Source organism: uncultured Shewanella sp., assembly GCF_947501665.1.
Classification (GTDB): Bacteria; Pseudomonadota; Gammaproteobacteria; order Enterobacterales; family Shewanellaceae; genus Shewanella.
Genome location: NZ_CANMWS010000035.1, coordinates 1 through 49,395 on the forward strand (window position 1 = coordinate 1; position 49,395 = coordinate 49,395).

Genomic DNA, 49,395 nt, shown 5'->3' on the forward strand with positions numbered 1-49,395 from the left:
TGCAAGCATCAGTCATTGGTAATCTAACGCTCAAATATCATTCTAATTGTTGGTAATTTTATACTCAGGTACTTACTGACTTATCTTGATATTTCCCTATATCTAACATTTTAATAACCAGTTCTCGATGTTTAATCTCAACTCTTGCTCTGATTTCATCACTAAAAACTGTAAATATCGTATCAGTACATTCAACTAATCTAATCGCTGAATCTAAAAGTGGATCCATATTCTTGTTGAGTATGGCTGATATGATATTACTTCTATGAGTAGCCGAAGCTTCTATAAATTTAAAAATCACATCCTTCTTCCTATCTAACTCCATTCGTTGTTTATGCATATTAACAGTTATAATAGCTGTTAATATGACACCTAATACAGTAAAAACGCCAGTGAGGAGTGTTTGATATTCTTTTAAAATTTTTGACCAATCTAAATCTAAACCATACGTAATCAGAAAAATAAAGCCCGCTAAAGGCAATAAAATCCCAACTGCCGTAATGAAATACTCAATACCCCCCTTAAAAACAGACTTTGTCATTATTCTCATCCCTAAAAAAACAGGTTTCAATATGAGCGAAACCTGAATTACCATCTTAATTTTTCGTTAAAAATCAAAATAAATGAAAAACAGGGTCGAGTCAACGCATGTAACCGTGTTTAAACCCTGTTTAAATAGTCCTGTGTGCCACGAACGGAAGTGAGGGCATACCTTAGGGGGGGGTTGACGTTTAAGCCGCTTCTTTCGATGATTCTTGTTCTAGCATGTCATTAGGAATATCCGTTATTTTCAACCTTAAACGATCAGCTTTATCATTAAAATCCATAGTATTCTGATTAAAGTCTGTATTTAACGATTTAGGTGGAGTAGGCACGCCTTCCAAATAAACCGTTTTGCACAAAACCGATACTATATTCTTAATAATTAATATCAATTCATTACATTCTTCGATCATTTCTTCATTAGTAGAAAAGTTATAGAATTCCAATAGCGCTATTAAACTATATATATCATCGATTAATGAACTATATTCAAGAACAATTTCTTCATATAACTCGGGCTTTAATGAACAGTTTTTATAATTTATTCCAAGAGTTACGATAAGTTTAATCCTATATGATTCTGAAATAAATTTTAGCACCAGTTTTAATGCTTCTTCTTGCTTTTCTAATTTCTTAGCTTCTCTGTCACGTTTCCTGTCATGATTATGTTGTTGTTTTTGCTTTTGTAGCTCTAATTGATGATCTTTTCTTTGTCTTCTATGGAAACAATATTGAGTTACCACAGCAGAAAGTAATGCTAACATTGCTGATATAAAAATAGCCCAAGACTTATTATCTTTATATAGTTCCAACTCTTTAACCCATGAAATAAAACTGAAAATATCAATGTGCAATTCATAAACAACATTTGCAATATGTAGTCCATACACCATTAGAAACATGCTGGACAATACTCCTGTAATACCAATTTTATCTAACATCCTTATCATTCCAAACTTCCCCTCTTAACCCATTATAATCATAAGGCCTGATATTAATCTAAACCTGCTGATTTTAGAATGGTTTTAAGTCAAATTTAAGATCTACAATCCTCTAGCCTTAACACGATTAATAAGGCACCTTTAATTATTGTGAGCACAACTCAAATAAAACCCAGAGTTTGCTTGTCTTCTAAGCTTTACTTTTTGTTTTACTCTTTGCTTTTAAAATCCAGTGTGAATGCATCTGTATGCCTTCGACTTCAGGGACGAAGTCGTAGAGCGCTCAGGGATGAGTTAACAGCCTGCTACAGAGGCATTTGCACATAAGTCCGCTGCAAGCGATTAATATCAGTAAGACTATGATTAACAATAAAATCAACCAACACCATCGCACTTAGGGGTCACATAACGACAATAAAAAAGTACCGCCATTAAACAGGATGGGGTTATCCCCCTTTATATTAACCAATCTATAAAGGGGGGATAACTCATAAAAGGAAATGCATAACTCACCATTTAGCCCACTATTTATCTCAAGCTCAATAGGTCATGGGCTAAATATTAATACTCATGGGAATTTTGCTCGATAGCAAATAGTCATAAGGTGCTAAGTCTGGAAACACATGTTGGCGCTGGCTAATATCTTGCTTGATATGGACTTCGACTTGTTTAAGGTTGTCATTAAATTGCGCTAACGGCCCCCCTTTTTTGGTGACACGCTCATCTTTAAACCAAGCAGCATAAGGAAAGGTGTTTTCTTTGTATTCACCTAATGGGCGATAATACACTGAGCCCAGTAATGTCAGCACCACTTGTTGCTCTAACGCCAGCACTAACGGTGGCATGCCATTAAGCCACTGCACATTATCGGTTGCAGGCAGGCTGATCTCGCGCCACTGTGCACCTGTGATAGCAGGCGCAAAAGACATGAGGCTTTTTTGGGGAAAATTCACCGCCGCATGTTGAGCACTGGCCGTGAACATGATCATGGTCAATACATCACGTAAACTTTCTTTGTCTTTCAGTGCTGGAATATTATCTATTTTCCCCGCATGGCTCAACTCCTCATGCCATGCTTGTAATTCAGTATCTTTGAGCACATCCTGATCGCTGTTATAATACAGGGCAATATAATCGGCCGCCCATTGGTTAATGGCGCCCCACACTCGTGTTGCATCATCTCGATAAGGGAAAAAAGGCAATAGCTCCCGCTGATTTACGCCCCTTTTTTCTAATTCATTGGGCAACATGCCAGCCTGAAAATCAAAAGATAATCGATAATCAATCGCGGTATTTTGGGTGGCTTGAATCTTTCCTGCAAAAATTCTATCGATAGGACCTTTGGCCGCAATTAAACTGCTTTGAGCGGCGGCATTAATAAACAAGGTACCTTCAAAGTGCGGCAATAATAGACGATTAATAGGATGTTGCGGAGCAAGCTGCCTGTGCGTTGCAACCGTAAAGGCTTCTTCAACTAAATGTGTGCGACCTAAATGCACAATCAACTCATGATAATTACCATCAGCATCATTCACCACAGATTTGGCTTGCTGCCAAGCATAATCCGTTTCTTGTTCACCGCCTTGCTGAGTCACAGCTTGAGGCACCACTAAACGGCTAAGTTTAGCATCTTGCCCTAATTGAATCGCAACAGGTAACAAGGTTTGTCTGTCTGGCGTTAAGATAAAAAAAGCCATGGGGGCACTCAAGTATTTTGCCCTCGATAAGGTCTCCCCAGTGTGTTCACTCAAGGTTTCTAAGGCTTGATAGTCACATAAATACACTCGATGATCAGCCAATGCCGCCGCTAATGTATCCCCTGCAAAGAGTAAATGAACAATATCATCATGGCTCAATGAACAATTATCGGGAATGCTCGCAATATATTGAAATAACATCGGATTGGGGCCCGCAATATGCAGATAAGTAAAGTGAGTATCCTCCTTTATATTGTTTGCAATTAAAGGGAGCGCTAAGGTATTAAACAACTTTTTATAGTCATCAAGTGAGCTAGCCGATTGAGACAAATCACTTTCCAATGTCTGTAAAATATCTTGCATAAGGTGATGGCTTTTCTCCACTTCATGCCAAGCAAATTGTTTGATATTGCCCACAATCTTTTTTACATCAGCTTCTTCATGATGAAAAAAGTGCGTAAAAGTCTGCCATAAAGATAAAGGCTCTGATTGATAACCACTAATATTATGCTGTTTTAACTGCTCAATAACTGGAGAAAGCCGTTGATAGCTTTGCTGTAATTGATCACATTTTTGTTGGTTCTCTTCACTTAATGGCAGATCTGCCAGCACAGCCAATAGGTTAACACTCACTTTCGCAACAGCGACGGCCACTAAGCCTTTCCACTCTAATGTGGGTTCATCTTGACTCGGCACCTTTAACGCTAACGGCACTTGAGACAAATTCAAAGAGTGATCATTCCATTGATATAAAGCCTGCTGATTAATTAAGGCTTGCTCCCTCAATGCTTGCTGCACTTGGGGATCATCTTGTGGTAATGAAGGGCGTGGTGAATGTATTGATGTGTCTTGTTCCATAGCGTTATCCTCTTCCTTGAAAAACACCGTCTCTTGAAGTAGTGATGACATCACGCTTGTTTAACGATTAGCATCCATAATTGTGGCATTGAACGAAGGTTATCGCCAATTTATAGCTGTGAACACGCCTTTATATACAAAAATGACTCACGGACATCTATACTCTAATGGAACAGACATTACTCCAATCAATGGACGCTAAAATGCCACAATAAGAAGAGGTGATTATGTTAGGAGAAAGTCATGCACTTATTTTTGATTTTCCAGAATACAGAGATGCCATTTCAACCCTCAATAGCGAGGATCCTGATTTCTCAAACAAGGCAGCACGTTATCATGAGCTTGATTTAGAAATTAGGCGGTTAGAGTTAAAAGACTCTCCTGTCAGTGATGATACGATGCACCAATTAAAGCATGAACGTTCCGTTCTTAAAGATGCCCTATACCAAAAAATGAAAGCACAATCATCTTAAAGTTCTAACAAATAAGTAAGCCATAATCACCCACCTATTCCACCATCAAGCAGACTGATATCGCCCTAATAATCGATTAGGGCGATAACATTAACATCAATCAGCTATCACTTAAACTGCAACACCTCTTTTTTAAACCGTTTAGCCAGATAGGACTCATCTAAAGTATGATGCCAAAGCCCTTTTTTCTGTGCTTTATTTAACCCAACACCAATAACCCATTGTTTTAAATGTACTATTAAGGCAGTAATGATGAGTTTTCCAGTCTCCTTTACTACCTGCAATCCATAATCTCAATAAAAAGTATCCCCTGCTTTAGTCATTCACTCTACCGCCAACACGTCACTCAACCATTGTTGAAAACATCTTACTTTATAACTACTTTGGTTATGAGGTGACGTCACCATTGAGTAACTTAGCCCAGTTAACATCTCACCTTGTGGGTGTTTGACAAGCCAACCTTGTGCCAAGGCTGTTTGGATCAGTAATTCACTTACCAGTGCCAAGCCTTGCCCCGCTAATGCCGCTTGAATGACATGTTGTTCTTGATCGAAAGCTATTACGTTAAGTGCGTCATATGATGACTCAGCATATTGTTGCTGATGTTGAAAATAACCCTGCCACGTTATCGGTTGTAGATGAGGGTTTTTCCATGTTGTTTCAATTAACGTCGCTTCCTCTAATTTTGGATGGCGTTGCAGATAGTCTTTGGTCGCAAACATACCAATACGCTCAGTGATCAATGTCTTGATATGAGCTTGCTCAGTGTCACCTTGACCATATCGTATTGCAACATCCACTCGCCTATCTTTTAATAAATCATCTAACACTTCACCGGTTTTCACCACCACTTGAATATCATGATAACGTTGATGAAAATCCTCAAGCTTGGGCACTAACCACTGAGCAGCAAAAGAAGATGTCGTGCTGACCGTCAATACCGACCCTTGGTTCGTGATCTCATCAATCACTAGTGCTAGTTGCTCCAAAGAATGATAAGCCGCCACGGCAAGCTTTTCTCCTTCTGGTGTTAAATGAATGGCACGAGTCTTACGCTCAAAAAGCAAACACCCCAGTTTATCTTCTAATGCTCGAATTTGATGGGAAACCGCCGTCGCCGTCACGTTAAGTTCCATAGCAGCAAGTTTAAAACTTAATTGTCTGGCAGCAGCATCGAACACTCGAATAGCATTTAAAGCGGGTAAATGAGAAAACATAAGCACACTGATTATAGATGAATTTATCTCACCTATATAAAAATATATATCCTTTGTCAATTATCAATTTTTATTTCAATATCAATTCTATAGGAAACAAATTATTTTACATGATGACATATTGAGGATAACATGAATACACTACTGCATATTGATACAAGCGCACGGTCATTGTCTCCTGAAACGAATCGTTCCCCATCCATTTCAAGAACACTCGCTCAGCGCTTTCTTAGCCAATGGCAAGATACGCTTCCAGAAACACGTATTATTTATCGTGATTTAGCCACCCACCCAGTCGATTTGATTGATCAAAACTGGATTGAAGCCGCATTTACTTCAGAGGAAAAACGCACTCCAACACAAATGTCCATACTGTCAACATCAAATGAATTAATTGATGAAGTGATACAATCTGATATCATTTTACTCTCCACCCCTATGTATAACTATGGTATGCCTGCCACGCTCAAAGCCTGGTTTGATCAAGTGATCCGCGTCAATAAAACCTTCAGTTTTGATTTAAGCCGAGGTGACTCTCCACTCAAACCCATACTGTCAGGCAAACGCTTAGTTCTCATCACATCCTGTGGTGAATTTGGCTTTGAGCTGGGTGGATTAAGAGAAAAAATGGATCATTTACATCCGCATATTAAAACTCTCAGCCATTATTTAGGCGTCGAAAATATGCACGCTATCCGCGCTGAATACCAAGAGTTTAATGATGAACGTCATCAAATATCAATTGTGCACGCCTATAAAGAAATAAGCCATTTAGTCAATAGATTGACCCGTCAGCCCTCACTAGGATCAGTGAATGTCCCTGACAACGGCTAAGAACACAAAGTGCAAGTTACATAGTCAAAGAAGTCAGAAATTGATTTGTCATAATATCCGAAGACAAATAAAGATAAAATGATAGTCCATTTGACCTACAGCCAAATTAAACTAAAGTTTAATGAGAGCGATTCACTTCCGTTCTGGACCACTAAGGTCACTAAGCCTCAGCTTCATACACTGAGGCTTTTTTATGGTTATACCGTGATAACATGAAATATAAAATACAAAGCGGTTTAATTGACTTAAACCGCTAAGGTAAGGAATGAGCCCCATTCATTTTAAGTAGCAAGGGCAGACTTAATCGATTTGACCTATGTGTTGAGACAACCAATCATCATCGATATAGGCATAACCTTCACCACTAACCGATTTGATTTTAGATTTACCATCTTGATTGAGAGGCAGCTTTTTACGTAACCGGCTTATTCGTACATCAATACGTCGATTTTGTTTATTAAACACTTCTCCAAATGCCGCCATACTTAGACGATCACGGCTCACAATCCCTCCCCGCTCAGAAAGTAACTCCTTCATCATGATCATTTCACAATAAGTTAGATCCTCTCTTATTTTTTTCTCCAAAATTCCCTCTCATTTATTTCCATTAACATTCACGCTACAAACTTACACAATATTCACGCAATTTAAAATGAAAACCTGAAAGATAGCGAAAAAAATTCTATTGGATCAATAAAAAGCATCTAAACTACGTAAAGCTAATGAAAAAGTATCGGCTTCAGGACCGGGATCAACATTTTTAACGACCGCCACAGCATGTTGATGTTCCAAGCATAAAATTAACATGCTTTCACCACCAACACTCCCTCCACTGTGCATAACCGAATGAGGATGTTGTTCCATTATACGAATAAGTTTTCTGATAGCTTTTCTCTCAGGCTTCGTTAAATCTTCTGTTGATTGCGACTCATTCAATTGACCCTTCATGGCAGCCAACCTAGATTCAAAGCCAATAAACCAACCAATACCGATCCCAGTATGGGTATTGTCGGGTAAGATTTTTTCTTCAAATAACATTGACAACGAATTTGATGTTAAAAAGCCCTCATCAATATGCGCCATTGCAAATGTCACCACATCTGAAGGTGTAGATAATAGTCCTCCTCCCGCATATTTATAACTACTATTCACTTCAGGGGAATTCATTAATTCTCCATCAATATACGAATAAGCGCGTTGACGATGAGCAATAATAGGTCCATTATCATCAAAATGAGTGTCAAGCATATTAAGCGGGATAAACACTTGATCTTCCATGATCTGTTTAAAGTTTTTGCCATTCATGACACTTTCCATGGCGGCTGCAATCAAGGTCCAACCATAAGTCGTATATGCTTTTTGAGTCCCAGGGGTAAAAAGTAAGTCATCATCTTTAAATATACTAAGCGCATCAAGCGTACTCACATATTCAACATTTGAATAAAACTCGTCCCACGACAAGTAATATCGAATACCCGAAGTATGACTCACAAGATCAGATAACGTGATTGCTGCATGCTTAGCAGGCCACTGTGGTACAGCCTCTGTAATCTCTGCGTTAAAATCTATTTTTCCTTCCTCATATAAACGCATTAATGCCCCTGCAGTAAACACTTTAGCAATACTGCCAATACGAAGCTTAGTACGAGCAGTCATCGGAATACGATTCTCTAAATCTGCATAGCCAAATCCTCTTGCCCAAATGCCAATATGATTATCGGCAACCGCCACACTGATCCCAGGTATAGATTCCGCTTTCACCGCATCACGAAATAGTGCATTAACCTGTCTTCTTGCATCATGATCTGCCACGGCTTTTAAGCTACAAATACACATTAATATCGATAATAAGATGATGCTTTTCTTCATGTTATATCCTTATATTTATTTAATTTTTATATAAATTCCTAATTGTACTTTTAACTTAAAAAGTACGCTATTAGCGTCTAATAAACCACCAAGCAAGTCAACTTACTCCACTTTATTTGAAAACCGACAAAAATCTATCATCACTCTTATATTCTCGACTAAATGCAGCTTCACTGTGAAGCATGATAAAAGCCACCATGAATAAGAGTCTTTTTGAGAGAACGTAACACATAGCCTATTTAAAAGTCAGGCTAGCAATTAAACAATGACCCTATCATTAAAAAAACGTTAAGAATAATGAATTAATATTACTATTTCAGAATATTACAAATAAGACAAATGAGAAGGTGTTTACAATGATGATTGAGGGTTTAAACAAGTGAACCTTTATCAAAATGGGTTACCGAAAACACAGCCATTATAGTGATCATACAGGGTTTATGCTTGCGGTTAGTCTTGATCAAGTATCTAAAATAAACCATATCGCTAAAATACGATTCAGCTCTTTTAGGGTTTAACACGCCTAAAACTGCTTTTTTACATGATATTATTGCACTGATTGTTACTTTCAATAAACACTCATTCTTTTAAGTTCAGGTTAATTGACTCTGTCAGAAAGGAAGTTTGATTTTGAAATCAATTGAGTAGAAGAGACAGCAGATTGCTCACGTTCTGGCTGTATTAATGAAATGGTTTGAATAACACCCACTCTTTCTATTTCTGAAGTCGATATACTTTCAGAAGTCAAAGTCGAATAAACAAACATTCCAACCCAGCTTAACATCATAAGCATGATTAAAGTGCGGCAACGATACAAAACATAGAAAATAAGTAAATACATAACGAATTCCAACCATGCGCAACCAATGTATACATAAGGTTAATATCGCAACGATTGGTTAACATCATTCAAAAGTATGAATAACCCCCTACCCAAATGGATATAAATAAACCAATCACTAATACTTTTGTACTATAAAATGCATAATAGAAATATAATATATTGATTTTTAAATTAAAAAATAATAGTAAAAGTCTCTCCATTGACTCCTTTCTATAAAATACTTATTCTGCTGAACCAGAACTCGGAATAATGAGTGTCAAAGAATTCAAATAATTAATTTAAAATCATTAAATTAATAGTGTTCCCGTTATTCTATGTTTTTAATTTAACTGATTATCCAAAGTTCAGGTTACTTATGATTTCAGCCCCATCCCAGTCAGTATAAGGCTTATTATGAATCACACCATCGACACTATCCTTGCGCACCGCTCAATACGAAAATTCACTCCAAAAGCCATAGATGAGACCATGCTCTCAACTATTTTAGATTGCGCCATTGCTGCCTCAACCTCTAGCTTTATTCAATGTGTAAGTATTATAAGAGTGACACAAGCAAACCGAAGAGAATCCTTAGCAAAATTCGCAGGCGGACAAGCTTACGTAGCATCAGCTGCTGAGTTTCTTATTTTTTGTACCGACTTTAATCGCCATAAGCAAATTCATTCAGAAGCTCAATTAGGCTTTACCGAACAAACCTTAATTGGGGCCATTGATGCAGGATTAATGGCCCAAAATGCACTTCTTGCTGCAGAATCATTAGGATTAGGTGGCGTATATATTGGCGGTATAAGAAATAACCCTCAGGCAGTATCCGATCTACTCAACTTACCGGATCATGTTATTCCGCTATTTGGTCTATGTTTAGGTTATCCAGATCAAAATCCTGACAAAAAACCCCGATTACCGCAATCTCTCATTGTACATCAAGAGCAATATCAAACAGAGTGCGATAACCAGGCCTTAACACAATATGATAATCAAACACGGCAATATTATCGACAGCGTACTAACGGGACTAAAGACATATCTTGGTCAGAACAAATCACCACAGCATTGAATAAAGAAGCCCGACCTTTTATGAAAGACTTCATTAACAAAAAGGGGTTCAGTACTCGATAAAAAGCTTTAATAATAGATTTTTCACTTATCACTAAGGGACTGCTTGTCCCTTAGAAGCACACCATACTCGATACCACTGTTCATGATTTAATGATAAAGATAATGAATCTACCGCAAGGGCTATTCTTGCTATATTACCACTGCCAAGCACAGGTAAAGGGGAAGAAGGATGCCGCATTATCCATGCATAAATCACCTGCTCGATGGACTGAGCATTTAACTCTTCGACTAATACCTCAAGTTCTTTTTTTATTCTCATACTTTGCGGATTATCAACCGTAAAAATGGCCCCTCCAGCTAAACAAGACCAAGCCATAGGTCGACAACGCCTTTGTTGTAATTCATCCAATATACCGCTATCAAACACCGATAAATTCACTGGATTCATTTCTATTTGGTTTGTCACCAAGGGAAAATCTAATCGGGACTGCAACAAAGAAAATTGTGATGCGGTAAAATTAGAAACACCAAAGTACTTTACTTTACCTTGTTTTTTTAAGAGTAAAAATAATTGAGCGACTTCATCTGCATCCATTAGATAATCGGGTCGATGTAGTAGCAAAACATCAAGATAATCCGTACCCAATTGCTTTAAGGAATTCTCAACTTGGGCCATAATCGTTCGTTGACTAAAGTTATAGTGGCCTATTGTATCAGCTTGACTCGGTATAATACCGCACTTAGAAATAATTTCTATTTCATCTCTTAGTCCTTTTTTCAATTTAAGCGCTTGACCAAATAACATCTCACATGAGGGATGACCATATACATGGGCATGATCGACACTCGAGATCCCAAGCGCCAAATGAGATTGTACAAACGATAAACAATCTTGAGCAGACAATCCCCATTCACTTAGACGCCAATAACCTTGTACTAAACGGGATAACTGAAGACCACCGGGTTGCATTGAGGTTTTGGTCACCAATTTTAATTGATTTGTCATCGTTAATTACTCATTTAAATTTGCATAATAATAGGATCCCAGTAACACTTTATAAAAGCATAAATTTATGAGAATTGAAATATGTTAACGACACGCTTTACATTACTATGCTTATTGACATTTATTCCAACCGCCCTGATTGCAGCCCCAAAAGAAGCTTCAAGCCAAACAGCAGAAATAATCGATATTTATAGCGCTGATCACTTTAACGCTTATCTACCAAAAGAGAAAATCAAAACCCAAATCCGCCTTAATGGTGTTTACACTCCCTCTTTACAAGGCCAATGTGCTCAAGAAACTAAGTTAGCATTAAAAGCTAAAGCCTTTGTCACTGAATACCTTAAAAACGCAAAGAAAATAATATTAACGGAACAAACTCAGGATGAAAATAAAATACTCTGGGCAACAATGTATGTCGATGGGACAAATTTATCTTATGTTTTAATTAATAAACAACTCGGAAGGAAACTCCCAGCACCAAAAGAAAGCTGGTGTTCTTAAATCACAATAGTTTATTAACTTTTTTTAACCACACCAAGATTGAAATAGACTTTATCGCTAGGATGAGTATCCAAACTTAATCGAGAATGAGACTCAACCAATAAAAATTAATATATAACCAATTAATATTTATATCTTTTACATAATACTTAAACAAACTCTCCCACCCATAAGTGATCTCAATGATTGAATCTATTTATAATGCTGTTTAGGCTATTAATGATTAATTCAATCAATAGCGAACATTTTATATTTTCGATATTTGAGGCTATTAATCTTTCAACGATATGCGGAAGTCATAACTAAATATTTTAATTACGACGTAATGAGTACTGCCTTATCTAAAGGCTTCACAAACCGCTCCATAAAAAATCAAAAAGCCCCTGTTGACAAACATTAAATGGGATCTTTTTATTTAAAATAAATCATACATTGCCATATTGAATTAAAAGGATAAAAAATGAAAAAAAGGATCGTGAAACTAGGACTGTTCTTCATGTGCATGAGCATCAGTATTCAAGCCCATGCGAATTGGTTAGATGATATTCTAGACTGGCTTAATGGAGCAGCCAATGATGCAAGAGGATACATAGAATTAATAAGAGAAGCCACCACCCAAGTCGGCTTTGCTCACTCAAATGGTCAAGCCTACCAAACACCGACACAACTTGCAGGTCCCACAGGGGAGCTTACCTTCACTACATTCAATATAAAAGGGTTTCCAGAGCAAATTGCAGGGATCTCTAATGATCAAGCCACTGAATTGGCTCAATCTCACATTAATAATAGTGGATGGGACATCATAGGACTACAAGAAAACTGGGTGAGGAACACACCATTAAGACAAGGTCTTGATAATAATGAATACCCCTATATAAGCGATCATTTTCAAGGCTCAGCAACCACATTTGGTGACGGACTCAGCACTATCTCAAAATATCCTTTCGTAAATCGCCAAACACATGTCAAATATAACGATTGCTATGGCACCTTTGCAATGCTGCTAGCAGGCACAATATCGAGCCCTGATTGTGAAACAGAAAAAGGCTTCACACTCACTGAAATTAATATCCATAAAGATCTCATTATTCATTTTTACAATACTCATATGGATGTTGCTGGAGGAAGTGTCAAAACCAATCAGTTTAATCAATTAAAAGATTATATAAAAACCGTTTCAGCCGGGATGCCCGTAGTTGTTTTAGGCGATTTCAATGCATGGAATGATAATGGACAATGGGCAGGAGATAATAATGGCAGTTATTTTACACAAACATTAGGACTCACCTGGGCCTGTAGCGCTGTTGACAGCGAAAACACCAATAAACCCAATCGTTGCAGCGGTGTTGATCACCTCGCATATAGGGGAAATGCACAGTATAGTTTTGATGTTCTCAGCGAAACTGAACTCCCTCAAACAATAAGCGATCATAACCCTCTAATAACAAAGCTGCGTTGGATCAATCACTATTACTCTGCAGCACCAGAAGCACAAACAGCGATACCTATCGCATTACGTACATATCATGAAACTTATGTAGCAGCACAAAATAATGGAAATGAAGATGTCGTTGGAAATCATCGCCCAACCGCTGATATCTGGGAAACATTCACACTGAATATGAAGCAAGCAATAAACAATAATCCATTATGCCTTCAGCATAATGACAAAGTCACGGTAAAAAGTGGCAATGGTCATTATTTTCGTGCTCACAGTCAAGGCAACCTTGATGCACAAGCTAGCGTAGCGCATATCTGGGAAACCTTCACTCTTAAAAATCATACTCATCCAACCCGCTGTTTACAAAATGGGGATGCCATTTCCCTTTTCAGTTACCACAACGATTATATCGTTGCAGAGCCTGATGGCCGAATACTCAGCAATAGAAATGAAGCTTATACCTGGGAAACCTTCACTGTTGAGTTTTTACCTAACACTTTTCAAACCCATTCAGGTCAGCTAACACACGTTTCTGTCGGCAGCGACGGAACAGCCTGGGGAGTAGATCATAATGATGATATTTATCATTTTTCCCAAAACCAATGGCAGCCCATTGATGGCAAACTCAAGCAAATTTCTGTAGGCAATCATGCTTATATTTGGGGCGTCGATGCCAATAATGATATTTTTCAATGGCAAGAAGGACAAGGTTGGGCACATATTTCAGGTAAACTTGCTTCGATTTCAGTCGGTCATGATGGCGCGGTATGGGGTTTAGATCAAAACGGTGCTATTTTTTATTTATATAATGACCAGTGGATGTCTATCGATGGAAAATTAAGCCAAATCAGTGTCGCAGACGCTAACACAGTATGGGGCATTAATGATAACCATGATATATTTCAACTGCAAATGGATAACACTTGGAAACACATTCCAGGTAAGTTCACCCACATTAGCAGTGCAACAGGGAATAACATCTGGGGAGTAGGCACTGATAATCAAGTCTATTACCGAGTCAATAATGTATGGAAACAAAGCATTTATGGCGGGCAGAAAAAAGAGATTTCAATAGGCAGTAATCAATACATTTGGGCTATTGATGAAAATAATCGCCTCTATAATGCTGCGGGTTATACCTATTGAACATTGAATCAATATTAAACATTATTGGTTTTTATATCGAATAAGAACATCGCAATCTGTATCAGAAACAATACTCGCTTATTAGCGGTATCCCACCGTTAATAAGCACTCCTTAATACAGGAAAAGCACTAAAATAATGTTGAATTAAAGGTGACACTTGATTATTAATAAAATAAGTTGCCACAATCGGTTTGTCATCAATAGACCAAGTATCATGATCATGACTATTTAAAGTCACACTGATAGAGTTCACTCCTGGCTCAAATAAGTTGGGTTCTAAATGTAAATATGCCCCATACACCCTTTGTACTTTCTTGCCATTGATAAAGAGATGTGCATGCCCTTCAACTTTTCTTTTTGGAAGATCTAAAAATTCTGGGGATTCTAATTCAAAGTCTTCATACAAAATATGTAGGTTATAACCTGACTTACTATCAACAAATAATTGTAAATCAAGTTTAGGCGTCACAGCATTTTTAGGTACATTTCTATTTAAGTGTGAATGTAACGCCATAGATGCCAACCCCTTGTTGCTAACATCTAACCCATTATCTTGACTTGTATTGTCAGGAAGTCCCTTAACACTCAACTTACCTTTATTATTAATATCAACGTCTTTTGCATATAATGACCCTTGGAGCAAACAGGATGTAACGACTAACAAAAACAAACCGCAACTTATTATTTTCATACCAATATCCATAATTTGATAACCTTTTGACTTAATCTTTTCGGTTCTATCCTTATATCGATATATCATCATAGACCAAAATAAATCAATTCAACGATAAAAAATGACCTACCTTCAATATCCAATCAGCTACAAAGAGTATAAATATAAACAAATCAAAACAAAAGGGACCATTATATTTTATTTCAGTAAGAATGAGAACAAACCTATTTAATTCACACTTTAAACACAGCCACACAATGTAAATTAAGTTAAAGTCTCATGCTAAGACTATATTGGCTTAAGAAAAAGGCTAAAATATCATTACCACTTATTAAATTAAAACTCCTAATACACTGACAATAATAACAGTCACTAAAAATTATTAATCTCATATTTATTTACAGTAGGTTATTTGATATTAAAATAGAGAAAGGATTTCATCATATGACACATAAATTAAAAGTACTCACTGACTATCCCTATAAAATAGTGATTACCATTTATAGATTATTCATTATGAGTTTATTATTCATTATTATTTCCCCCATAGCCATAGCCATAGCAGATGATGTAACAGAAGATGTTAATATTAATGCCCATACATTAATTCAATCCATAGAACGAAATAATGGACATTGGGTATTAACTTATGAGTTACTTGTTTCCTCAAATAAAAGTATCAATGCGGTTACAGGCACATTAATTCAAGTTCCTGATACATGGATCCGCACGGGTGATGGTGAACTGGATCTTGGTGATCTCTCCATTGAAACCCAAGCCAGTGATACGTTTAGAGTGGTGCTTTCTGATAACAATCCCGATTTAACGCAGTTTGTATGGACCTTTAGCGGTACCCCTGCTGATCCAGACCATACACCTGGAGCGGATATTCTTAATGATTGGATTATCAACAGTGAGCAAGAATATTCTCAGTTTATCCCCGATGCCCTCATACACGTCAACACTGTTACCCATAATGGAGAAACTGTCATCGTTTCTGCATCAGGCATACCAGACTATCAAGTTACTATTGATCAACAACTGCTCGATACCGTAGCCAAACATCCATCTGGTGATTTTCAAAATCACCAAGGGCTAACAGTGAATGAAGGTGATATTGTGGTCTTTGGACAAAATATTGGTTGGGCCGTCAGCCCCATAGGTAATGCTTGTTATTCAACAGGTGGCGAGGGATTTTGGCCACCCGGCCCAGACTGCCCGTTTGATATCGCAAAATCCATGGAATTTCCTCTCACTCCCAATGCGAATACCGGTACATGCGAAACAGGCAATGGTGCAATCGGCTATATGGTTAACGGCACATCTGTTTACAATTGGTCCGACGCTCGCGTTGATAACAACATTTGGCAACGAAATGCCCCCGTTTTTGAACAATATGATATGGATATTTGCAGCGGTCATGCTGCAAATGGCGATTATCACCATCACTTCAACTCAAAATGCTTAGCCAATACCGTTAATGATCTCGGCGACAAACACTCACCCGTCTATGGCTTTGCTAAAGATGGCTACGCCATTTATGGTCCTTGGCATGCAGAAGGACTATTAGCTTCTAGCTCGTGGCGTATTCGGGATTATCAAGATCCCATTGTTGGCTGCAGTGACGGGGAGAGAAGCTGCGTCATGGTCAACGCGCTCGATCCGAGTCAGGGAACCGTCCCCGCAAGTACTGCAGGCTATGACTTAGGTTATCCCTATACACTTCAACCTCCCTTTAGAGGAGGAACAATCTATCTTGATTCAGGTGCTTATTATCAAGATATGTACTGGGATGAAACATTAGCTAATCAAGGCGAACACTTTCTTGATATGCACAATGGCCATGATCACGACCAACTCGGTTATCACTACCACATTACCGTGACTCAAGCTGAAAATGACGAATTAGTCCCCGCATTTCCTTATATTATTGGCCCGACTTTTTACGGCGAATGCCAATAAGTCTCTCCTTAATATGGCCCTCAGCATTCAACAAATAGAAGGGCCATAGCGACATTAAAAAAAGTTAACAACAATAATATGTTGTATTTTGTCAGACCGATTATGTAAAAAAAATTGATAATTTTGTATCAATTTCACACCTAAATTCATCAAAACCTCTCTCAATAAGCCCAAAATATAGAAAACTGCTATATTTATTCTACCCTAAAGATTAAATTTATTTCTGCAATTCATTAAACATAAGTTAATTAAAACGAATCATAAAACCTGTAAAAAATGATTATGACTTTTGTTTGATCAATATATTAAGTAACAAATCCATCACGATGTTACCCTATAAATTGGAGCGAGAAATGGAACAAAAAAGCGAATTCACCCCTCTCGATATCGTATTACCCGATATTATCGGTGATCAAGATGCCTGTATCGCAAAACTTGAAACTCTTCTTCAATCACATTCTGGCATAAAAAAAGCGCACCTGACTCGCCGTGAGGATAAAACAGGAATATGTGTCCATTATAATCCTGATCTATTAACTCTTAAGCAAACCCAAGCATTAATTGAACTTTCTGGAGCCAAGTTAAGCCAGCAATTTCAACATATGAGCCTACAAATCAAAGGAATGGATTGCAGCGATTGCGCCACAATCATTGAACACGCATTAATGCGATTAGAAGGCGTTATTGCAGCCAAAGTCAGTTACACTGGCGCACAACTTAGGCTCGAATTTGACAGTCAAATTATTAGCTATAAAAAAATTGCTAATAAAATATCAAAACTCGGCTATAAGCTGTCAGATCAAAACGAAACTAAAACCTGGTGGCAAACAAACCGTGAACTCATAATGAGTTTATTTTCAGGCGTTTTACTCTTATTAAGCTGGATTATTGACAGCTACAATCCAAGTTTAGCCAAAGCACTAGCCATCGCTTCTTTTATTTTTGCCGGTTGGCTCACCTTCAGAGACAGTTTACAAACCTTAATGCAAAAACGCTTCGATATTGACGTATTGATGCTACTGGCTGCTATCGGGGCTGCAACGATGGGTTTATGGGCAGAAGGCGCCCTCTTGCTGTTTTTATTCAGCTTAGGGCATTCTCTAGAACATAAAGCAATGGACAAAGCCAAGCGAGCAGTCAAAGCTCTCGCTGATCTTGCTCCTAAAACTGCACTCATTCATAGAGATGGTATAGAGCAGGAAGTTGCTGTCGAGAGCTTACAGCTTGACGATATTGTCATCATCAAACCGGGAGAGCATATTCCAGTGGATGGCATTATTTTAAATGGCACGACAACTGTTGATCAAGCCCCTATTACTGGGGAGTCAATCCCTGTCGATAAACAAGTACAAGACAGTGTTTTTGCTGGTACAATTAATGGCGATGGTAATATTCAAGTCAGTGTCACCAAACTCACAGAAAATACGACATTAAATCGTATGGTGCGTATGGTGCTTGAAGCAGACACACAAAAGTCTCCCACTCAACGTTTTACAGATCAATTCGTCAAGTACTTCGTACCGAGTGTACTCATACTGGTTGTCGGTTTTATTTTTATCCCTCCCATGATCTTTAATATGGCTTGGGGGGATGCCTTTTACCGAGCCATGTCAATTCTCGTTGCAGCCTCGCCTTGCGCACTTGCCATTGCCACACCCGCCGCTATTTTATCTGGAGTCGCCAGAGCGGCTCAAAAAGGCGTATTAATTAAAGGTGGAATGCATTTAGAAAACTTAGGTCGAATTAAAGCCATCGCATTCGATAAAACGGGCACCTTAACCCAAGGAAAACCAGAAGTACAACGTATCCTTTGCCTTAATGCAAATGAAGAAGAATTATTGACTATCGCCGCATCTCTTGAGCGATTAAGTACACACCCCCTTGCCAAAGCCATTGTTGACCTAGCAGAAAAACGCGATCTCACTTTGATGACAATTGATGATATGCAATCCATCACAGGTAAAGGGTTATCAGGAACATTAGATAAAAAGACCCTTTATGTCGGCAGTGCACGACTTTTCGATACTTTGCCAAGTGAAGTTGAATCCAGTGTCTCTGAACTGGAATCTTCAGGCTATACAACAATGATAGTCAAACATGGTGAGCTCTGGTTAGGTGTTATCGGATTGGCCGATACTGTAAGAAATGAATCTGGCGAAGCAATTAAAAGTTTAATGAAAACAGGACTTGAAAAAACCATTATGCTCACTGGGGATAATAGTGCAGTTGCCAATGCCGTTGCGAAAAAAGTCGGTGTTTCTCAGGTGAGTGCCAACTTATTACCTGAAGATAAACTCACAGAAATAACCCTATTAGAAAAAGAGCTTGGCTATATTGCTATGGTCGGAGATGGAATTAATGATGCACCCGCGATGGCCAGAGCAACGGTAGGAATAGCAATGGGTGGAGCTGGCACTGATGTGGCATTAGAAGCGTCAGATGTTGCTTTAATGGCCGATGATTTAAACCGCTTGCCCTTTGCCATTGGACTGAGTCGAACGGCGCAAAAAATTATCAGGCAAAATTTAACCATTTCACTGTCTGTTGTGGCCTTTTTGCTTATTGCGACCATGACAGGCTTTGCAGGTTTGGGGCTTGCGGTTACGATTCATGAAGGTTCAACCCTTGTAGTCGTCGCAAATGCATTGCGTCTACTACGTTATCAATAACAGGAGTCTGATTATGGGACATCACGGTAGAAGAGGCGGCGGTTTTTTAAAAGGATTACTTGGTGGAGGTCACCACGGGAATAATCAGGATTATGGTTATCAAAATCCTCAACCTGCACCACAGCAACCTGCACAGCCGCCTCAAAATCAAGGGGCTTTTTGCCCAAGTTGTGGAACAGGGAACTCGCCTCAAGCAAAGTTTTGTCAACAATGCGGTAATACCATGACATTAAAGGGCAGTAGTTGCTCTAAGTGTAATAAGGGGATCGAAGCCAATGCTAAATTTTGTGAGCATTGCGGTGAAAAACAATAAATAACTCTGTCAATAACGCACGAAAATGACGACTTATCCCACTCATTTTCGTGAGTCTTTGATGGCAGCGAGAAAAAATGCGACAATTTCAGTTTATTCATAAAAAGAACTGACTTAATGCTTTCAAAGCTCACCCCTCTACAACAACGCTTTTCTCATATGCAGCATGTGACTTTAGTGTCTTGTGAATTTGATATCAACCTATTTACCCCAGAATTATTTAACACTCACCAAATTCAATTACCCTCAAAGCTCAATAAAGCAGTTCCTAAGCGAAAAGCCGAATACCTAGCAGGACGCGTATTAGCAAAGCATTGTTTTGCTGAATTAAACTTACCTTATCAAGACATCATTAATGCAGAAGATCGAAGCCCCATTTGGCCAAAAAATGTTATAGGTAGTATCAGCCATTCCAATGAAACCGCAGCCTGTGCCATCACCACATCTAAAAGTATTCAAGCCCTTGGTATTGATCTTGAATATGATATCAATCTCAAAAGCTGCGAAGATATTTATAAAAGTATTATCAACTCATCGGAAGAAACCCTGTTACGAGCCACAGACCTGCCCTTTAATCAAGCTGTCACTCTGGCATTCTCTGCAAAAGAAAGCATATATAAAGCGCTATACCCTCTTATCAAAAAATTCTTTAATTTTGATGCCGTATCCATCAACAATATCAACTTAGAGCAACAAAAACTGACACTTGAACTCACCCTAGACTGGTCTGATAAATTTAAAAAAAATCAAACGTTTGAATGTTATTACTTGAGGTTCGAAAAAAGCTTTTTGACGAGTATCACCGTTTTTAACTAACGAAGATTGCTGTTTGACGTAAACTTAAAAGATAATCCGTGAAATAAACCTCACCGTTATGATGGCAAAAAAGGAAACCTAGCACAGCCATTAAAGTATGTTCAGCCCATGACAAAAGTATACAAGTGACATCAAGGAGCGATGCTCATGGCATTGTCATCAGTCAATATGACACACTATAAACTGGCCATTATTCTCGGAATCATCGGCTTTAGTATTAACTTGTATCCTATATTATTACTGGCCAATATCCCCTTAGTTCTAGGCAACATTGTCATTGTCATTACCGCTATTTTACTGGGTCCTTGGTATGCATTGTTAACCGCTATGATTTGCGTCTCAGGACTCATGCTAGTCTGGGACAGTCCTCACGTTTACCTTATTTTCGGATTAGAAGCGCTCTGGCTTGGTTTCGCTAAACGAAAAAATATCTATGCTCTCTATGCCTGTATTGCCTACTGGCTACTCGTCGGCATGCCCATGTTTTATTTATATGCCACTTTATTCACCCATATTCCGACAGAAAGCTTACCGTTTATTGTCCTTAAGCAATCCATTAATGCTCTCATTTACACTAGCTTAGGAGCACTAATTGTACTCATTGTCCCTTACTTTTGGCACTTTAAAACAAAACTAATCGATAATCACAGACGCACATTTAACACCCAACTTACCTATACTTTTATCCTTGTACTTACCCTCTCTCTTTTATCATCAACCCTTTTATTTAACAACCAATTTATTAAACGCCAAAAAGCGATGATTTATGAAAACTTACAAGATTCCGTGACCCATTTAGGTCATTTTACCTCTATCTTTGTCAATGAACATGTCAAAGCCATTACGAATGCAGCTCACTGGCTCAGCCTTGATCTAGAAGAACAAAGTGACTGGCAATATCAATTAACCAGCCTACATCAAAGTTACCCGAGTTTTTTAACCATGTTAATCACTAACAACAAAGGACAAGTTATCGCTGCAAGCCCAAAAAAGAAACTGGATTTATCACAACCTGTCTCTGTTGCTGACAGAGAATATTTTCAGCAAGCCTTTTTCTACCAGCAAATCTTTATTTCATCTGTTTTTCAAGGTCGAGGATTTGGAAATGATCCCATTATTGCAATTAGCGCACCGATTTATTCACGGCAATCAGAACATGAACCCATTGGTATCATTGAAGGTTCTTTAAATTTACGCCAATTTGCCAGTATCGAGCATACCAATACGAAAAACCATCAGCAAGCAATGCTACTAGTCGATGAAAATAATAGAATTATCTACGCTTCTAACATGTTGGCATTAACTCCCTTAGAGCCATTAAAAGTGCAACAGGTAGGTCAAGAGTATAAAACAGGCCTGCCAATGATGAATATTATCAATACGAAAAACCTAACACCTGAATTTATCTACGCCACTGCCACCCTAGAAAATGGTTGGACACTCTATACACTAAATCCACTTTTACCATTAATTAAATTAATCGAAGAGTTATATCTAGCCACATTCGCTATTCTCCTGATTGCCTTGTTCATTACTTTTTATATTACTCGTATCGTCAGCCTCAGATTAACTCAGCCACTGGCCATTATTGCAAAAGATTTTGGAGAACATAACATTAAAAATGTCAATATTGAGCAAGTACAAAACGAGGCGCCACAAGAAATTTATGCTTTACATCAAAGACTGCAAAAAAGTAAACATGCTTTAATGAGCTATCAATCAGAACTTGAAAATAATGTCCAATTAAGAACAATAGAGCTAGAAAGAGCCAATAGCCAACTTAAGTCGTTATCAGAAATTGATCCCTTAACCGGTCTCTACAATCGACGTATTGCAGAATTAAAGTTCTGCAGCTTACATGAAATTAATCAACGTAATAATGAAACAATTGTCGTTGCACTTCTCGATTTAGATCACTTCAAACAAGTCAACGATCAACAAGGACATTTAGGAGGAGATGAAGCACTAAAAACCATATCCAACTTGTTAATACGGACATTTAAACGTGATACCGATGTGATTGCACGTTTCGGAGGAGAAGAATTTTTACTGATCCTCTCTTTTTCAGACACACTCAAAATAGAAACACACCTCAATCACTTCAGAGAAAAGTTAGCCCGAACTCAGCTAACGAACCCGCAGACACAACACTCTTTTTCTGTCACGGTTAGCATTGGAGCCATTATCGCCTTCCCAAGTTTCAGTCCATCCCTTGATGATTGGATAAAGCAAGCCGACATTAATCTATACAAGGCCAAAGACAGTGGCAGAAATAAAGTGGTTTACACCCAACAGCCTGAAGAAAAAACCTAGAAAAAATCTATCTCGTTAAACAAGATTATTTTACGTTATTATAAGCCTCTACGCTTTCTATACATTTAGGTCCGCCATTGAACAAAACACCCTCTGTACTCGGTAGTCATGAAAGTCAATACACTTTTTATCTCCCAAACGCACCCATATTACCGAAAAATTGGCATCATACTCAAGCCGATGCTATCCCTTCGCTCATCTCACTCAATGGTAATCATTGGCGAAAAATTGTCACTATTATGGCTAAAATCATGTGTCCATTAGAAGATTGGAAAACCTATCGAGACAATGATCTACTCAAAAAAGCTGAGAGCATTTATATTGGTGCAAAGACCTTATCTCCTCAAGCACAAGTGCATATTATTTCAGGCCAAACTGCCGCCGAACGATTAGCGCTTGATGTTAAAAAGTTTCAGTCTATCAATGAAAAGTCTGTATTAAAGACGTTTCAATCTCACTTAATAGTGCCTTATTTAGATTATCGCCAATACCCAAATACACTGATTGCAGTCACCCGTGACTACCTCACAACGCTTTAAAAAAAGGGAAGCTGCAGGCTTCCCTTTGTGTATTTCTATCCCCGCCTTTCAAAAGAGGCCTACATTCTCTTGATAATAGCTTTGAACCTATACATTTAAAGGTTTTGAAACCAACACCTTCATTTCCACTTGGGTATAGCCCCAAAAATATCACTAACCTTTTTGTGCAACCTGCTTGACCTTCACTCGGTTATTGGTATCACGACTTTGGCGAATAAGCGTATCACCGCTCTCAAAATGCGCCATTTTAGCCATTCTATCGTACAATAACACATTCACAGAAGCGGCCAAGTTCATGCAACCTTTGGTTGGCATGTACACTACAGCATCACTCACATCAATTAGCGCCTGAGTGACTGTGCCATCTTCTGGACCAAAAATATACAACGCTTTCTCTGGGTGTTGAAATTCAGGTAAAGGGCACGCTCCTTCCACCAAATCCACACAAACGAGACTGACATCCTTTCCTACCGCTTCGCGTAAATCTTCCACTTGTGTCTGTGGAATAGCCCGACCCGCACCTTTTGTATCGGTATTATATTGTGCATTACCGTTACTGGCGGCGAGTAAATAGCGTTTGCCCGTAAAAAAAACCGCATCAGCCTCATAGCAGCCTGCCGCTCTCATGATCCCGCCCACATTAGTCGGGCTTTTTGGGTTTAATAACCCGATACCAATATAACTTGATTTCATTTAGACAAATTTCACTGTATCAATGACTAAGCGGCAATACGTTGACGCAGTGCTTGCCAAGCATCTTCAACCAATTGATAATCATGCTCAACCAGTTCTTCTTTTGCTAAATCTAAACACACTTGCATTTTAGCCGATAAGCAGCTCAAATCTTGATTTTCTTCAATTTCAAGTTGTGACAACACCACAGCAAAATGCCCTTGTAAATAGCCACTGGCAAATAAAGCATCATCATCACCTGACTCAACAATACCCTCAATCCAGTTTTGCAATGTGTGCTCATACTTCTCTAACATGAATGCTCCATACTATCTAATTAATTTTTGCCACTGGATACATCACATAATCGCGATACCCAGTTATCACTTTATAATATCCAGCAAGGGATAGGTCTAATTCAGGATCGCCAGAATCCACAATCAACGGACGTCCATTTAATGCCTTTAGCTTAGTTTTAGTCGCTAAAATAATAATATTATCTTGACCGATTTGACGAAGTAACGCGGGTGTCAGCTGTTGATTACCTCGCCCCAAAATATGACCTTGCCCACCAATAAGCGTGATAAACAATTTAGTCTTCTGATTTTGAGTTTGTTCAAGTAATTGTGCCGCCGTTAAATCAGACTGAATAAGAACTTGATCTTGAATTAAATCCACACCTAATAAGGTATTGATAAGTCCCATTTCGGCCATCACAAACGCCAAAGTACTACCAGACCCCATGATGCATAACGCATCATCCATGAGTTCAATAGCCTCTGCGGCGATGTCAGCAAGGACTAGAGTCTCACATTCAACCCCTCCTTGCTTGACGGCTTGCACATAACGAGGCTCGGCAGGCACAAGCATGTCACCAAAGCGCTTCGCTTGAACCCGGCCTTGCCTAAATTGCACCTCATCAATATCCATCACATCAGCGCTCATTAGGCTGACTAACTCACCATCAATTAATTGCTTAACAACCAAACCGGCAGCAGTCGGTGTGACGCCATATACGCCTGAGTGGATTTTCACACCAGCAGGCACACCTAATACGGGAATACTATCACCAACACTGGCATAAATATCCCTAGCGGTGCCATCCCCGCCAGCAAAAAGAATTAAATCCACATCATATTCAAGCAACTTTTCCGCTGCAGCCGACGTATCGGCTGCCTGAGTGATATGCGGTGATTGATAAACCGCTTGAGTGTTAAACCCAAGCGATTGAGCAACAATCTCCCCCATGTCGCCGGATGCGGTTATCACCTCAACTCGTGCTTTATCGGGTTCAATTTGAGTTAAAGCTTGTTTCATGCGGTTCATGGCTTGAGGTGAGGCCCCTTTTGCTAACGCTTGTTGAGCAATGCCATCACTGCCCTTTAACGCAACGCTTCCTCCTAATCCAGCCAGTGGATTAATCAACAGGCCTAATCGAAACGATGCCATTATTCCATCACCCCTAAAGCCACTGAACTCACTATCGCATTCCAATAACGGGTGTTTGACTCTGTACATCCATATTTTGTCCGCGATGTCTTAATAAATGATCCATCAATACAATCGCTAACATGGCTTCAGCAATAGGCACTGCACGAATACCGACACAAGGATCATGGCGACCTTTTGTCACCACTTCAGCAACGTCACCAGAAGCGGTCATGCTTTGTCCTGGCACACTAATACTTGAAGTGGGTTTTAATGCTAAATGAGCAACAATCGGTTGACCCGATGAAATGCCACCTAAAATACCACCCGCATGATTAGACTCAAAACCTTGAGGCGACATTAAGTCTCGGTGCTCAGAGCCCTTTTGCTCGACAACAGCAAAACCATCACCAATTTCAACCCCTTTTACCGCATTAATGCCCATCAATGCATGAGCAATTTCCGCATCCAGTCGATCGAACACTGGCTCTCCGAGCCCCACTGGTACGCCCGATGCGACAACAGTGAGCTTAGCCCCAATAGAATCACCACTTTTTTTCAAATCACGCATATACTCATCCAGCGCTTCCAGTTTGCTGGCATCAGGGAAAAAGAATGGATTTTGCTCTATTTGCTCCACATCCATATGCTCAGCTTTTATTGGGCCAAGTTGCGACATAAAGCCATGAATATCAATCCCGTGCATATGCTTTAAATACTTTTTAGCAACAGCCCCAGCAGCAACTCGCATTGCTGTTTCACGAGCAGAAGCACGTCCTCCGCCTCTATAATCTCTTAAACCATATTTTTGCTGGTAAGTATAATCAGCATGACCAGGACGAAAAGTATCTTTAATATTGGAATAATCTTTACTACGCTGATCGGTATTTTCAATCAACAGGCCAATGGAGGTACCTGTTGTTTTACCTTCAAAGACACCCGATAAGATCCGGACGGCATCGGGTTCACGCCTTGCTGTTGTATAACGAGACGTGCCTGGACGGCGCCTATCAAGATCATGCTGTAAATCAGCTTCACATAATGCCAAGCCAGGTGGGCAACCATCAATAATACACCCTAAAGCGGTACCATGACTTTCACCAAAAGTCGTTACGACAAAATTTTGACCTATACTGTTTCCCGACATCTGCTTTACACCTCAGACAATTAACTATTTGTAATACTTACTGGTAAGGCGCTACCATGTAAGTATTAAACTAAAACACCATTATATAAAAAATGACCTTATAACTGCTAAACTATTCGCTATCTTGGTACTCACTAAAATACTCTCGATGTGCTTGCAATTGATCATAGGTCAAGACAAACACCCCGTCTCCTCCATGTTCAAATTCGGCCCAGCTAAAAGGCACTTGAGGAAATTGCTCAGCTAAATGCACCATGGAATTGCCCACTTCAACCACTAAGATCCCCGTTGGCGTTAAATAATCTGCAGCATTCGCTAAAATACGCTTGGTCAAATCTAAACCATCATGTCCAGACGCTAAACCTAATTCAGGCTCATGATGATACTCTTGAGGCATATCATCAATATCTTCTGCATCCACATATGGCGGATTCGACACAATCAAATCATATTGCGGACCTTTAGGAAGCGCTGAAAATAAATCAGACTCCATAGCAAAAACGCGGTCCATCACGCCTAAAGATTCGATATTAATTTGTGCGACATCAAGGGCATCTGGACTGATATCCAATGCATCTATTTCAGCGTCATCGAATTCATAAGCACAAGCAATGGCAATACAAGCACTTCCAGTACATAAATCTAAAACACGACCAACCGATTTATTATATAGCCAAGGACTAAAGCGCTCTGCAATCATTTCAGCTATCGGTGAGCGAGGCACTAATACTCTCTCATCAACATAAAATGATAACCCCGCAAACCTTGCATGATTCGTTAAATACGGTACCGGTAATCGTTCTTGAACGCGACGAATGATCAATTCGACAATTTTATGCTTTTCACTGCTGGTTAAGTTACTATGAATAACCTGTTGACCTATCTCTTCAGGCAAATGCAATGCATGAAAAACCAAGGCTATGGCTTCATCCCACGCATTATCCGTCCCATGACCATAATAAATATGTGCATCATTAAAACGGCTCACGGCCCAACGCAGCATATCGCCAACAGTACGTAATTCAGCGACAGCTTCATCAACAAAAATCTTATCCAAAATAGACTCCAACATTATAATTGGTCTTCATTGTAACTGAAGTCTATTCATATGGCATCGAATTCAATAAAATACCCCTATGAATAAAAAATATGATGATGATGGTCAGGCTCTGTTTTCCACGCTAATTCAAGGTATTAAACCCTTAAAACAGGATAAGCGTCATTTCACCGCCTCGCCCAAAAATAAAGCCAAATTGGTGCAAGCAGAACAAAAGTTGCATGCGGACAGCTATTTTTCTGATACATACCAACCTCTAATGCCCTCTGAAGGTCCAATGCGATGGGTAAGGGATGATGTCGACAGCTTTGAATTAAAGCGGTTACGTCGAGGAGATTACAGCCCAGATCTACTACTGGATCTCCATGGATTAAGACAATCCGAAGCCAAACTTGAGCTCGTTGCACTCATTCAAGCAGCAATCAAACAGCACAGTCCTTGTTGCAGTGTCATGCATGGTCACGGCAGTGGAATATTGAAACAGCAGTTACCTTTATGGCTCGCACAACACCCTCAAGTTAAAGCTTTTCATCAAGCGCCCAAAGAATGGGGGGGAACCGCAGCATTACTCGTATTACTCGATATAGAAGAGGCTTATTTTTAATCCTCATTGTAATCTAAGAGCACGATTGGAAGTGGGCTTTCAATCGTGCTCTGAGTGTTTAAGGCACTCTATAGATGATTAAACCTTTTGTGAGTATTTTTGCAGCATTTTATCGTTTATTTGCCCAGTACAAAGTTTGTACGGTGTTGTTATTCTCGGCTTGGGTTCCAGACGTCGCCCTACCTCCTCCATCCATGGAGTCGTCGGCTTGAGTTCCAGACATCCTCTATCTCCCACATTCATAGAGTCATACATCAATAAACGATAATGCCATAAAAAGAACCCACAAAGCTGTCTTCATTCTCTATTGTAAGCAACATTCGACTAAACGTGCTTTATGCTTTGTTAAACACTTCTCTGTTTAAAGAAAGGAGCCTAAGATGACTCAGGCAACCCCTCTTTCTACCACCTCAACACATTTATGAGAGGCATCATTCAATCACTAAAATGTAATCAGAAAGGCTTAACAGGCCCTAGAACAGGAATAAGGCGATTCTTGCCAGATGAGAGATTGATGATTGTTATTTTTTTCAATTAACGTAATACCCGAAGTTGAAAATAAAGGGGGTTCAACATCCGGTAAAAATGCATTCACTAAGTATCCCAGCAAAGGCATATGAGCAATCACTAAGACCTTTTTAGCCTGATAGAATTCAACATAAGCTAATATGACATCCATTGTATCACTGGCATGATTTAACGGTGTTAGCTCTTCTAATACATGCCATTGTGTAGGTTCCATAAAATGCTGACTCACTTCTTGCCATGTTTGCTGAGCACGAACATAAGGACTGACCAACACTAAATCAAAATGTTGTACAGAAGTCGCTAACCATTGACTCATCATTACAGTTTGAAAGCGGCCCGCATCAGTTAATGTTCTCTCTTGATCAGAGTTAGCCTGATGGTTAGCCTCACCATGTCGCATTAAATATAATTGCATACTGCTGTGCAGATCCCGTTTTACATAGTTATAGGGTTATGCTCTGGGCATGAAAAACTAACATACCTCATGTGTCCACATTCACCCACTGAAAATAGCGCTTGGTATCATTCTATATGAAAAAATTAACTTAATCCCACTGTTTTTGTTAATAAAACAGCAGAAAGTAACAACATAAACCAACAAGACAACACAATCATTCAACAACATGAAAAAGAAATAGGCATTGAAAAAGCCTAGTAACATAGACAGCAAGCTGAATTTAAACAAGAACACATAAATATCACCCTCTAATTTCACACTCTATTTCTGGTTAATCCAAGAGAAGATTTATGGCCTCTTAATATTGCATCACAATACCATAAGTGTTTAACTTATCGTATTTAATGACTTTTATTATTGATAATTTGGTGATCACTCATATTCAATAGCCTGTGAGCCAGTCTGTAAGCCAAAGTGGAGAATAATTTTGCCAGAGCCTTTAACGGAAACCATAATAAAAAGCCCTAATGATCATCGACAATATCAATATCTGACATTGAACAATGGGCTTTCCGTTTTATTAGTTGAAGATAATAAAAGCAAAATTGCAGCAGCCTCAATGGCCGTCAACGTTGGTCATTTCGATGATCCTGACACCCGTCCTGGTATGGCTCACTTTCTAGAGCATATGTTATTTCTTGGCACACAAAAATACCCACAATCTGGTGAATATCATCAGTTCATTAATCAACACAGTGGCAGTAGTAATGCTTGGACTGGAACAGAACAAACCAACTTTTTTTATGATATACATATCGATGCTTATGAAGACTCTCTTGACAGGTTTAGCCAGTTTTTCATCCATCCTTTGTTTAATCAAGAATGGATAGATAAAGAAAGACACGCCATTGAATCTGAGTTCAGTTTAAAGTTAAAAGATGATGTGCGCCGAATTTATCAAGTCCACAAGGAAACCGTCAACCGCAGCCACCCATTTTCTAAATTCTCCGTTGGTAACCTTGAAACACTTGCAGGGGATCCTGCAATATTACAAGCAGAATTAGTCGCATTCTATCAACAACATTATAGTGCTAATTTAATGACACTATGCTTAGTTGCCCCTCTGACTATTGATACACTCACGACTTTTGCTAAAAAATATTTTAATGATATCCCTAACCATCAACTCTCAAAACAATACCCTAATACGCCTCTTTATCACCCATCAAATCTCAGCCAGCAAATTAATATCAAACCGTTAAAACAACAAAGAAGGCTCGGTATATGCTTTAGTTTACCCGCAATCGACTCACTTTATCACTTTAAGCCTCTCACTTTTATTAGCCACCTACTTGGCTTTGAAGGTAAAGGCAGTTTATTGTCATATTTAAAGTCTGAAGGGTTAGCAACAAGCTTATCAGCTGGAGGCGGCGCACATGGCTACAATTACAAAGATTATAATATTGGCATTCAGCTGACTGAAAAAGGGTTTCAGCAACTCGATGATATTATTACTGCCTGCTTTGAATATATTACATTAATCAAACGCCATGGATTAGAACACTGGCGTTATCAAGAAAGAGCACAATTACTAACACAAGCCTTTAAATATCAAGAGCCTAGCAAACCATTAGATCTTGCCAGTCATTTAAGCATTAATATGCATCATTATCCTGTCAAAGATATTATTTTTGGTGACTATCGAATGGATAAACTTGCGCTGAATAACACTCGAGAATTACTGGATCTCATGTGCCCTTCAAACATCAGATTACAAGTCATAGCACAAGATGTCGATACTAATACTCAAGCAAAATGGTATCACTCACCATACCAAATAATACCCATTTCAGCTAAACGACTTGCGAAATGGCATCATGTTAAAACACGAAAAGCCTTATCGCTTCCAGCGCCAAACCCGTTTATAACCCCTGATAATGGTCCTAGAGCCCAAAAAAGCCATACACATATTCCTGTTATCGTCTCACAGGGGGAAGGCTACCGGATCTGGCATAAAAAGGATGATGAGTTCAATGTCCCTAAAGGTCATCTCTATTTATCTTTAGATTCAGCTCATGCCTCAGCCAGTCCTCGCCATGCAGCCTTAACACGACTGTACGTAGAAATGTTATTGGATTTTTTAACAGAATATACCTATCCGGCAGAAGTGGCCGGTTTAAGTTATAATATTTATCCCCACCAAGGTGGAATAACGCTACATTTAACAGGCTTTACTGGTAAACAAGAAACGTTACTCGCACTTATCATTAATAAAGCAAGAGAACGTAATTTTACCTCAGCTAGATTTGACATCATTAAACAACAAATATTAAGAAACTGGCGCAACCATAGCCAATCTAAACCCATTTCTCAACTCTTTACCAGCTTAACGGTGACATTACAAAAACGCAGTTTTGAGCCCGCTCGAATGGCTGAATTTCTCGAGGAGATTACGTTAAACGATCTGCATGAACATGTGAGATTATTTTATGAAAAAGTGCATCTTGAAGGACTTGTTTATGGGGATTGGCTGATCAGTGAAGTCTACTCACTGACAAAACGTCTCAATCATATTTTATCTTTGGTATCCTCACCAAGCGATAGCAGCGCTCGAGAAATTATCGATTTAAGTCATCAAAAAACTTTAATGAGAGAGCGCCTTACACTTCATCAAGACAGCAGTATTATTGTCTATTACCAATCATCAGTAACCAACATTAATACCATGGGTATTTTCAGTTTACTGAACCACACTATGTCTTCTTCATTTTTCCATGAATTGCGCACTCAACGTCAATTGGGCTATATGTTAGGCACAGGATATTTACCACTCAATCGCTACCCTGGTATGATTTTTTATATTCAATCTCCTAGTCGAAGCCCATTACAATTACTTGAAGCTATCGATCAGTTCATCGCCGACTTTACTTATGCCATTATGCAAATTACACAAAAAGACTGGGAAAAAACGAAGCAAGGACTCATCAAACAACTGCTTGAACAAGATACAAATCTAAAAAGCCGTAGCCAACGCTACTGGGCCAGTATTGCTAATCAAGACTACCTTTTTAATCAAAGAGAAAAAGTTGCCAATTTTATTGCTGACGTCTCTCGTGCTGAACTCATTCGATTTATAATGACTAAAATGCGGACCCAGTATGCTGATAGGCTGGTTCTTTTCAACACAGGTCAGAAACATCAAGACTTACCACCATTAAAAACAGATAATATGATAGAAGACTTACGCATATTCAAACAAAATACCCATACACTTAGTCGTGATTAAAACTGCCCTAGTGCACTAAATTTTAAGCAAGACTTTGCTTTTTTAAGCCTGTGTGCATACAACACACAACAAAAGATATATATCTTGGAAAGTTAATAGTATGCAGTTTAAAACACTAGCCAAAACCGATATTCCCACTAAAACACAGTAGTTATCTCTAAATATAACATATTGATTTATAAAAATATCCAGTAAATATCGTTCTGACCTCTAATAAAATTTCAATATTTTTGACAAGCTCATCACTTTCTGGAAAAGTTAAACTAACCCGATGTTACTTTTATTATTATTGTTGCATTCTTCCAAATAGATAACTGTCGTACTATGCCAAATGCTTTGAAAAAAACCTGTGTTCATCCTTTTTTATTCTTTTTGCTAACGCTCTTGGTGTCAGTAAAAACCTATGCCATGTTAGAAAAACCCGTACCTGTAGAGCTTAAATCTCAAGTTTACAGCGTACCAGAAGGACTATCCCAGAGTATTATTTCATCTATGGTTGAAGATAGAGACGGCTATCTTTGGATCGGCACTTTAAACGGCCTAAATCGGTTTGATGGCAAACATTTTAAACATTACTTCGCGTCTACTGAGCATACCACAACTCCATCTTCCATCAATGAACCCCTTCGTTTACCGAGTTCAGTGATAAAAAGCTTATTTATTGATCAACAGAACCGATTATTTGTGGGTACAGATAAAGGCTTATCTCTCTATCATCCAGAATCAGATAGTTTTGAAGTGTTATTCCCCCATTCAGAATTAAAAAATGCTGAGATTTGGTCGATTCAAGCTGATGGGGACAGCTTGTTGATCGGTACAAGACATCATATATTAACTATAGATTTAGCACTCACAACAATAAAGCAGCAATCAAGCAGTAAATTGTTTAATCGTATTCAAAAAATAATCCCTATTGAACAAGGAATACTTGTTAGAAACCATAATGGTGACGTCATAAAAGTGACTAATGGCCAAAATAAAAAAGTTGCTCATAATAGTATCGATATTGATTTATTTAAGTCTCAGCCTGTTATTTTAAAAAAAACAGGTATTTTCAGTATTGATAATCAGGAAAAACTAATTTTTTCACATAATTACAATTCATTAACTAAAATTGAAAAGGGATTTATAGCAATTAAGAATAGTACCCTATTTTTAATTAACGACAATTTAGAACATAAACCTATTGGAATTATAAATAATATTCCAAGAAATATAGATGGCCCTAAATTAATATCTTTTAAGAAAAGAATAACAGTAATATCAAAAAGTCAAGGTTTTGTGTCTGTAAGCTTTAATAAAAATATTATATCATCCTTAACTATTAACAAAGAAAATATATGGTCATTAACTAAAAATAATTTTGGGCTTTTCATAGCAACAGATAATGAATATATTTCATATTATGATAATAATATGAAAGAAGAAGTAAAGTTAAATACTCATATATATGGTTACAAGTCAATATTACCCTTAAACAATGAAATCCTAATCGCAAGTTTATCAGGAATATATTCATTTAATCATGAAACAAATAAAAGAAAAAAAATATTAGGTGGAAAATACATTACTATCAAAAAAAGTTTAGATGGTAATTATTTTTATGCTGGTAGTGCTGATGGAAAAATAATAAAATTCAATAAAGATATAGTGGAAGAAATAGTAGTAGATAATCGAAGCCCTATATATAATATTATTGAATCAAATAATGCATTGTGGATTGCAACTCAATCTGGTTTATATAAATTAGTAAAAATCAATGATAATAATGAATATTCAATTATTAATATATTTCTCAATGACATGGTAATTAGTCTCTATGATGACAGTAAACATGTATACTTTGGTACTCGCACCTCATTATTTAGATATAACAAAGAAAGTAAAAAAACAAGTCAAATATTTAGTAAAAACAAATCAATTTATGCAATTAATAAAATAAGTAAATATATAGTAGCATCTTCAATGCAAGAAATTATTTTCTTTGATACCAAAACGCAAAAAAATTATATTTTCACACATGAAAATGGAAGCCAAAACGAATATAACTCCCAGGCTATATTAAATTATAATAATAATTTACTCATAGGAGGTATCGAAGGTATTAGTGTGGTCTCCCCAAAGGAAATTGAAAACTATATTAATGACAGTCAATCTATTAGAACTTATTTTAAAGATTTTTCAATTTTAAATATTAAAGAAGAAGTAGATGGAGATATTTTAAAAAAAGCCCTCAATTATACCGATAATATCACTTTAAAACACTCAGACTACCCTTTTACGTTTGAATTTAATACACCAGGATCCACATATCAAAATATTGAGTATTATTACCAAATGCAGGGCCTATCAGATACTTGGGTTTCTACCCAAGGTAATCATTCAGCCACCTACACTAACCTTTCACCGGGACACTATACCTTTAATGTATATGCCATCGATCCTATTAGTGGCGATCCTGGCCCTGTACATAAAATGGGAATTGATATTACCCCTCCATGGTGGTTAAGCAATAAGGCCAAGGTCCTTTACTGCCTCGCTGCACTATTTTTATCACTGTTGATAATTAAAACCGCCATTCGCAGACGAGAAATTCAACAGCGCATCGTAAAGAGTGAAGAACGATTGAAGCTATCACTTTGGGGCAGTGGTGATGAGATGTGGGACTGGGACATCAATGCCGATAAAATATACCGCTCCAATATTTGGGGAGATCTGGCCTTTCCGAGAGATGGAAAAAGAATGGCCCAAAGTGATGAAATAAGTAACATTCATCCAATGGATCTTAACAGAGTCACCGATGCCCTAAGCGCTCATATGGATGGAAAAACCAGCCACTTTGAGGCCGCATATCGCGTACAAGGGTCAAATGATAATTGGATTTGGATTTTAGACAGAGCCAAAGTCGTAGAGCGAAACGATAATAAGCAAGCCCTACGGATGACGGGGACCATCAAAAACATCAGTCATTTTAAGCAAACAGAAGAACAACTTAGGTTATTTGAACGCGCGATACAAAATATCTCTGAAGGCATGTTCATACTGGATGAAAATTTCACTTTTGTTGAAGTCAACCAATCATGCTGTCATCTATTGATGCAGACTAAGGATGAGTTTCTAGGTAAAATCTTGACCTTTGACCGTTATCCAAAAAGCTTTTCACAACAAATTCGTACTATTTTACAACAGCAAGGCCGCTGGAGTAGTGAAATTGAAACCATACGTCAAAATCAAGACGTCTTTTTAATGGCATTAAGTATTGATGCTATTTACGATGAGCAAGGACAACTGTCCCATTACGTAGGCATTTTTTCTGATATATCAAGACGAAAACAACAAGAAGAAGAGCTCAGACAACTCACCAATAATGATGTTTTAACCCACTTACCTAACCGGTCTAATTTAATGGTCACTTTAGGCAACTTAGTCAAGCGTGATTCTCACCATACCTTAATGGTACTGGATCTGGATAACTTCAAAAAAATTAATGACTCTATGGGCCATCAAGTGGGCGATCAGCTTCTGGTGATGGTCAGCAAACGCATTAAAGATTCTGTGCCTTATCAAACTGGAATTTACCGCCTAGGCGGTGATGAATTTGCCATTTTAGTGGATAACAACCCAGATATTGGATCCAGCGCCATCATAGCCAAAAATGTTATTGAAAGTTTTAACGCCCCATTTGAACTCAATAACGAACGGGTGGTGGTGGGCCTCAGCATTGGTATTGTCTTGTATCCAGAGGATGATCAACATGAACAAGCTTTGTTACGTAAAGCAGATATTGCCATGTACCATGCCAAATCCGCCGGTGGTAATCGTTATCAATTTTATTCCGAATCCTTAAATCGTAATGCTATACGCCGCTTGGAAGTAGAAACGTTAATACGTGACGGCTTAAGAAAAGACTTATTTGAAGTTTACTATCAACCCAAAATAAAACTATCCACCGGAAAAATCATCGGCATGGAGGCATTGGTTCGTCTCAATCATCCTGAACATGGTCTGATTTCACCTAATGATTTTATTCCACTTGCCGAAGAAAATGGCTTAATCATAGATATCGGTGAACTAGTATTAAAAAAAGCCTGCTTTGCTGCCCAACAATGGCGTATTCAAGGCTTATTTAACGGCCGCGTGGCTGTCAACCTATCCTCAAAACAATTTACGTTACCAGATCTACAGCAGCGTATAATATCTATTTTACGCCTAACCCAACTTCCAGCAATCAATCTTGAATTGGAGATCACCGAAGGCACGGTCATTCACGATCCCGAAACCGCGATCAATGTCATGCAACAACTCAATAAAATGGGAATAAGCTTAGCCTTGGATGATTTTGGTACAGGTTATTCATCCCTCTCCTACTTAAAACGCTTTCCCATTCACACACTGAAAATAGACAAAGCATTTATTGATGATATTGATAAGTCAGATAAAGACTTAAAAATGGTTGACTCAATCATCACCATGGCTCACAACATGGGACTGTCTGTCGTCGCAGAGGGAGTAGAGCACAGCTCACAACTCAGCATTTTAAAAGCCCTAAAATGTGAATTCATTCAAGGGTACATTTATGATAAGCCTCTACCATTAGCCCAATATACTCAAAGGCTAAAAGATGAAAATCCACACATCACTCCGACAACCCATTTGATGGATAGCGCAGCTCCTAGCAACTACAGTTAGCAATTCATGCCCCGTAACGATTAACTCTTTCAGTTACGGGTGCTGCACTTAATTATATAAATTTAGGCGTACCATATCAAAATCAAATAAAAACAAATACACAACAAAAAACAAATATGGCACAACATATGCTTAACCTAAGTTAGCGATAAAACGTCAATAAAAAATATAACAATATACTTAATCTATTAGGGAGTTCACATGAACACATTACTTAAAATTATTCAATTAAATGCTATTATTGCTCTGGTTAGCTTCTCAGCAGCAGCCTTTTCATCAGACAATTATCAAAAAAGTGTCCATAAAGTCGACAATCATTCCGATAATCAAGAAAAGTGTGAATACCCAATTATTAGTAGAATTCCAATTGTTATTTTTTAATAAAATACAACTCGAATAAATATACCTAATTATACAAAAAAGGCTTTTTTATATTGTCTCACACCTATATTTAAGCTGTATAAGAATAATTTCCTTATACAGCTACACTTTCCCTTTTAAAAAACATATCACCACCAAAATTTATCGTTTAAATTCAAGTAAATAGATAACACCCCATTTGTTTAAAGTGCAATCTATCATGTATGAAAACATTCAATATTCATTATATTAAATATACCGACCATTTTCTTATTTCGATTTATAACAGTATTATTTCCTTAATAAACTGCTTAATGTCAATTAACCGTCAATCGTTTAAAAATAAATAAAAACCAGTGTCAAAAAAACATCTCACTTAAAACTACCCAAAAATAAAATATCAGCTTAATGACAGAGTAAAAAGTATTAAGAATTGAGTAACGTATTAATAGTAGGGAGTAATGCCTTAGCAAGGCGAGTATTTTGCACTTTATCTAAATGCACGCCATCAAGATGACTCGAATGAATAACATGATTAGAATCAAAAAAACCACAGTCTTCCAGTTCAGAAATCAATCGATAGTTTTCTGGTAAATCATGTGATTTATTTTCTGCTCCCATGAATGATGCAGCAAAGACCCCCACTCCACCTTGAATAACAGGAGGACAGATAATTAAAATTTTAGGTACTGTTCCATTAGGGCCAACATTAGCCAATTTAATTTGACAAATTAAGTTTCTCATACCAAAAGCCACATCCCTAGCCTCTAATGATAAATGCCTTTTTAGATCATTACTTCCCAGCATTATCATGACAAGATCAATAGGATGATGGCTTAATAAACAAGGTAATAAATAAGTTAGGCCATTGCGGCCAGGCAATAAAGGGTCATCGAAAACCGTTGTTCTACCGTTTAACCCTTCAATAATGACTTGATAATCTTCACCTAATAAAGCAGCTAACTGCTCAGCCCACCTATCTGCTTTCAAATGACGTTGACATACCATTGTCTTAGTATCGAACCCGTTTGGAACAAAGCCCCAAGTTAACGAGTCACCATAAATTAATATTGTTTTCACTTTGTTTCCTAGAAATTATTCTGCTTCTACAATCATAGCGGTTCCTAATCCACCTGCAGAACAAATGGCCGCCATTCCTAGCCCTCCACCTCTTCTTTGTAATTCTCTGCACAGTTGAGTAATCAACTTAGTCCCAGTAGCTGCAAAAGTATTTCCATAAGCTAACGTGCCACCCAGTACATTAAATTTATCCATATCCACCTCACCTACTGCATTTGGGCGGGCTAAATAGTCTTGAGCAAATTTCTTTGAATTTAACATTTTTATATTTGCCAGTACTTGGGCAGCATAAGCTTCATGCATTTCGATTAATGACAAATCACGTAATTCCAGACCCGCTTTAGCCAATGCCATCGGAATGGCATAAGCCCCACTGCTATACATATTTTTCCACACATCGACGCCGCTAAATGCATAACTCTTAATATAGCCAAGAGGTTGATAACCTAATGCTTTTGCTTTTCCTTCTCCCATGAGTAAAACAGCAGATGCCCCATCACATAAAGCTGGACTATTCGCTGCGGTTACGGTTCCTTTTTGAGTATCATAAATAGGCTTATGTCTATCATAATGAGTCAATTTGGAGTTATAACGGACAGTATTATCACTTTCAATCGCATCGCTTAACTCAGGCGTATCCACATGCATCACTTCACCCGTCAGCTTCAGCTCTTTCCAAGCATTGGCCGCTAACGAGTGAGACCGATGTGCAAATGCATCTTGATTTTCGCGGCTAATACTGAAAGTTTGAGCCATTTGCTCAGCAGTTTGCCCCATATATAAACCTGTTGAATATTCCTTTGGTGTGGGGACATGTGGAATGAAGTCTTTCAATTTTAACTGCCTTAAAATAGCCAATTTCTCACGTAAGCATTTTGCTTTACTTAAATCAATTAATGCTCGCCCAAACTTTTTAGACACACCAATAGGTAAAACCGATGTCGAATCTGCACCTCCAGCCACACCAATGTCAATATTGCCAAGCATGATTGATTCAGACACATTCACCATAGCTTGTATGCTTGTCGCACAAGCACGACTCACACTATAGGCATCTGTAGTCGGTTCCATAGATGTGCCTAAGACAATTTCTCTTGCGATGTTAGGCGCCGTTGGCATTTGGATCACTTGCCCATAGACCAGTTGCTGAATAGCTTTAGGTGCAATGTCTGCACGCGTCAGTAACTCAGACACCACCACCTTTCCCAGTTCTAGAGCAGAAATGCCATGAAAAGCCGTTGCTTGTTTAGCAAAAGGAGTGCGTAGTCCTGATACAATAGCGACTCTTTCCCCTCTACTATTGCTCACTTGTTGCCCTTTTTTCATCGCTATACCCTGTATTTCATTAAACAATCAATACATGTTAGTGCTTTAGTGCCTTTAAAACCTGCACCTTGAGTATGAAAAGTAACCACTACAAATGGCTATAAATCACAACAACACTAGCCGTTAGTATTAGTTCTGTGTGGGAATGACGATATTGTTCAGAAATACAATCGATGAAAAGCTGCTATTAACTCTATATCGCTAAATCAATATAAAATGATAGTCTCAGCTGGAATGAAAAGCGGTTTAGACGAACAACAAAAAGAAAGCGACGCATAAGCGTCGCTTAAAATAGACATGCCTAAAAATAACTATTATTTTTCAAAAAATCGGCTTTTATTTTCTGCCATATTCAACAACATCTGACAAGGCTCAAAACGCGAGCCAAATTGCCCTTGATAATCATTAAGAATAGACACAAGCTTGCCTGCGCCTAACGTATCAATATAGCGGAAAGGTCCCCCCAAGAAAGGAGGGAATCCAATACCAAAAATAGCACCAACATCACCGTCTCTAGGGCTTGCAATAATGTTATCTTCTAAACAACGCACCGCTTCATTAAGCATTTGTACAACACAACGTTGAGCTATTTCATCTATACTTGCATTCGCCCCTGGCACTAATCCTAATACTTGATAAACGCTTTCATCGACCTCTTTTTTCTTCTTGCCTTTGCTTTTATTATAGACATAGAACCCTTTTTGATTTTTACGGCCTTTACGATCATCTGCCATTAATGCATCAAAAGCCGCAGGCGCCTTAAAACGCTCGCCCAATTCAGCTTCTAAAATAGGTGAGATCTTTGCGCCGACATCAATTCCCACTTCATCCAATAAAGTCATCGGTCCCACAGGAAAACCAAATTTAACTAGCGCCTTATCTAAATGATCGACACTTTGTCCTTCTAATAACAGCGCCGCTGCTTCATTCATGTATAACGCCAAAATACGGTTAACATAAAAACCCGCCCCATCTTGAACCACTATCGGGGTCTTACCTTGCTTACGCGCAAAAGCAACTGTTGTCGCGATGGTTTCCGGTGACGTTTTAGCATGTGCGATCACTTCAACTAAGGGCATTTTCTCCACGGGTGAGAAGTAATGTAACCCGATGACATTTTCAGGACGCGCTGCCGCTTCTGCTATTTGACTGATCGGCAAAGAAGAGGTATTTGAGGCAAAAATGGTCGATTCGGCACACTCTCGCTCAATATCTTTCACCATTTGATGTTTAAGAGCTAAATCTTCAAAGACGGCCTCAACCACAATATCGGTATTTTTGACACCGGTAAAATCCGTACTGGTGGTCATCAACGCCATCACATTATCCCGCACAGCAGGTGTCATGTGACGCCTTTTAACCCCTTTATCCAATAACTTGTAAGCATAAGATAAAGCATTACTTAACCCCTTTTGATTAATATCTTTCACTCGAACAGGGATTTTTGCTTTACTGCTGGTGACAGAAGCAATTCCGCCACCCATTAATCCGCCCCCTAGCACCATGGCTTTTTTAATGTCTCTAGGCTGCACATCTCCTGCACCCGTTTCCTTTTTCATTTCAGTGGTAGCAAAGAAGAGACTTCTTAATGCTTGAGACTCACTTGACACCACCAATTCTGAAAATGACTGAGCCTCAACGGCTAACCCTTTTGTTAATCCTTTTGCCATACCTTGACGAACACAATGAATAATTTTGGCTGGTGCTGGATAATTACCTTGGGTCTTTTTAGCCACTTGTTTACCTGCTTGATCGAAAATAATATTACGACCAATACTGGTACTTTCTAACACTCGCTCCATCAAAGGCTTTTGTTTTTTGGTCACCCTTTTACCTTTAAGGGCCATTTTCACAGCCGTTTCAAGCAAAATAGATCCAGGTACCATATCATCAACAAGCCCCATTTTAAGCGCTTGCTTGGGTCTCACTTGTTTTCCCGTTAACATTAAATCTAAAGACTTAGCAACACCGACTAATCTGGGTAGTCTTTGTGTTCCACCGCCACCAGGCAGTAACCCCAATTGCACTTCTGGTAAGCCCATGAGTGTTTTCTTGCTGTCGCTGCACACTCTTTTATGGCAAGCCAGCGCTAACTCCAATCCTCCCCCTAAACATACGCCATGTATTGCTGCCACAACGGGTATATTCAACCCTTCTAATTCGTTAAAAACAACATGGCCATCCGAAGAGATTTTTTTTGCATCTTTTGCTGTGCCGCAAGCATCAAGCATACTGATATCAGCACCCGCAACAAACGAGTCTTTCTTCCCTGAAACTAAAACTAAGCCTTTTATCTGACTATCATTTTTTATTTCTGCCAGCATACCTTGAATTTCAGGGCCAAATTCCGCTCTTAGGGTATTCATGCTCTCGCCAGGCACATCCATCGTCAATACGGCAATACCATCTTCACGGCGAGTTAAATTAAATGTTTTTGTCATCATTATTACTCCACTTCAACTATCATGGCAGTCCCTAAACCCCCTGCCGCACATGCTGTTGCTAATCCTGTTCCACCCCCACGACGCTTAAGTTCACGACAAACTTGTGTCACAAGACGTGTCCCTGTTGCGGCAAAAGGATGCCCATAAGCAAGCGAGCCACCCAATACATTGAATTTATCCATATCAATCTGGCCTATAGCACGATCGCGCCCGAGTTTTTCTTCCGCAAATTTCTTCGACTCAAACATTTGCATATTCGCAAGAGATTGGGCCGCAAACGCTTCATGCATTTCAATTAAGGTTAAATCTTCTAACTCCATCCCCGCGCGTTTTAAGGCAATCGGTGTCGCATAAGAGGGGCCCATTAGCATGTCTTGCCAGACATCAATGGCACAATGTGCATAGCTCTTAATATAGCCTAATGGTTCATAACCTAAGGCTTTTGCATGCCCCTCACTCATCAATAGTATCGCAGAGGCTCCATCGGTTAATGGCGTACTATTCGCCGCGGTGACGGTACCATGTTTACGGTCGAAAGCGGGACGCAATTTTGCATAAGATGCTAGCTCAGAATTGGTACGGATATTATTATCACGCTCAATAAATTGCTTGTAAGGAGGGACATGGGCCGTCATCACTTCATCATTCAACTTACCGGCATCCCATGTCTGGGTGGCTAATGTATGGGAACGATGAGCGAGTGCATCTTGATCTGCTCGGCTAATATTGTAAGTCTTAGCCATTTGCTCGGCCGTTTGCCCCATCGACAACCCCGTCGAATACTCCGCTACTGCTGGAGGGACGGGTAATAAATCTTTGATTCCAAGACGACGAAAAATAGCCAGCTTTTGGGAGAAAGTCCGCGCTTTATTCAAATCCACCAAAGCATGAGCCAATTTTGTAGAAACGCCTATCGGCAATACAGATGAAGAATCCGATCCTCCCGCTACACCAATATCCATATTACCCGTCATAATAGACTCGGCCACACTGATCGTAGACTGAAAACTGGTTGCACATGCTCGAGTCACGCTGTAAGCATCTGTGTGTACATTCATACCTGTGCCAAGCACAATCTCGCGAGCAATATTGGGTGCCTTCGGCATTTGCACCACTTGTCCAAATACCAATTGCTCAATTAATTTAGGATCCAGATCAGAGCGAGTGATGAGTTCATTTACAACCATCTTCCCCATATCCAGCGCTGAAACACCATGAAAAGCGGTTGCCTGTTTTGCAAAAGGCGTACGCAAGCCTGATACAATTGCAATCCGCTCGCCCTTAGCGTTTGTTACCTGTTGTCTATCACTCATTTGTCGCCCTCTTATTCATCTTATCTAAAAAAAACTAGATATTTTATGTCCTTGCTTAACCAAATTTCATGTTCGAAACAGGTCAGACCATCAAAGTGGACTCTGATTCTACCTCCTAAACAATAAGTTTTAAACACTTGTTCATCTTTTAACACTAGCCAAAGGCTAGAAAAATTATTTATTATAAGGGTCATCAAGGATTATTTAAAAAAATAAACGAGTATCATCATGCCTTTAAGTCAACTTCATGCTTTACGCGATTACTTAGATAGTGTCATTCTAGGACAACCTTCTCTCACCGAAAATTTACTCATCGCCTTGATTGCCGACGGACATTTACTGGTTGAGGGCCCTCCAGGACTAGCAAAAACACGGGCTGTAAAGGCCCTATGTGAAGGCGTAGAAGGAGATTTTCATCGAGTCCAATTCACTCCTGATCTCTTGCCTGCCGATCTCACTGGAACTGATATTTATCGCGCTCAAACAGGTGTATTTGAATTTGAATCGGGCCCTATTTTTCACAATTTAATTTTAGCCGATGAGATTAACCGTGCGCCGGCAAAAGTCCAGTCCGCTTTATTAGAAGCTATGGGAGAAGGTCAAGTTACGGTCGGGAAACACAGCTATCAATTACCTGATTTATTTCTCGTCATGGCTACCCAAAACCCTCTTGAAAATGAAGGCACATATCCTCTTCCTGAAGCACAACTCGATCGCTTTTTAATGCATTTAAATCTCGATTATCCAGATGCTGAAACAGAGCTAAAAATCATGCGCATGTCTCGTAAAGAAGCCCTCAAACATGATATGCCACATACAAGCCCCATTAGCCAAAAGGATATCTTTACCGCACGAGATCAAGCCTTAGAAATTTATCTTGCCGAGCCATTAGAGCAATACATAGTCAATATTATCATGGCAACAAGACAACCTAAGGCCTATAGTCACCAGTTAGAAAGTTGGCTAGAATACGGTGTCAGTCCAAGAACCAGCTTATCACTCGAGCGATGTGCACGAGCGCGAGCTTATTTATATGAAAGAGACTTCGTTTCTCCTGAAGATATTCAAGCTGTCGCTCCTAATGTTTTAAGACACAGACTATTGCTCAGCTATCAAGCACAAGCAGAAGGCGTCACGCCCGATAGTGTTATCGAACATATTCTGTCTCAAGTTGCAGTACCTTAAAGGTGGACTTGAGTATGAGAATATCTCAAAAAAGCCGCGAAAATACGGCGAATACTCACTCCATTGACGATAAATTGCCACTCTTTTCAAACGGCGTACATTTAACCGACAAAGAGTTACTCGCTTGCCAGACCTTAGCGCAAGCATTACCTGAAAAACGGGCTCGTGCTAAAGCGAGCCTAGCAGGTCATCGCGCCAGTACCATAAAAGGCCGAGGAATGGAATTTGCAGAGGTCAGGCAATATCAAAATGGGGATGATGTGCGCACCATTGATTGGCGCGTGACAGCGCGAACAGGTAAAACCCACACAAAATTATTCGTCGAAGAACGAGAGCGCCCCATATTAATTTTACTGGATTTAAGCCACAGCCTTTATTTTGGCTCCAGCCTATTATTGCAATCAGTACAAGCGGCTCACTTAGCCGCCACACTCGCATGGAGCGCCATTAATAATGGCGATAAAATTGGGGCATTAATTGCCAGTGAACAAGCTCATATTGAGCTTAAGCCTCGCAGCCGCCAACAAGGCATTTTGCAACTGGTGTCTAATTTAAAACACGTTCACGGTGAACAGCTTTCTCAATTATCGACCCAAGAGCGCGATCCTGAACATATGTTTCATGCTTGCCAGCGATTACGCCGATTAGCCAAACCGGGATCCTTAATTTGGATCATCAGTGATGGCAGCCATTTTACTCCTTCTTGTTTAGGGCCGTTATCTGAACTCAAGCGACATTGCGACATGGGCGCATTTTTAATTACCGATCCTCTCAGGCAAGGAAAGTTACCTCTGCCTAAACAATTTCAGCTTCCGGTTATTGAACGAAATAAAAAAATCTTACTCGATAGAAAAGGATATGATCAATGGCTGGGATCTCAATTAAGCACACAAGCTCAGTTTATCGACATCATGGATCAGCTTAACATTGTTACTCGCTCAATCGATTCAGGACTGCGTCTCAATGAACAGCTAGGAGCATTTAGATAATGTCAGCAACACCCAATCCGGCGCTAGCCAGTTTAAAAGACATCCATCTTCCCACAGCGATTGGTCATTGGCCTTTACCTATCGGGTACTGGGTAGTTATCGTCATCAGCCTTATCATAGTATTCGCCCTCAGTGCGCTCATTTTTAAGCACTACAAATATACAGCCGCTAAACGTGAAGCTTTACGTCATTTAGCACTGCTGCAAGCTGACGATGAATACTATGCCATTCAAGTGAATAGCATCTTAAAGCGAGCGGCAATGAGTTATGTTCCTCGCCAGCAAATCGCCTCTTTAGAAGGAAAAGCTTGGTATAACTGGTTAGCCTCACAAGAAAATATCCCCCAGCTAAATCAGTTACTTGATAGTCGGTATCAACAAACACCTCTTAATATAACGGAACTTGAAACACTGAAAGTATTAGCCAAACAGTGGATCCGTAATGGCTTACCCATAAAGCTAAGCCCCGCACCAAAAGAAACTGCACACTCAACGTCGAAGGAGCCAATATGTTAACCTTAGCTTGGCCTTGGCTACTGATTTTACTGCCCTTACCTTTTATCATTCAAAAAAAATCTCAATCCACAGAGCAAGGTGGACACTTACATTTATCGGGTGTAGAACCCCTTTCGCTGCAACCTTCTGCGATTAAGCAAAGTCTCACACGTAAGCGTTATTGGCTGATATGGGGATTACTGGTATTGAGTGCCACACGGCCACTATGGATGGGAGAGCCCATTGATTTACCGGCCAAAGGACGAGATCTCATGCTCTCCGTCGATTTATCGGGCAGTATGCAAATTGAAGATATGCAAGTCAATGGACAAAATGTCGATCGTTTTACCTTAGTCCAACATGTGCTCAATGATTTTATTAAAAGGCGCAAAGGCGATCGAATTGGGCTTATTTTATTTGCCGATCATGCTTATTTACAATCACCACTAACGTTAGATAGACGCAGCGTCTCGCAGTTTTTAACTGAAGCACAAATCGGCCTTGTGGGTAAACAGACCGCTATTGGAGAGGCTATTGCGTTAGCCGTAAAGCGTTTCGATAATATCGATAAAAGTAATCGAATACTCATTTTACTCACCGACGGTTCCAATAATGCCGGCAGTATCACCCCCGATCAAGCCGCCGCTATCGCAGCAAAAAGAGGGATCAAAATCTACACCGTTGGTATAGGCGCTGATGTGATGGAAAGACGAACACTGTTTGGCACTGAGCGTGTGAATCCATCTATGGATCTTGATGAAACTCAATTGAAATCCATTGCCAATACTACCCATGGTCGCTATTTTAGAGCGCGAAATCCACAAGAATTACAACAGATTTATCAAGAAATTGATAAATTAGAGCCCGTTAGCCGCGACCAACTCACTTATAGACCACAATCTGAACTGTTTTATTGGCCCTTAAGTATGGCCCTGATAGCCAGCATTTTAATTGCACTTGGCTATTTACCTTGGTTTAAACGTTTCACATTTCGTAAAGATCAAAACAGTGAAGCACATCATTCAGCAAAAGGAAGGTCGTGATGTTACATTTTTTACGCCCAGAATGGTTTTTAGCACTTATACCTTTAATCGCCATTTTGCTACTACTTTGGAAAAACAATAAAATTAACACCCATTGGGAACGTTATATCTCTCCTCATTTAGCAAAAGTGTTAATCACGGGATCAGGCTCTAGCCAGAAACATCAATTGAGTATTCTCAGTTTAACTTGGTTTGTTGCAGTGCTCGCCTTATCAGGCCCCGCTTTAACCAAAAAAGACTTACCTGTTTTTCAAACCGATCAAGGTCGTGTTCTGGTGATGGATATGTCTTTATCTATGTACGCAACCGATTTAAAACCCAATCGTCTATCACAGGCTAAATATAAAGCAACCGATTTTCTTAAGGCGCTCTCTGAAGGTGAAACCGCATTGGTTGCATACTCTGGGGAAGCCTTCACCATCAGTCCTTTAACACGAGACAGTGCGACCTTACTGAATTTATTACCTACACTGTCACCTGCCATTATGCCTGTGACTGGCTCAAATGTTGCTGAGGCTTTATTAAAAGCAAAAACCTTACTCATGCAAGCCGGTCATGTTAAAGGCGATATCATTTTATTCACTGATGGCATTCGCCGCAGCAGGCTTAATGAAGCCAAAGCTCAACTTAAAGGAACGCAATATCGACTCGCCATTCTTGCTTTTGGCAGTCAACAAGGTGCGCCAATCTCATTACCCGATGGTCAATTACTCAGAAATAATAGTGATGATGTCGTGATTGCTAAAACTGATGATAATTTACTTAAAGAATTGGCTAATGCCAGCGATGGCACCTACATTCTTTCCCGTGCAGACGGTAAAGATATCACTCAACTCACAACATGGCTCTCCCACACACAAGCAGCAAAAGCCACCCAAGTCAGTGGCGAAACTTGGCAAGATCTAGGCCCTTTCATTGCTTTATTACTGTTAATTCCAGCCTTACTCAGTTTCCGTTACGGGCTCATATGTGCCTTACTCTTCACCAGTTTTTATCAAATCAAACCAGTTCAAGCCTCAACTTGGAATGATCTATGGCAAACTGCCGATCAACAAGGCATGCAAGCTTATCAAGACAAAAACTATGGCGCAGCGGCCGAAGACTTTGAACATAATCAATGGAAAGCCAGCGCACTTTATAAAGAAGGTCAATATGATAAAGCCCTTGAACTGTTTAAACAAAATAACACGGCAACAGGCCTCTACAATCAAGGCAATGCGCTGATGCAACTAGGCCAATACAGTAAAGCTAAAGCCACTTACCAAGACGCATTATCAAAAGCCCCTAATAATGACGATATCAAAGCTAACTTAGCCTTAGCTGAAAAATTAGAAAAGCAGCAAAACCAACAGGATAAGCAAGACCAGCAAAACCAACAGGATAAGCAAGACCAACAAAGCCAGCAGGATAATCAAGACCAACAAAACCAGCAGGATAAGCAAGACCAACAAAACCAGCAGGATAAGCAAAACCAACAAAGCCAGCAGGATAAGCAAGACCAACAAAGCCAGCAGGATAAGCAAGACCAACAAAGCCAGCAGGATAAGCAAGACCAACAAAGCCAGCAGGATAAGCAAGACCAACAAAGCCAGCAGGATAAGCAAGACCAACAAAGCCAGCAGGATAAGCAAGACCAAC

General features: G+C 39.1%; 40 protein-coding genes. 20 read left to right on the top strand and 20 right to left on the bottom strand.

All coding sequences use genetic code 11. The features are described 5' to 3' along the window. Positions 1-64 precede the first annotated feature (64 nt). The 3 genes from Q0976_RS21110 to Q0976_RS21120 form a co-directional block, all read right to left on the bottom strand. Positions 65-541, bottom strand: coding sequence for a hypothetical protein (locus tag Q0976_RS21110; protein WP_299496170.1), 477 nt, complete (start codon positions 539-541; stop codon positions 65-67). A gap of 190 nt (positions 542-731) precedes the next feature. Beyond that, positions 732-1,484 carry a hypothetical protein gene (locus Q0976_RS21115; RefSeq protein ID WP_299496172.1) on the bottom strand — a complete coding sequence of 251 codons (753 nt, stop codon included), beginning with the start codon at positions 1,482-1,484 and terminating at the stop codon, positions 732-734. A gap of 554 nt (positions 1,485-2,038) precedes the next feature. After that, positions 2,039-4,039 carry a lipoxygenase family protein gene (locus tag Q0976_RS21120; RefSeq protein WP_299496174.1) on the bottom strand — a complete coding sequence of 667 codons (2,001 nt, stop codon included), beginning with the start codon at positions 4,037-4,039 and terminating at the stop codon, positions 2,039-2,041. 227 nt (positions 4,040-4,266) lie between these two features. Here Q0976_RS21120 and Q0976_RS21125 point away from each other — a divergent pair, with 227 nt between their 5' ends. Continuing rightward, a complete protein-coding gene (locus Q0976_RS21125) occupies positions 4,267-4,512 on the top strand; it encodes a DUF465 domain-containing protein (RefSeq protein WP_299496176.1) in 246 nt (81 codons plus the stop codon). Between the two features lie 107 nt (positions 4,513-4,619). Here Q0976_RS21125 and Q0976_RS21130 read toward each other — a convergent pair whose 3' ends face one another. Together Q0976_RS21130 and Q0976_RS21135 are read right to left on the bottom strand one after the other, a co-directional pair. Next, positions 4,620-4,796, bottom strand: a complete 177-nt coding sequence (locus Q0976_RS21130) for a hypothetical protein (protein WP_299496179.1) — start codon at positions 4,794-4,796, stop codon at positions 4,620-4,622. Positions 4,797-4,835: 39 nt separating this feature from the next. Beyond that, positions 4,836-5,729, bottom strand: a complete 894-nt coding sequence (locus Q0976_RS21135; RefSeq protein WP_299496181.1) for a LysR substrate-binding domain-containing protein — start codon at positions 5,727-5,729, stop codon at positions 4,836-4,838. A 132-nt stretch (positions 5,730-5,861) separates the two neighbouring features. Here Q0976_RS21135 and Q0976_RS21140 point away from each other — a divergent pair, with 132 nt between their 5' ends. After that, positions 5,862-6,563 carry an NAD(P)H-dependent oxidoreductase gene (locus Q0976_RS21140; protein ID WP_299496183.1) on the top strand — a complete coding sequence of 234 codons (702 nt, stop codon included), beginning with the start codon at positions 5,862-5,864 and terminating at the stop codon, positions 6,561-6,563. Between the two features lie 300 nt (positions 6,564-6,863). Here Q0976_RS21140 and Q0976_RS21145 read toward each other — a convergent pair whose 3' ends face one another. From Q0976_RS21145 to Q0976_RS21155, 3 genes are all read right to left on the bottom strand, one after another. Next, positions 6,864-7,148 carry a helix-turn-helix domain-containing protein gene (locus Q0976_RS21145; RefSeq protein ID WP_299496185.1) on the bottom strand — a complete coding sequence of 95 codons (285 nt, stop codon included), beginning with the start codon at positions 7,146-7,148 and terminating at the stop codon, positions 6,864-6,866. Positions 7,149-7,253: 105 nt separating this feature from the next. Then, complete coding sequence (locus Q0976_RS21150; RefSeq protein WP_299496187.1) at positions 7,254-8,432, bottom strand: serine hydrolase domain-containing protein; 1,179 nt, start codon at positions 8,430-8,432, stop codon at positions 7,254-7,256. Positions 8,433-9,030: 598 nt separating this feature from the next. Next, the gene (locus tag Q0976_RS21155) at positions 9,031-9,273 is read right to left on the bottom strand and encodes a hypothetical protein (RefSeq protein WP_299496189.1); all 243 of its coding nucleotides are present in this window, start codon (positions 9,271-9,273) and stop codon (positions 9,031-9,033) included. A 396-nt stretch (positions 9,274-9,669) separates the two neighbouring features. Here Q0976_RS21155 and nfsA point away from each other — a divergent pair, with 396 nt between their 5' ends. After that, the gene (gene nfsA / locus Q0976_RS21160) at positions 9,670-10,395 is read left to right on the top strand and encodes an oxygen-insensitive NADPH nitroreductase (protein ID WP_299496191.1); all 726 of its coding nucleotides are present in this window, start codon (positions 9,670-9,672) and stop codon (positions 10,393-10,395) included. A 31-nt stretch (positions 10,396-10,426) separates the two neighbouring features. Here the strand turns inward: nfsA and Q0976_RS21165 are convergent, their stop codons facing one another. Beyond that, complete coding sequence (locus Q0976_RS21165; RefSeq protein WP_299496249.1) at positions 10,427-11,305, bottom strand: aldo/keto reductase; 879 nt, start codon at positions 11,303-11,305, stop codon at positions 10,427-10,429. Positions 11,306-11,455: 150 nt separating this feature from the next. On the opposite strand from Q0976_RS21165, the gene Q0976_RS21170 reads away from it, so the two are divergent. Both Q0976_RS21170 and Q0976_RS21175 read left to right on the top strand, forming a co-directional pair. Next, complete coding sequence (locus tag Q0976_RS21170; RefSeq protein ID WP_299496193.1) at positions 11,456-11,842, top strand: thermonuclease family protein; 387 nt, start codon at positions 11,456-11,458, stop codon at positions 11,840-11,842. Between the two features lie 460 nt (positions 11,843-12,302). Continuing rightward, complete coding sequence (locus tag Q0976_RS21175) at positions 12,303-14,429, top strand: tectonin domain-containing protein (RefSeq protein WP_299496195.1); 2,127 nt, start codon at positions 12,303-12,305, stop codon at positions 14,427-14,429. A gap of 98 nt (positions 14,430-14,527) precedes the next feature. Here the strand turns inward: Q0976_RS21175 and Q0976_RS21180 are convergent, their stop codons facing one another. Further along, the gene (locus Q0976_RS21180; RefSeq protein ID WP_299496197.1) at positions 14,528-15,133 is read right to left on the bottom strand and encodes a hypothetical protein; all 606 of its coding nucleotides are present in this window, start codon (positions 15,131-15,133) and stop codon (positions 14,528-14,530) included. Positions 15,134-15,547: 414 nt separating this feature from the next. On the opposite strand from Q0976_RS21180, the gene Q0976_RS21185 reads away from it, so the two are divergent. The 6 genes from Q0976_RS21185 (at position 15,548) to Q0976_RS21210 (ending at position 23,715) form a co-directional block, all read left to right on the top strand. Continuing rightward, the gene (locus tag Q0976_RS21185; RefSeq protein WP_299496199.1) at positions 15,548-17,065 is read left to right on the top strand and encodes a YHYH protein; all 1,518 of its coding nucleotides are present in this window, start codon (positions 15,548-15,550) and stop codon (positions 17,063-17,065) included. A gap of 353 nt (positions 17,066-17,418) precedes the next feature. After that, on the top strand, positions 17,419-19,734 hold the full coding sequence (locus Q0976_RS21190; protein WP_299496201.1) for a heavy metal translocating P-type ATPase: 2,316 nt from the start codon (positions 17,419-17,421) through the stop codon (positions 19,732-19,734). A gap of 13 nt (positions 19,735-19,747) precedes the next feature. After that, a complete protein-coding gene (locus Q0976_RS21195; protein ID WP_299496202.1) occupies positions 19,748-20,047 on the top strand; it encodes a zinc-ribbon domain-containing protein in 300 nt (99 codons plus the stop codon). A 117-nt stretch (positions 20,048-20,164) separates the two neighbouring features. Next, complete coding sequence (locus Q0976_RS21200) at positions 20,165-20,863, top strand: 4'-phosphopantetheinyl transferase superfamily protein (protein WP_299496205.1); 699 nt, start codon at positions 20,165-20,167, stop codon at positions 20,861-20,863. 147 nt (positions 20,864-21,010) lie between these two features. Next, positions 21,011-23,176, top strand: a complete 2,166-nt coding sequence (locus Q0976_RS21205) for a diguanylate cyclase (protein ID WP_299496207.1) — start codon at positions 21,011-21,013, stop codon at positions 23,174-23,176. A 77-nt stretch (positions 23,177-23,253) separates the two neighbouring features. Beyond that, positions 23,254-23,715 (top strand): hypothetical protein, encoded by a 462-nt coding sequence (locus Q0976_RS21210; RefSeq protein WP_299496209.1) that lies wholly within the window; start codon positions 23,254-23,256, stop codon positions 23,713-23,715. A gap of 153 nt (positions 23,716-23,868) precedes the next feature. Here the strand turns inward: Q0976_RS21210 and Q0976_RS21215 are convergent, their stop codons facing one another. The 5 genes from Q0976_RS21215 to prmB form a co-directional block, all read right to left on the bottom strand. Beyond that, positions 23,869-24,408, bottom strand: coding sequence for an RNA methyltransferase (locus Q0976_RS21215; protein ID WP_299496212.1), 540 nt, complete (start codon positions 24,406-24,408; stop codon positions 23,869-23,871). Between the two features lie 26 nt (positions 24,409-24,434). Then, positions 24,435-24,704: a YfcL family protein gene (locus Q0976_RS21220; protein WP_299496215.1), complete on the bottom strand. Its 270-nt coding sequence runs from the start codon at positions 24,702-24,704 to the stop codon at positions 24,435-24,437. Between the two features lie 16 nt (positions 24,705-24,720). After that, complete coding sequence (locus tag Q0976_RS21225; protein WP_299496217.1) at positions 24,721-25,836, bottom strand: ATP-NAD kinase family protein; 1,116 nt, start codon at positions 25,834-25,836, stop codon at positions 24,721-24,723. 31 nt (positions 25,837-25,867) lie between these two features. Further along, positions 25,868-26,962, bottom strand: a complete 1,095-nt coding sequence (aroC, locus tag Q0976_RS21230) for a chorismate synthase (protein ID WP_299496219.1) — start codon at positions 26,960-26,962, stop codon at positions 25,868-25,870. A gap of 112 nt (positions 26,963-27,074) precedes the next feature. Continuing rightward, positions 27,075-28,019, bottom strand: coding sequence for a 50S ribosomal protein L3 N(5)-glutamine methyltransferase (gene prmB, locus Q0976_RS21235; RefSeq protein WP_299496221.1), 945 nt, complete (start codon positions 28,017-28,019; stop codon positions 27,075-27,077). A 79-nt stretch (positions 28,020-28,098) separates the two neighbouring features. On the opposite strand from prmB, the gene smrB reads away from it, so the two are divergent. Further along, positions 28,099-28,623, top strand: a complete 525-nt coding sequence (smrB, locus tag Q0976_RS21240; protein ID WP_299496224.1) for an endonuclease SmrB — start codon at positions 28,099-28,101, stop codon at positions 28,621-28,623. Between the two features lie 463 nt (positions 28,624-29,086). Here the strand turns inward: smrB and sixA are convergent, their stop codons facing one another. After that, complete coding sequence (gene sixA / locus Q0976_RS21245; protein ID WP_299496226.1) at positions 29,087-29,566, bottom strand: phosphohistidine phosphatase SixA; 480 nt, start codon at positions 29,564-29,566, stop codon at positions 29,087-29,089. Positions 29,567-30,035: 469 nt separating this feature from the next. Here sixA and Q0976_RS21250 point away from each other — a divergent pair, with 469 nt between their 5' ends. The 3 genes from Q0976_RS21250 (at position 30,036) to Q0976_RS21260 (ending at position 37,904) form a co-directional block, all read left to right on the top strand. Beyond that, positions 30,036-32,834 (top strand): insulinase family protein, encoded by a 2,799-nt coding sequence (locus Q0976_RS21250; protein WP_299496228.1) that lies wholly within the window; start codon positions 30,036-30,038, stop codon positions 32,832-32,834. Positions 32,835-33,158: 324 nt separating this feature from the next. Continuing rightward, positions 33,159-37,523 carry an EAL domain-containing protein gene (locus Q0976_RS21255; protein WP_299496229.1) on the top strand — a complete coding sequence of 1,455 codons (4,365 nt, stop codon included), beginning with the start codon at positions 33,159-33,161 and terminating at the stop codon, positions 37,521-37,523. Positions 37,524-37,724: 201 nt separating this feature from the next. Further along, a complete protein-coding gene (locus tag Q0976_RS21260; protein ID WP_299496231.1) occupies positions 37,725-37,904 on the top strand; it encodes a hypothetical protein in 180 nt (59 codons plus the stop codon). A 405-nt stretch (positions 37,905-38,309) separates the two neighbouring features. Here the strand turns inward: Q0976_RS21260 and Q0976_RS21265 are convergent, their stop codons facing one another. From Q0976_RS21265 to fadI (Q0976_RS21280), 4 genes are all read right to left on the bottom strand, one after another. Then, positions 38,310-38,963 (bottom strand): SGNH/GDSL hydrolase family protein, encoded by a 654-nt coding sequence (locus tag Q0976_RS21265; RefSeq protein ID WP_299496233.1) that lies wholly within the window; start codon positions 38,961-38,963, stop codon positions 38,310-38,312. Between the two features lie 15 nt (positions 38,964-38,978). Beyond that, positions 38,979-40,289 carry an acetyl-CoA C-acyltransferase FadI gene (gene fadI, locus Q0976_RS21270; protein ID WP_299496235.1) on the bottom strand — a complete coding sequence of 437 codons (1,311 nt, stop codon included), beginning with the start codon at positions 40,287-40,289 and terminating at the stop codon, positions 38,979-38,981. 314 nt (positions 40,290-40,603) lie between these two features. Beyond that, on the bottom strand, positions 40,604-42,730 hold the full coding sequence (gene fadJ, locus Q0976_RS21275; RefSeq protein WP_299496252.1) for a fatty acid oxidation complex subunit alpha FadJ: 2,127 nt from the start codon (positions 42,728-42,730) through the stop codon (positions 40,604-40,606). 5 nt (positions 42,731-42,735) lie between these two features. Then, the gene (fadI, locus tag Q0976_RS21280; RefSeq protein WP_299496237.1) at positions 42,736-44,046 is read right to left on the bottom strand and encodes an acetyl-CoA C-acyltransferase FadI; all 1,311 of its coding nucleotides are present in this window, start codon (positions 44,044-44,046) and stop codon (positions 42,736-42,738) included. Between the two features lie 228 nt (positions 44,047-44,274). On the opposite strand from fadI (Q0976_RS21280), the gene Q0976_RS21285 reads away from it, so the two are divergent. The 5 genes from Q0976_RS21285 to Q0976_RS21305 form a co-directional block, all read left to right on the top strand. Beyond that, positions 44,275-45,231: a MoxR family ATPase gene (locus Q0976_RS21285; protein WP_299496239.1), complete on the top strand. Its 957-nt coding sequence runs from the start codon at positions 44,275-44,277 to the stop codon at positions 45,229-45,231. 14 nt (positions 45,232-45,245) lie between these two features. Next, a complete protein-coding gene (locus Q0976_RS21290; protein ID WP_299496241.1) occupies positions 45,246-46,220 on the top strand; it encodes a DUF58 domain-containing protein in 975 nt (324 codons plus the stop codon). Next, positions 46,220-46,735, top strand: a complete 516-nt coding sequence (locus Q0976_RS21295; protein ID WP_299496243.1) for a DUF4381 domain-containing protein — start codon at positions 46,220-46,222, stop codon at positions 46,733-46,735. Before Q0976_RS21290 ends, Q0976_RS21295 begins: the two co-directional genes overlap by 1 nt. Next, positions 46,729-47,757: a VWA domain-containing protein gene (locus Q0976_RS21300; protein ID WP_299496245.1), complete on the top strand. Its 1,029-nt coding sequence runs from the start codon at positions 46,729-46,731 to the stop codon at positions 47,755-47,757. Before Q0976_RS21295 ends, Q0976_RS21300 begins: the two co-directional genes overlap by 7 nt. Further along, a partial coding sequence (locus Q0976_RS21305) for a VWA domain-containing protein (RefSeq protein WP_299496247.1) occupies positions 47,757-49,395 on the top strand: 1,639 nt, incomplete at its 3' end. The genes Q0976_RS21300 and Q0976_RS21305, both read left to right, overlap by 1 nt.

Bases quoted from the DNA above. Each gene is read 5' to 3' on its own strand.
- Q0976_RS21110 (WP_299496170.1), bottom strand. From the start codon at position 541: ATGACAAAGTCTGTTTTTAAGGGGGGTATTGAGTATTTCATTACGGCA.
- Q0976_RS21115 (WP_299496172.1), bottom strand. From the start codon at position 1,484: ATGTTAGATAAAATTGGTATTACAGGAGTATTGTCCAGCATGTTTCTA.
- Q0976_RS21120 (WP_299496174.1), bottom strand. From the start codon at position 4,039: ATGGAACAAGACACATCAATACATTCACCACGCCCTTCATTACCACAA.
- Q0976_RS21125 (WP_299496176.1), top strand. From the start codon at position 4,267: ATGTTAGGAGAAAGTCATGCACTTATTTTTGATTTTCCAGAATACAGA.
- Q0976_RS21135 (WP_299496181.1), bottom strand. From the start codon at position 5,729: ATGTTTTCTCATTTACCCGCTTTAAATGCTATTCGAGTGTTCGATGCT.
- Q0976_RS21140 (WP_299496183.1), top strand. From the start codon at position 5,862: ATGAATACACTACTGCATATTGATACAAGCGCACGGTCATTGTCTCCT.
- Q0976_RS21150 (WP_299496187.1), bottom strand. From the start codon at position 8,432: ATGAAGAAAAGCATCATCTTATTATCGATATTAATGTGTATTTGTAGC.
- Q0976_RS21155 (WP_299496189.1), bottom strand. From the start codon at position 9,273: ATGTATTTACTTATTTTCTATGTTTTGTATCGTTGCCGCACTTTAATC.
- nfsA (WP_299496191.1), top strand. From the start codon at position 9,670: ATGAATCACACCATCGACACTATCCTTGCGCACCGCTCAATACGAAAA.
- Q0976_RS21165 (WP_299496249.1), bottom strand. From the start codon at position 11,305: ATGCAACCCGGTGGTCTTCAGTTATCCCGTTTAGTACAAGGTTATTGG.
- Q0976_RS21175 (WP_299496195.1), top strand. From the start codon at position 12,303: ATGAAAAAAAGGATCGTGAAACTAGGACTGTTCTTCATGTGCATGAGC.
- Q0976_RS21180 (WP_299496197.1), bottom strand. From the start codon at position 15,133: ATGGATATTGGTATGAAAATAATAAGTTGCGGTTTGTTTTTGTTAGTC.
- Q0976_RS21185 (WP_299496199.1), top strand. From the start codon at position 15,548: ATGACACATAAATTAAAAGTACTCACTGACTATCCCTATAAAATAGTG.
- Q0976_RS21190 (WP_299496201.1), top strand. From the start codon at position 17,419: ATGGAACAAAAAAGCGAATTCACCCCTCTCGATATCGTATTACCCGAT.
- Q0976_RS21195 (WP_299496202.1), top strand. From the start codon at position 19,748: ATGGGACATCACGGTAGAAGAGGCGGCGGTTTTTTAAAAGGATTACTT.
- Q0976_RS21200 (WP_299496205.1), top strand. From the start codon at position 20,165: ATGCTTTCAAAGCTCACCCCTCTACAACAACGCTTTTCTCATATGCAG.
- Q0976_RS21205 (WP_299496207.1), top strand. From the start codon at position 21,011: ATGGCATTGTCATCAGTCAATATGACACACTATAAACTGGCCATTATT.
- Q0976_RS21215 (WP_299496212.1), bottom strand. From the start codon at position 24,408: ATGAAATCAAGTTATATTGGTATCGGGTTATTAAACCCAAAAAGCCCG.
- Q0976_RS21220 (WP_299496215.1), bottom strand. From the start codon at position 24,704: ATGTTAGAGAAGTATGAGCACACATTGCAAAACTGGATTGAGGGTATT.
- Q0976_RS21225 (WP_299496217.1), bottom strand. From the start codon at position 25,836: ATGGCATCGTTTCGATTAGGCCTGTTGATTAATCCACTGGCTGGATTA.
- aroC (WP_299496219.1), bottom strand. From the start codon at position 26,962: ATGTCGGGAAACAGTATAGGTCAAAATTTTGTCGTAACGACTTTTGGT.
- smrB (WP_299496224.1), top strand. From the start codon at position 28,099: ATGAATAAAAAATATGATGATGATGGTCAGGCTCTGTTTTCCACGCTA.
- sixA (WP_299496226.1), bottom strand. From the start codon at position 29,566: ATGCAATTATATTTAATGCGACATGGTGAGGCTAACCATCAGGCTAAC.
- Q0976_RS21255 (WP_299496229.1), top strand. From the start codon at position 33,159: ATGCCAAATGCTTTGAAAAAAACCTGTGTTCATCCTTTTTTATTCTTT.
- Q0976_RS21260 (WP_299496231.1), top strand. From the start codon at position 37,725: ATGAACACATTACTTAAAATTATTCAATTAAATGCTATTATTGCTCTG.
- fadI (WP_299496235.1), bottom strand. From the start codon at position 40,289: ATGAAAAAAGGGCAACAAGTGAGCAATAGTAGAGGGGAAAGAGTCGCT.
- fadJ (WP_299496252.1), bottom strand. From the start codon at position 42,730: ATGACAAAAACATTTAATTTAACTCGCCGTGAAGATGGTATTGCCGTA.
- fadI (WP_299496237.1), bottom strand. From the start codon at position 44,046: ATGAGTGATAGACAACAGGTAACAAACGCTAAGGGCGAGCGGATTGCA.
- Q0976_RS21285 (WP_299496239.1), top strand. From the start codon at position 44,275: ATGCCTTTAAGTCAACTTCATGCTTTACGCGATTACTTAGATAGTGTC.
- Q0976_RS21290 (WP_299496241.1), top strand. From the start codon at position 45,246: ATGAGAATATCTCAAAAAAGCCGCGAAAATACGGCGAATACTCACTCC.
- Q0976_RS21295 (WP_299496243.1), top strand. From the start codon at position 46,220: ATGTCAGCAACACCCAATCCGGCGCTAGCCAGTTTAAAAGACATCCAT.
- Q0976_RS21300 (WP_299496245.1), top strand. From the start codon at position 46,729: ATGTTAACCTTAGCTTGGCCTTGGCTACTGATTTTACTGCCCTTACCT.